Origin of the sequence: Bradyrhizobium ottawaense, assembly GCF_002278135.3 — a bacterium.
Classification (GTDB): Bacteria; Pseudomonadota; Alphaproteobacteria; order Rhizobiales; family Xanthobacteraceae; genus Bradyrhizobium; species Bradyrhizobium ottawaense.
The window spans coordinates 3,482,725-3,539,038 of sequence record NZ_CP029425.2; the positions used below are offsets into that span (position 1 = coordinate 3,482,725).

The window sequence follows — 56,314 nt, forward strand, 5'->3', positions numbered from 1 at the left end:
CCGGGCGCGATTCGCAAGGCTCAGGACGGCCGGAAAGCGACCTCCTGAACAGTTGAGACCGCCGCCCGGCCGTGTTAGGGAGCCCGTAACGCGGGTGTAGCTCAATGGTAGAGCAGCAGCCTTCCAAGCTGAATACGAGGGTTCGATTCCCTTCACCCGCTCCAACGCCCAAGCCCTCCGCTTGAAATGAGGGCTCATTGTGGATCGCAGAAAAGTTGAAGCCTGCTTGCTGACGTCGATCGCCAGATGGCCGGAGCTTTGCGATAGGAGCTGACGGTTGCCTGCTTGTTCGTACCTTTGGACAGCGACCTGAGCCAGCCGGCTCATTCGCTCGGGCGAGCCGACGGTCAGGAAGGCAAATCCACCTGAAAGCTCAGTAGCACGCAGGCATCAAGCCAAGTCGTGGATATTGCCGATCGATTGCAGCCAGCTCGATCCGCATTTGCGCGATGATCCAATCCCGGATCTCGGCGGCAATGGGCCGCATGGGCCGGTTGCGTGGCGGCAGGAACTCGCAGAGACGGCGCGTGGTGGTGAGTGTATCGGAGGCCGGCACCAGCGCGCCTGTCAGGAGCCAATGCGAGGCGACCGTCAGCCAGCCGAGCGCGATGCCTTGGCCGAGCAGGGCGGCCTGCATCACGACGGCATAATCGGTGAAGCTGAGCCCCTTGGCCGCACCGCGACGACCGGTGAGCAGTGATGCGTAATCCGCGGCCCAGTCGCCCGGCGTCTCGGCGAGGCGGATGATGGTGTTGCCCTCGGTGGGATCGGTCGCGCCGAGATAGGTCGGGCTGCACATCGGCAGCATCGCTTCCTTCATCACCAGCGTGCCGCCGGACGACGGCTCGTCGCGATCGCGGAAGCGCATGCCGAGATCGACGTTCTCCACCGGCCCGCGTAATGCGCCGGAGATCAGCTGGAAGCGCAGATCGACCTGGGGAAACTGCTTCTGGAGTTTGTCGATGCGCGGCATCAGCCAGTGCGTGGTAAAGGCAGAGGAGACCGACAGCGTCACGGTCTCGGTGCCCTTGCGGCGCCGCTCGATCTCGACGAGGCCGCTCTCGATGCTGCGAAAGCCTTCGAGCACGCGGCGATAGAGCTGCTCGCCTTCCTCGGTGAGCACCGCGCGGCCCGCCTTGCGGTCGAACAGGCGAACGCCGAGATGCTCCTCGAATTGTCCGAGCATCCGGCTTACCGCCGGCTGCGTGACGTTGAGTTCGGCGGCAGCCGCCGTGAAGCTGCCATTGCGCGCTGCTGCGTCAAAGACGAACAGGGCGTTACTTGAGGGCAGCATCCTGCGCAGCTCGGGCATAACGTCATGTTATGGGCGCAGTGAGAATTTGGCAATTGCCGAGTTTTGCCAAGTCTGGTGTCATTCGTATCACAGCCTAAAGGCAGGGTGTTCGGGAGACAGTTTTGGTGCGGCGCACGCTGTACCCGCGATTGCTCCGGGATGCTGTCTATAAAGCAGGCTTATGGCGCGCAGTGAGGCACGTCATGACAGGGAACGAGGCGAGGGCGATCGTTGGACAGACGAGCGGAAAGCGTCGAGATCCGGTCCGCGAGCAAGGCGTACGGCGCCGTTCGCGCTCTCGACGACGTCTCCCTCAATGTCGGCGCCGGCGAGTTCGTCTCGCTTCTCGGTCCCTCCGGTTCCGGCAAAACCACGCTGCTTGGCATCTTGGGCGGCTTCATCCTGCCTACGACTGGCACCATCCTGTTCGGCGGTCGCGACGTCACTTACATGCCGCCGCACAAGCGCGACATCGGCGTCGTCTTCCAGAACTATGCGCTGTTCCCGCACATGAGCGTCGGCGAGAATGTCGCCTTTCCCTTGCGTGCACGTCGCTTGCCGAAGGCAAGCTGGCCCGACAAGGTGCGCGCGGCGCTCGCGATGGTCGGCCTCGCCGGCTACGATGAGCGCGGCATCGCGCAGCTCTCCGGCGGCCAACGCCAGCGCGTCGCGCTCGCCCGCGCCATGATCTTCGAGCCGCGGCTGATCCTGATGGACGAGCCGCTCTCCGCGCTCGACAAGCAGCTGCGCGAATCCATGCAGATCGAACTGCGCGCGCTGCACCGGCGAATCGGCGCCACCATCATCTACGTCACCCACGACCAGCGCGAGGCGCTGACCATGAGCGACCGTGTCGCGGTAATGAAGGACGGCAGGCTGGTCCAGATCGACGAGCCCGCGCGGCTGCACGACCATCCCGCCGATTCCTTCGTCGCGAGCTTCATCGGTGAAGCCACGATGCTGTCGGTGCGCCGTGTCGATGCCACCAGCGTCGCGCTCGGCAACGCGCTGCTGCGTAGCGCCCGCGCCATCCCCGACGGCGATGCGCTGATGCTGGCCGTGCACAGCGAAAAGCTGCTGATCGACGATGGCGCACAGGATGCCGCCTGCAACCGGCTCACCGGCACGGTCACCGATATCGTCTATCAGGGCGAGAGCCTGCGCATCTTCCTGGCGCTCGCTGACGGCATCGCGCTCAGCTTGCGCCAGCCGAGCTATCATCAGGCCTACAGCCGCATCCCGCCGCTCGGCGGCAGCCTCACCGTCACCCTTCATCCCCAGGACACCATCGTCGTGCCGAAGATGAAGGACTGAACTCAAGCCTTGTCCAACCGAAAGAAGAAACCGATATGTCGACCCAAGCCGCGTTCAGCAATTTCAAGGTCCTCACCTTCGACGTCGTCGGCACCTTGATCGATTTCGAGGCCGGCGTGCTCGCAGCGGTGCGCAAGATCTCGGGCAAGACGCCGGCCGAGCTCAGCGACGAGCAGATATTCGAGCCCTACAAGCGCGGCCGCGACAAGCACTACGAGCGCTCCAGCGAGGCGATGTTCCACGTCTACCGCCATCTGGCCAAGGAGGTCGGACTGCCGTCCGACGACGCGTCGTGCGACACCTTCCAGCTCTCGGTGCTACGCTGGGGGCCGTTCGCGGATTCGGCCGAGGCGCTTAAGCGCCTGCGCACGAAATTCCGCCTGGTCGCAATGACCAATGCCGACCGTGTCGCGCTGTCCGCCTACGCGCACGCGCTCGGCGATCCCTTCGACGACACCGTCTGTGCCGACGACACCGGCGTGGCAAAGCCCAATCCGGAATTCTTCGCCTACAACAGGGGGCGTCAGTCGGCGTTCGGCTACAAGCAGTCCGACATTCTGCACGTCGCCCAGAGCCAGTACCACGACATCGGGATCGCGCGGAAACTCGGCTACAAGGTGTGCTGGATCGAGCGCCGCCAGGGCGTCGCTGGTTTCGGCGGCACGCCGGCGGTGGAGACGCTGACCAAGCCGGACTTCCATTTCCCGACCTTGAAGGCACTGGCCGACGCCGCCATCGGGCCGGCGGCGTAAATCCGTGAGCGCCGGCATGACACGCGACTGGAGCGCATTGCCATCGGTCAACTCGCTGTGGGAAGCCACCGCGGAGCCGGCACGCGACTTTCCCGTGCTGTCGGACGAACACCAGGCGGATGTGGTGATCATCGGCGCGGGCTACACCGGCCTGTCCGCCGCGCACCACATCGCCAAGGACAGCGCATCGCCAATCGTGCTCGAAGCCAACCGCCCCGGTTGGGGCGCCAGCGGACGCAACGGAGGCGTGATCACCGCAAAGTTTCGTCTGTCGTTCCGCGAGATCGATGCCGCGCATGGCCGCGCCATGGCGAAGCGCATGTACGAGATCGCGCATGAATCGACCGACATGGTCGAGGAGCTGGTGTCCGAATTCGGCATCACCAGTGCGAACCTGACGCGCACCGGACAGGTCAAGGCCGCGCATAACCAGACGACGCTGAAGGCCGCGATCGACGAGGCCAATTGGATGACGCGTGAGATGGGTTCTGCCGAGGTCCGCATCCTCAACAAGCGCGAAGTGCGCGAAGAGACCGGCTCCGACATCTTTGTCGGCGGCGTGCTCAATCCCGGCTCTGGCGGCATCCATCCGCTGAATTATCTGCGGGGCCTCGCCGACGGCGTGGCGCGCCGTGGTGTTCCGATCTTCCAGGAATCCCCGGTCGTCAAGCTGCGGCGCGAGAAGAACGGTATTGTCGCCGAGACGCCGCAAGGCGCCGTGCGTGCCAAACAGGCGATCATCGCCACCAACAGCTATTCCGATCTGACTGGCGCCACCGCACATATGCAGCGCACGTTGATCCCGTTCCGCAGCGCCATGGTTGCGACCGAACAGCTGCCGCGCAATCTCGCTGGAAAGCTGATGCCGACGGGGCGGACCTACACCGAGACCAAGCGCATGATGCGCTGGTTCCGCATGGTCGATAACCGCGTGATCTTCGGCGGCCGCGGCGCCTTCGGCAAGCAGGACTCGCAAGCCGCCTTCGACGCGCTGCGCAAGGCGATGGTCGGAATCTTTCCGGATTTGGCCGAGGTCCCGCTCGCATACAAATGGTCTGGCCTCGTCGCGATGACGCTGGACTCGGTGCCCCATATCGGCCGGATCGACGACCGCACGCTGGTCTCGCTGGGCTACAATGGCGCGGGCGTTGCGATGTCGAGCCTGATGGGCCGCTATCTCGCAGCCCTCGTGCGCGGCGAGAGCCCCGATGTCGGGCTGCTCGATGTCAGGGGCATGAGGCCCATTCCGTTCTATCCGCTGCGCGAGCCCGCGGTGCGCATGGTCGCCGGCTGGTATCAGTTTCTCGATGCGATCGGTCAGTGAGATTCTTTTGGAGGAGGCGAGGATGACGATGAAGCAGAAGTTTGGACTGGGCTGCGCGCTGCTCGGCGCAATCGGATTTGCCGGTGCGGCCGATGCCGCCGACCAAATCACCTTCGTCTCGCAAGGCGGCGCCTACCAGCAGGCGCAGACGGTGGCGATCCTGGATCCCACCGCCAAGAAGCTCGGCATCACCATCAACCAGGACTCGATTCCCGACGCCTGGCCCGCGATCAAAACCCAGGTCGGCAGCGGCAGGCCGATCTGGGATGTCGTCGACACGCCCACCGGCAACTGCCTGCGTGGCGGCGAGCAGGGGCTGATCGAGAAGCTCGACTTCTCGAAGATTCCCAACGGCGCGGCGATGCCGGAAGCCTATCGCAGTCCCTATTCGATCTCCTACGAGTTCTATTCCAGCGTGCTGTCCTACAGCCAGAAGACGTTCCCGAAGGACGCGCCGAACAGCTGGGCAGATTTCTGGGACGTGAAGAAATTCCCCGGCCGCCGCGCCCTGCGCAACCACCCGTTCGCCACGCTTGAGGCCGCATTGATGGCTGACGGTGTCGCGCCGGACAAGCTCTATCCGCTCGACGTCGATCGCGCCTTCAAGAAGCTCGAGGAGATCAAGCCGCACATTACGGTGTGGTGGACTTCGGGTGCGCAGTCGGCGCAACTGCTCAACGACGGCGAGGTCGACATGGAGATGGCCTGGAACGGCCGAGTCAGCGCGGTCGCCAAGGAAGGCGCCAAGGTTGCCTTCACCTACAATCAGGGCGTCCTTCAGAGCACCTCGCTCTGCATTCTCAAGGGCGCGCCGAATCTCGACACCGCGTTGAAATTCCTCAACGAGGCCGTCGATCCCGTGCACCAGGCCAATCTGCCGCTCCACATCGACTACGGCCCCGGCAATCCGAAGGCGTTTGAAACCAACGTGATCAAGTCCGAACGTGCCGCGCAATTGCCGAGCGAGCCGGCGAACGCGGCCAAGCAGGCGCTGATGTCCTACGCCTGGTGGTCATCGCCGGCCGGCGAAGCCGCCGAGAAGCGCTGGGCATCGTTCATGCAGAAGTGAGACGAGGCAGCGTTGACGATGACAGTGTCCGATCCTTCGCAAAAGCATCAGCGCCGTGAGCACGGGCTGATGCTGGCGCTGGTGTCGCCGGCGCTGCTCGTGATTTTGCTCTTGATCGTGCTGCCGGTCGGCTGGCTGGCCTGGCAGTCGATCTACCATGACGGCTTCACGCTGGAGAACTACCGGCGAGTCTTCACCGAAGACATCTACTGGCGAAGTTTCGCGCTGACCTTCGAGATCAGCCTCGCGGTCACATTGATCGCTCTGCTGCTCGGCTATCCCTTGGCCTATCTCGCCAATTCGGTGCCGAAGGCCTGGAGCATCCTGATCCTGTCGCTGGTCGTGCTGCCGTTCTGGACCAGCGTGCTGGTCCGCGCCTATGCCTGGCTGGCGCTGCTCCAGCGTAGCGGTGTGATCAACCAATTCCTGCGCTATTTCGATGTGATCTCCGAGCCACTCGCGCTGGTCCACAACAGTTTTGGTACGGTGGTGGCGACCGTGCACATCCTGCTGCCGTTCATGGTGCTGCCGCTCTATGCCACGATGCAGAAGATCCCCGGCGATCTCATGCAAGCCGGCGCCAGTCTCGGCGCGAGCCCGTCGCTGACATTCTTTCGCGTGTTCCTGCCGCTGTCGCTGCCTGGCGTGCTCGCCGGCTGCACCATGGTGTTCGTGCTCTGCCTCGGCTTCTATATCACGCCGGAGCTGCTAGGCGGCGGCCGCACCGTGATGGTATCGATGCTCGTGAGTCGCAACGTCGAGCTCTACAACCAGTTCGGTGCGGCCAGCGCCGTCGCCGTCGTGCTGCTCATGAGTGTGCTCGCGATCTTCTTCGTCGTCAGCCGCTTCATCTCGCTCGACCGCGTGCTGGGGCAGAAATGATGCGCATCTCGCCCGCACGGATTGCCCTCTACGCGATCAGCGCGCTGGTGCTGGTCTATCTGATCCTGCCCGTTCTCATCATCGCGCCGATCTCGTTCTCCAGCGCGCGCTTCCTGACCTTCCCGCCGCCGTCGTTCTCGACGCGCTGGTATCAGCAATATTTCACAAACCCGGCCTGGATGCAGGCAACGCGCGTGACGCTGACGGTTGCGCTCTTCACCGTCGTGATCGCAACGCCGTGTGGGGTGGCTGCCGCCTATGCCATCAGCCAGTCCAAGCTGCGCATCATGCGCGTCGTTCATATGGCGCTGCTGCTGCCGCTGGTGGTGCCGATTATCATCACCGCAGTCGGCATCTTCTTCGTCTACGCCAAGGTCGGCCTGGTCGCGACCATGCCCGGCCTCGTGCTCGCCAATGTCATGCTGGGCTTGCCTTATGTCGTCATATCGGTGCTGGCGGGCCTGCAGAGCTTCGATCCGGCGCAGGAGATGGTTGCGCGAAGCCTCGGCATGAACCGGCTGCGCAGCTTCTTCGCGGTGACCCTGCCGCAGATCAAGTCGAGCGTGGTCGCCGGCGGCATTTTTGCCTTCATCTCGGCAATGGACGAGACCATCGTCGCGCTGTTCATTTCCGGCGGCCAGTACCAGCCGCTGACCAAGCGCATGTTCACCGCGCTTCGAGACGAGATCGACCCGACGATTGGAGCGATATCGACGCTGATGACTGCGGCCTCGTTCCTCCTGGTATTGCTCGCAACCACGCGACAGAAGAGGAAGGTGGGATAAATCCTGCGCTGACGGCCCGGCCGCACCGGGCCTGATCCAGGTCAATGTCGCGCGCTCCGGATGGTCTATTCGTTGGTCGCAACTTCGGGACAACCATGACATGACCGACAAGCCGATCGATTGGACGCCGGATCTCACGCTGCCGACCTCCAAATCCACCGTCCAGCACTTCATCGCAAATGCCGGCGGCGACCGCCTGGAGATTGACACCACGCCCTGGGGCGAGGCCGATCTCACGGTCAACGGTTAGTCGCTTGCTCACATCGAAGCGGCACCGAGCGCCGGGGAGGCGTTTCGGGCGCTCGAGACGATCGCGGAAGATTTCGAAGCCGGCAAGGAGGCCGACAAGAATGTGCGCCTCGATCAGGTGATCGAGGATGACGAGGTCCGCGAAAAGCTGGGTCTGGCGCGCATCTAAGGCCATCGTAGCCCGTGAGATCGCTGATATCGCTACGGCGATGAGTGCCATCCGCGCGCGTCGTAACGAGGCGGCGCGGATCCCCTAGGAACCATCACATCCCGCACGAGTTGGCCGGTCGGGCTGGAGGAAAGTCACACGAGGCCAAACCGTGCAAGACGACATGCGCGTGCGCACCACCGCGCAGATCGCGGGTCATCCCATTCATCCGATGCTGGTGCCGATCCCGATCGCGTGCTTCGTCGGGGCGCTGTTGACCGACATCGCCTATGTCGCCAGCGCCGAGATCATGTGGGCGAATTTTTCCGCTTGGCTTCTGCTCGTTGGCGTCGTCTTCGGCGTGCTGGCGGCGATCGCGGGCCTCACTGATTTCCTCGGCAACCGCCTGGTGCGTGTGCAGACGCCGGCCTGGCCGCATCTGATCGGCAATGCCGTGGCGCTGATCCTGGCCATCGTCAACGCGCTGATCCACACCCGCGATGCCTGGACCTCGGTGTGGCCGACGGGGCTCGTTCTGTCCGTGATCACCGTGCTGATCCTGCCCGTCACCGGCTGGCTCGGCTGGGCCATGGTCTATCGCCACGGCGTGGGAGTTGCGCGATGATATCGAAGCTCGCCCGCGCTCTGGTGTGCGCGTCGCTGCCGTTGCTGGCTGCTTGCGATGACGGCAGCGGCGACCCCAAGGCGCAGATCGGCGCCAACCCTGAGCTTCCCGACATCCAGCAATATCTGCTGCCGCCCGTCCACATCGCGCGCATCGTCGGCTGGAAGAAGGACGAGACGCCGACTGTGGCGCAAGGCCTGCAGGTCAAGGCTTTCGCGACCGGTCTGCAGCATCCGCGTTTCCTCTACGTGCTGCCCAATGGTGACGTGCTGGTGGCGGAATCCAAGGCGCCAAAGGGGGGCGCGATCAAGCGGCCCAAGGAGATCGTCATGGGCTATATCGAGTCCTGGGCGACCTCGGGCGGCAACGACACCGGGCCGGGTAATCGCATCACGCTGCTGCGTGACAGCAATGGCGACGGCGTGCCGGATACGCAAAGCGTCTTCCTCGACCATCTCAACTCGCCCTTCGGCATCGCGCTGGTGGGCAACGATCTCTACGTCGCCAACGCCGATGCGATCGTCAGATATCCCTACACCGAAGGCGACACCAGGATCACCGCGCCGGGCACGGTGCTGACGCCGCTGCCGGGCGGGCCGATCAACCATCACTGGACCAAGAGTCTCGTCGCCAGCCCCGACGGCTCGAAACTCTATGCCGGCGTCGGCTCCAACAGCAACATCACCGAGAACGGCATGGAGGCCGAGCACAATCGCGCGGCGATCCTCGAGGTCGACCGTGCCAGCGGGCGCTGGCGCGTGTTCGCGAGCGGCCTGCGCAATCCGAACGGGCTCAGCTTCGAGCCGCAGACCGGCGCGCTGTGGACGGTGGTGAACGAGCGCGACGAGCTCGGTCCCGATCTCGTTCCTGACTACATGACCTCGGTGAAGGACGGCGGCTTCTACGGCTGGCCGTACAGCTATTACGGCCAGCATGTCGATCCCCGCGTCAAGCCGCAGCGGCCGGATCTCGTCGCCAAGGCGATCGTGCCGGACTATGCCCTGAGCTCGCATGTCGCCGCGCTCGGGCTCGCCTTCAACACCGGCTCCAGCCTGCCGGCCGCCTATCGCGGTGGCGCCTTCGTCGGCGAGCATGGCAGCTGGAACAGGCAGGTGCTCAACGGCTACAAGGTCGTGTTCGTGCCGTTCAAGGACGGTAAGCCGAGCGGACCGGCGCAGGACGTCGTGACGGGCTTCCTCAACAGCGACAACCAGGCGCGCGGCCGGCCGGTGGGCGTCGCCATCGACAAGACCGGGGCGTTGCTGGTCGCAGACGACAGCGGCAACACGGTGTGGCGCGTCACCGCCGCGCATCCGCAGCTGACGCAACGATAGTCCCGCCGGCGCGTTATCGGACAGACGGTGAAAGCCAAATTCTGAAACTCAAGCCAGGAGTTGGACAATGGGCCTTGCTCAATATGCCATCGTGCCGGTGCGGAACGAATGGGGCGTGTTGCACGACGGTGACGTCAAGAACACCTACGCCACCAAGGAGGCTGCATTCGAATCGGCGGTCGCCGCCGCATCCCTCGCGCTTCGTGAGGGACATGAAGTCCAGGTCAGCGTGCCCGGCCGCGAAGCCGGAGACAACGCGCTCGGCGTCTAGAGCCGAACCACGAAGCAGCATTTGAGAAGGAGGCCGCGATGACCAAGCCGCGTGAGCCGAACGGCGTCGAGCCATCCCGTTCCGAGGACGACATCCAGCGCGAACAGCTTGGTCCCCGCGGCGTGCCCGGTGCGCCTGATCCGGCCAAGATGACGCCGCAGCGCGAGAAGAAGACGCCGAAGCATATCGATCCCGGCCACACGGCGTGACGCGGCTTGGCGCAACATGATCAGACGATCAGCCGCCCGCGCCGCGCGGCAATCCCGATCGTGACCTCGGCACCGGCGTTGAAGTCGAGGCGGTCGGCTTCAATGCCGTCGCTGAAGATGACGCCGTTCTCCGCCATCAGCGAGCGGATGCGCAATTGGTCCGCCGACGCGAGCCGGCCGCAGACGAGATGGGTCTGCGAATGGCGGCTGGGGAAGGGCTCGCGCACCGCAAAACGCAGCTCGGCTGCGTCCCAGGGCAGGGCGTCGTAACTGCTCAGCGGCGGAGGCTGCCCAAAGCTGCCGGCAATGGCCAGCGAGCCGGTCACAATGCTCTTGAACCAGGCGGTCGATCCGAGCCCGGTCGAGACGATCAGTCCGCTCGAAGATTGCCGTTCCGTCGCCCCGCCGGCCGCAATCTCGTAGATCGCGGAGACATGCGTGCGGGCGCCGATGAAGAGGTCGTTGACGGCGTGGAGCACCTGGCCGTCGTTGAGCCGTGCTTCCGCCATCGTCACGGCCTGGCTGCTGCGCTTCTCAGTGGCGACCTCCGGCAGGAGCTTGGCGAGGTCGTGCGGCGCAAAGGGCAGGAGGATGCCGTCGTGGCGCGCGGGATCCGGATTGAGCCCGATCAGCGGATGGTCGTTCAGATATTTCATCGTGTTGGCGACGACGCCGTCCTGGCCGAGCGCGACCACGATGTCATCAGGCCCGAAGAGGAAGTTCGGCAGGAAGCCGCGGTCGATGACCTGATAGCGCCCCCATTGCTCCAGCACTTGCAGCGTCGTGTGACGCTGCGCACGATAGACCTCGTGCTCGCGCTCATAGTCGGAGAAGTCGGCGCCGAGATGTTCGACGTAGAAGCGGGCCTGCGCCGCCGTCAGGTGGCGCGCGATCAGGTCCTCTAACCTGGTCTTGCGCGTCACCAGCACCACCTTGCGGTCATTGGCGGCGGGCATTGGCGGCCTCCGTCGGCTTCGGCTTCTCCATCAACTGGCTGAGCAGGTCCGGCGAGACGTTGAGCTGGCCGATCTTCTCGGCCTTCTCGGCAATGCCAGAGAAGGCTTGCGCGATCAGCTGACCCGGCTGCATGCCGGCGGCGGCAAGCGCCTGGATCACGCGGGTGTCGACGCCCTCGAAGATCTTCATCAGCGCGCCGACGCGGTAGGCCTCGGCGTCGGCCAGGGTCCTGGTATTGTCGGCATTGAGGCCGACGAAATCCTTGCGCTTGCCTTCCAGCACGATGTCCGCGGCCATGCCGGCCTCGCGCAGCTCATTGCGCTTTGCGGCAACGCTCGCCTCGGCATCCATCTGGGTCTCGCGAATTGACCGCTTCTTCTGCTCGACCGCGATCTCGGTGTCGAGTTCGCTCTCGCGAATGGCACGCTCCTGCTCGACGGCGAAGTTGCGCCGGGCGAAGATGGCTTCGTCCGCGTTCTTCAGGATCGCTTCGCGCGCTTGCGCCTCCAGCGCCTTTGCGGTGTCCGGCGTCGGCTTGATGCCGCGGATCGACACGCCGAGGATTTCGAGGCCGAGAGCGGCGATGTCCGCGCGCGCCCTCAAGCCGCCCGCGATGATGTCGGCGATGCGGTCGGACGCCTGCAACGCGTCCCTCAGCGTCAGTTCCTTCACCGCTTGCTGGGCGAGGACCTCGACCGTGCCGAGGATGCGTTCCGGCAGCTTTTCCGGATCGTCGCTCGCATAGGTCTTGCCGTCAGCCTTCAGGGTGAAGTCGAGCATTGATGCCGCCTTCTTCGGGTCGCTGACGCGATAAGTCACCTGACCCTGCACGGTCAGCGTCTGAAAGTCGCGCGCGGTCTGCTCGAAGATGAACGAGGCGTCGCGGCTGCCGATCGGCACCGCGACCAGCATGGTCACCGGCGCGTAATACAGCGCGGAAAGACCAGCACCCTCGGCGACGATCGCGCCGGCGCGATACTTCATCAGATAGGTGGTGGGCTGGGCCTTGATGAACCTCACGCCGAACATGTCCGTCTCCGATGGTCGTTATAAGTGTGCCTGAGCAACTAAGTAAGTTGGACTGTACAACTAACTATGCTACTGTCAAGTCCGAACAGGGGGAGGCTGCCGATGGCGGGCGAAGGTCGGGCTGAAGGGTCTGGTAAATCGGGGCAATTGGACTTCCCACGACCCCTGACCACGGTCGATGTCGTGATCTTTACGATCCTCGACGACAGCCTTCAGGTGCTGCTGATGCAGCGCCCGGCCGGCGAGGGCGAGCCGTTTCCGCTCAGCTTGGCGCTGCCGGGCGGCTTCGTGGACGTCACGAAGGACCGCGACCTCGCGGCTTGCGCCGCCCGCAAGCTGAGGGAGAAGACCGGGGTCACCAGCCCTTATCTGGAGCAACTCGGAAGCTGGGGAAGCGCGACGCGCGATCCGCGCGGCTGGTCGGCGACACACGCCTATTTCGCGCTGATCCCGGCGGACGCAAGCGTGCTGGCGAACGATGCGCGGTGGTTTCCGATTCGAGGCGGAAGGCTCAAGGACAAGCTCGCCTTCGATCACGGCGACATCCTGGCGACCGCGATCCAGCGCCTGCGCAACAAGGTGGAGTACACCTCGCTGCCGGCCTATCTGATGCCGGCGGAATTCACGCTGCCGGATCTGCAGCGCGTCTACGAGATCGTGCTCGACCGTCCGCTCGAGAAAAGCGCGTTCCGGACCCGGATCCTGGCGGCCGACATGATCGAGCCGGTCGCGAAGATGCGGCGCGGCCCGAACCGCCCGGCGCAACTCTACCGCCTGAAGAAGGGCAGCGAGCCCGTGTATTTCGTGCGGACGTTCAATCCGCCGGAATGAGCGTGGTCCTGCGCCGCTCTGCGGCTGGCGCCGCGGTGCCATTCGGAACCGGCATGCCCGTGGCCTCGGTCTGCAGGTAAGACATTGGTCGCCGGCGCGATCTGCGCCTGGCAGGCAGGCGAACGTTTGGAATGCGGTTCTTGAAATCTGACAGCAGGCTGATCGGCGTCCTGCTGGTGCTCGTCATCACGCAGCTGGTCGGATGGGGCACGATCGGGCTTCCCGCCATCGTCGGGCGCGATCTCGCCGCCGATCTCGGCATGAGCCTGCCGGCGGTGTTCGCCGGAACATCCGTTCTCTACGTCTCGATGGGGCTGTGTGCGCCGTGGCTTGCCAGATCGTTTGCGCGGCATGGCGCGCGGACGGTCATGATGGTCGGCACGGTCGTCACCGCGCCGGGCTTCGTGCTGCTGTCGCTGGCGCGCGAGCCGATGCTCTATTTCGCCGCCTGGATCGTCCTCGGTATCGCCGGCAGCGCCACGCTGTCGACCGGCGCCTATATCATGCTGAACGAGGTCGCGGGGCGGCAGGCCAAGAACGCGATCGGGGCCTTGATGCTGGTGACGGGCCTGTCCAGCAGCATCTTCTGGCCGACGACCTCGTTCCTCAGCGGGCACCTCGGCTGGCGGGGGACGTGCCTGGTTTACGCGGCCATGCTCACCCTCGTGTCGCTTCCGCTCTATGCATTCGTGGCGCCGCGCCGGAGACTTGCGAAGGACGATGGCGGCACGCTGGCCAGGTCTGCCGATGTGCCCGCGATTCCGAGGAGCACGTTCGGCCTCGTCGTCGCCGCGATCACGCTCAACGCCTTCGTCAATTTCGGCATCAGCGCCATCATGATCGAGCTGTTGCGGGCGGAGGGGCTGGCGCCGGCGCAGGCACTCCTCTTCGGCTCCATACTGGGCGTGATCCAGGTCAGCGCCCGCGGGCTCGATCTCCTCGGCGGCGGGCGGTGGGACGGGATCACGACCGGGCTCGTCGCGGGCACGGCACTGCCCGTCGCGATGCTGCTGCTGATGCTGAGCGAGGGCGCGACCTGGGCGGTCGCGGTCTTCATCCTGCTCTATGGCGCCGGCAGCGGCGCCATGGCGGTGGCGCGGGCGACCATCCCGCTCGTGTTCTACGACCAGGCCGAGTTCGCCAAGGCGATGTCGATGATCGCGCTGCCGCTCAATCTGGCGTCCGCGATCTCGCCGCCGCTTCTGGTCGGCCTGCTCACCCAATTCGGCAGCCGCGGCGCGCTTGGGCTCACGCTGGTGTTCTCCTGCGCGACGGTGCTGATCCTGGTCCTGCTCGGCCGGCGGCGGCCGCGGGTTGCGGCGGCAGCCGTGACCTGAGCCGATCAGGCAATATTCGCGGCGTGGAAAGTTGCGGACAGGAATTCGCTTGCTGCCGGAGCCGGGGATAGCCGTATGCCGCCAGTGCAGTGCTCAAGGCGCCAAAATAGTGTATCCGCTGGGGAGCGCGGCCGCTCAGAGCCGCCGCGCCAAGATCCAGTTCCCCGGAGGAAATCGACATGTCGGCCTTGCCGCTCTCAGGCATCAAGATCCTTGACCTCACGCGCGTGCTTGCCGGACCCTTGTCGGCCCAGATGCTGGGCGATTTGGGCGCGGAGGTGATCAAGATCGAGCGGCCGGGCACCGGCGACGACGCGCGCGCCTTCGGCCCGCCTTACCTGACCGATCCGGAAGGCAAGGCCAACAACAACAATTCCTTCTATCTCTGCGCCAACCGCAACAAGAAGTCGGTCACCGTCAACATCGCCAAGCCCGAGGGGCAGGCGATCATCCGCGAGCTCGCCAAGGACGTCGACGTCTTCATGGAGAATTACAAGGTCGGCGATCTCAAGCGCTACGGCCTCGACTACGAGACGATCAAGGCGATCAACCCCGGCATCATCTATTGTTCGGTGACCGGCTTCGGTCAGACTGGACCGTATGCGCCGCGCGCCGGCTATGACGCGATCCTGCAGGCGATGGGCGGCCTGATGAGCGTCACCGGTCATATCGACGGCGAGCCCGGCGAGGGCCCGATGAAGGTCGGCCCGTCGATCGTCGACTACATGACCGGCATGAACACCTCGATCGGGATTCTCTCGGCGCTCTATCATCGCGACGTCAACGGCGGCGAGGGGCAGCATATCGACGTCTGCCTGTTCGACACCGTCATCGCCTCGCTGTCGCACTGGCTGCAGATCTACCTCGTGAACGGCAAGACGCCGCCGCGCCGCGGCACCTGGGGCAATGGCGGCATGCCGGCCGGCGTGTTCCGCTGCACCGACGGCGAGCTGATGCTGGTGGTCGGCAATGACGGCCAGTTCCAGCGCACCTGCGCCGTGCTCGGCGCGCCGGAGCTGGCGACCGATCCGCGCTTCCTCAAGAACAACGACCGCGTCGTGCACGGCAAGGAGATCATGGCGATCTTCGCCGGCCTGTTCCTGAAGCAGCCGGTGGCCTACTGGCTGGACAAGCTGGAGGAGGCCGGCGTGCCCTCGGGCCCGATCAACAATTTCGAGCAGGTGTTTTCCGATCCGCACGTCCAGTCGCGCGGCATGCGGGTGAAGACCGAGCACAAGTTCGAGCCCGAGCTCTCGCTGATCCGCAACGCGCTGACCCTGTCGGGCACCCCCATCACCGAATATCGCGCGCCGCCGCTGTTAGGGGAGCACACGCAGGAGGTGCTCGGCGGCAAGCTCGGCTATGACGCCGGCAAGATCGAGACGCTGAAGCAGCAGGGGATCATCTAGGCTTGTCTTCGCCACTCCCCGCGTGCGGGGAGAGGCCGGATTCGAGCGGAGATCGAATCCGGGTGAGGGGGACTCTCCACGAGTCCAACTCGCACCGTCCTTGCGGAGAGTCCCCCTCACCCCAACCCTCTCCCCGCAAGCGGGGCGAGGGGGCGCAGCTACTCTGCGGCAACGCGTTCAGTTAAACTCATTGAGTTGCGAAGCGGAGGAATTCCATGACATCAGGCAAAACCATCATCACCTGCGCCATCACGGGCAACCTCACAAAACCCGAGCAATCGCCGTATCTGCCAATCACCCCCGAGCAGATCGCGACCTCCGCGCTGGAAGCCGCCGAGGCCGGTGCCGCCATCGTCCACATCCATGTGCGCGATCCCGCGACGGGGCGGCCCTCGATGGAGATCGATCTCTACCGCGACGTGGTGGCGCGCATCCGCGCCCGCAACACCTCGCTCGTCATCAACCTGACGACCGGCCCCGGCGGCCGCTTCGTGCCCTCGGTCGAAGACCCCCGCGTCGCCGGCCCCGGCACCACGCTGCTTGTCCCTGAGAAGCGCGTCGAGCATATCGAGCTGCTCAAGCCCGACATCTGCACGCTCGACCTCAACACCATGAATTCCGGCGGCGAGGTCGTGATCAACACGCCGCGCAATGTCCGCATCATGGCCGAGCGGATGAAGGCCGCCGGCGTGCTGCCGGAGATCGAGCTGTTCGATAGCGGCGACTGCCATCTGGCGCGCGACCTGTTCGCCGACGGCACGCTGAAGGGACCCGGCCTGTTCTCGCTCGTGCTCGGGGTGAAATACGGCTTCTCGGCGACGCCCGAGACCATGTTCTACGCCCGCAGCCTGCTGCCGCCGGGCGCGATCTGGTCCGGCTTCGGCATCGGCCGCGCCGAATTCCCGATGGTGGCGCAGGCCTATCTGCTCGGCGGCCATGTCCGGGTCGGCATGGAGGACAATCTCTATATGTCCAAGGGCGTGCTGGCGAAGACCAATGCCGAGCTGGTCGCCCATGCCGCGGGCATCCTCAAAAGCCTGGGCGCGAGCGTTGCGACAGCCGCGGACGCGCGCGCGATGCTGGGGCTTGCCTGAGGCTTGCCCGCCATCCCCAGATAATCCCGGTCCGTAGTCGCACAGGCTTCCGCTTTGCGCCCGACTCTGATTCGATCTCTCCAGTAATGTCGGGAGGGAAATGGATGTCCTACACGATCGGGTTCCAGGCCAAGGACCAGAAGGCAATTCTGGCGACCGAGGCGGCCACCGCCAATCAGGCCGTCGCCATCATTGCCGCACTGCGGCAGAGTGCCGAGGAGATCAAGTTCATCCGCTCGCCGCAGGAAGGCGAGATGGGCATCGAGATGCTGCTGCTGCTCGCCAAGGAAGAGGCCGAGGAGATGCCGCAGCGGGCCTGAGCCGCAACAACCACTCTTCGACGAAAAGCGAAGCATGCCGGCTGCAGGATAATGTAGTCAGGCGTCAGTTTCGCTCGAACCGAAGGTGGCTGCCATGAAACGCGAAGCGCTCCGCGTCGAACCGATCTCGACCTTTCTTGACCGCCGCAACGCACCGGTCTCGCCGGTGACGCGCGCCGGCAACATGATCTTTGTTGCCGGCCTGCCGCCGTTCGACCCAGAGACGGGCGAGATCGCGCAAATGCCGATCGAGCGGCAGAGCGAGATCGTCATGGAGCAGATGAAGCTGTGCCTCCAGACGGCCGGCGCCTCGCTCGACAACGTCATGAAGTGCAACGTCTACTGCACCTCGACGAAACATTTCGCCGCGTTCAACGCCATCTATGCGCGCTATTTCCCGATCGATCCGCCGGCGCGGATCTTCGTCTGCACGCCGGAATGGTTCGGTCCCTTCGACGTCGAGATCGACTGCATCGCGATGGCGTGATGGACTACCGCGCCGCCACCCTCGACGGCGCCTTTGCCTCGCTCCGTCCCGCCGTCAGCGCCATCGTCGCCACGCTGACCACGCGCGCGATCACGTCCTCGACGTCGTCGAGGTCGCATTTGCCTTCCCACAGTTTCGTCAGCCGCTCGCTTTCGCGGATGGTGTGGTGCGCCATCGCGAGCGCGAAGTTGAGGCCCCAGTAGATATCGACGTCGCTGCGGTCGGGCAGGGCGCGGCGCATCGCGCCGGCGAATTTGCGCAAATGGTCGATCTCGCGGTTCTTGATGCGGCGGATCGGCGGCACGGATTCGATCGAGGCGCGGATCATGAAGCGCGCCGCGGTGGAGCGCTGGTTCTCAGGGCCGAGGCAGCCGCGCAGCGTCGGTCCGACCAGCGCATGCAAGATCACCTCGATCGGCGCGCGGCCGCCGCCTTCTTCCTCTGCCGCCTTCAGTTCGCGCAGGCGCTCGCGGTTGGTGGCGATCGAGCGGGTGACGAACAATTCCGCGATCAGCTCGTCCTTCGAGCCGAAATGATAGTTCACCGCGGCGAGGTTGACGCCCGCCTCCGCGACGATGTCGCGCAGCGTCACGTCGCCAAAGCCGCGATCGGCATAGAGCCGTTCGGCGGCGGCGAGAATGGCAGATCTCGTATGATCGCTGGCCATGACCTTCATCCCGTCATTCCGGGGCTCGCGAAGCGAGAACCCGGAATCTCGCCCCACATTTCGAGATTCCGGGTTCAGCCCCTGCGGGCCGCCCCGGAATGACGTCGTGAGCGAGGGAGTTGCAATTCAAACAGTTGTATGAAACTATCGTTTGAAGGCCGGAGATGTCAATCGCAATCGGGATTGGTTCGCAACTCGCGAAGCCGGTTCCGAAGCGCCCGCAAGCCGCGCGCTTGCGGGCCGCGCAGCGGGAGGACGGTCCGGCGCAAAACAGGCTCGCGAAGCAAACAGGTTCGCAAAGAGAGACGAGGAGCGTCCCATGGATTTCGATCTGTCCCCCAAGCAGAAGGAATGGCTCGACCGCGTGCGGTCTTTCATGGCCAAGCACGTGCGCCCGGCGGTGCCGATTTATGATCAGCAGGATCACGCCGGCGAGCGCTGGAAGGTGATCCCCATCCTCGAGGACCTCAAGAAGAAGGCGAAGGCCGAAGGCCTCTGGAACATGTTCATGCCGCCGAGCGAGCATGAGGACGACGAATTCCGCGGCGCGGGATTGACCAATCTCGAATACGCGCTGCTGTCGGAGGAGATGGGCCGCATCAGCTGGGCCTCGGAAGTGTTCAACTGTTCCGCGCCCGACACCGGCAACATGGAAGTGTTCATCCGCTACGGCTCGAAGGAGCAGAAGCGCAAATGGCTGCGTCCGCTGATGGACGGCGAGATCCGCTCCGCCTTCCTGATGACGGAACCTGCGGTGGCCTCGTCGGACGCCACCAACATCGAGACCCGCATCGAGCGCGACGGTGACCACTACGTCATCAACGGCCGCAAATGGTGGTCGTCCGGCGTCGGCGATCCCCGCTGCAAGATCGCGATCCTGATGGGCAAGACCGATTTCAAGGCGGCCAAGCATCAGCAGCAGTCGCAGATCCTGGTTCCGCTCGATACCCCCGGCATCAAGGTCGAGAAGATGCTGCCGGTGTTCGGCTTCGACGACGCCCCGCACGGCCACGCCCAGGTGCTGCTCGACAACGTGCGGGTGCCGAAGGAGAACATCCTGCTCGGCGAAGGCCGCGGCTTCGAGATCGCGCAGGGCCGGCTCGGTCCGGGCCGTATCCATCACTGCATGCGCACCATCGGCAAGGCCGAGGAGGCGCTGGAGAAGATGGTGAAGCGCCTGTCCTCGCGCAGCGCCTTCGGCAAGAAGATCGTCGAGCACTCTGTGTGGGAGCAGCGCATCGGCGATGCCCGCACCAACATCGAGATGACGCGCCTGCTCTGCCTCAAGGCTGCCGACATGATGGACAAGGTCGGCAACAAGACCGCGCAGGCCGAGATCGCCATGATCAAGGTCGCAGCGCCCAACATGGCGCTGAAGATCATCGACGAGGCGATCCAGGCTTTCGGCGGCGCCGGTGTCTCGGACGAGGCGGGCCTCGCCAAGGACTACGCCCACATCCGCACGCTCCGTCTCGCCGACGGTCCGGACGAGGTGCACAATCGCGCCATTGCCAGACTTGAGGTTCGGAAGTATGCAAATTCTCCCAATCATTGAGAGCGTTTTCCAGCGAAGTGGACACCGGTTCGCGCTAAGAAAACGCGTCAAAACAAGAAACTAGGGATACCGTTCCGATTTTTCGGAACGGAATCTCTGGAGGGAGAGCCGGGAGGCGCTCCCGATCTGAAGAAACGACAGGGCATGATGCGGTGACCGCTTGACGCAAGTGCGTCAGCGGTTACCGATTAGGATCATGCTCCGACCTGAAATGGTCAGGACTGAAGAGGGAGCGTCATCGTGGCTGACGGCGTCAGGAAAGACGAAGAGTTCTCGGGCACCAAGCCGGTCGAGGAGCGTCATCGCTTCGACGAACTGCGCCTGGAAGCCTGGATGCGCGACAACGTCGAAGGCTATGAGGGACCGCTGGTCGTGCTCCAGTTTAAGGGCGGCCAGTCCAATCCGACCTACCGGCTGAACACGCCGAACCGTTCCTACGTGATGCGCCGAAAACCGTTCGGCAAATTGCTGCCCTCGGCGCATGCGGTCGATCGCGAATATCGCGTGATCGCAGCGCTCGGCAAGCAGGGTTTCCCGGTCGCGCACGCCTATGCGCTGTGCCAGGACGACAGCGTCATCGGTGCGGCCTTCTACATCATGTCGATGGAGGAGGGCCGGGTGTTCTGGGATCCGACGCTGCCGAGCCAGGATGGCGACGCGCGGCGCAAGATCTTCACCAGCAAGATCGAGACGCTGGCGAAGCTCCATATGTACGATCCCACGGCGATCGGGCTCGGCGAGTTCGGCAAGCCCGGCAATTATTTCGCGCGGCAGATCGACCGCTGGACCAAGCAGTACCGGGCGTCCGAGACCCAGCACATTCCCGAGTTCGAGAAGGTCGCCGAATGGCTGCCCAAGACCGTGCCGGAGCAGGCGCGCGTCTCGATCGTCCACGGCGACTATCGTCTCGACAACATGATTTTCCACGCGACGGAACCGCGCGTGCAGGCCGTGCTGGACTGGGAGCTGTCGACGCTCGGCGATCCCATGGCCGACTTCACCTACCTGTTGATGCAGTGGATCATGCCGGGTCTGCAGGGCGCGGACCTCAAGGCGCTCAACATCCCGAGCGTGGAAGAAGCCGCGCAGATCTATTGCAACGTCACCAAGATGACGGTGCCTGATCTCAACTGGTACTTCGCCTACAATCTGTTCCGTCTCGCCGGCATCACGCAAGGCATCGCCGGCCGCGTCCGCGACGGCACCGCCGCCAACGCCAAGGCGCTGGAGTCCGCCAAGCGCACCGTACCGCTGTCGCAGGCCTCATGGGAATACGCGCAAAAGGCGGGCGCGGTGTAGAAATGACGAAGGCGCGGCCGATGTGGCCGCGCCTTTTTTCTTTGGGCCGCGTCGGTGTTTCCACACAGCCGCTGCCATTCCCCTCGAAGGCGGGCAAATCCAGTCTTCGTAGGGTGGGCAAAAGCGCGTAGCGCTGTGCCCACCATCTTTCAGCGTTCGCGGGCAGAGTGGTGGGCACGCTTCCGCTTTGCCCACCCTACGGCACCTACGATGCCGCCTTCGCACAATGCGCGATCAGTCTCTCCACAAACACCGCGCATTTCTCCAGCTCGGCCATCTCCACGAATTCGTCCGGCGTGTGCGCCTGTGCGATCGAGCCGGGGCCGATCACCACCGAGGGGATGTCGGCCATGCTGGCAAACAAACTCGCTTCGGTGCCGAAAGCGACCTTGGCGTGGTCGTTGCGCCCGGCAAGGCTCTTGGCGAGCGTGACGATCGCGGCGTCGGCGGCGGTGTCCAGGGCGGGGTAGTCGAGGATCTCCTCGAAATCGATGCCGCACTCCGGATGCTGCTTCTTCATCGCCGGTTCGAGTTCGGCCTTGGCCCAGGCGACGATCGCATCCGTCACCTCCCTGGACTCGGTGATGCCGATGCCGCGGCATTCGAAGTCCACCGTGCAGGTGTCGGGCACGATGTTCAGCGCGGCGCCGCCGTGCACGATGCTGGTGAGCAGCGTCGAGTGGGGAACGTCGTAGAGGCTGTCGCTCGCTCGCACGGCTGCGAGCGCCACGGCGCGGCGGCGGATCTCGACGATCAACTCGGCGGCATATTCGATCGCGTTGACGCCGTCGGGCGCGATCGAGGAGTGGCGGGCGAGGCCGCGAAAGGTCGCGCGCACGCCGTGCTTGCCCTTGTGGCCGATGATGACTTTCATCTCGGTCGGCTCGCCGATAAAGGCGCCGAGCGGTATGATCCGTTTCTTCGCGACCTCGCCGAGCATCGGGCGCACGCCGACGCAGCCGATTTCCTCGTCATAGGAGATCGCGAGATGAATCGGCGTTGCGAGCCTTGCTTCCAGCATCTCCGGCACCATGGCGAGGCACACCGCGACAAAGCCCTTCATGTCGGTGGTGCCGCGGCCATAGAGCTTGCCGTCGCGCTCGATCAGCTTGAACGGATCGTGGCTCCAGTCCTGCCCCACGACGGGCACAACGTCGGTATGGCCTGACAGCACGAAACCGGGGCGATCTTCAGGGCCGATCGTGACCCACAGCGAGGCCTTTTGCCCTGTTACGTCGACGATGCGCTCGCCCTTGACGCCGAACGCGGCGAGGTAGCTCTCGATATGGGCAATCAGGGGCAGGTTGGTGCGGTCGCTGACGGTGTCGAAGCCGACGAGGTCGGCGAGGAGTTTGCGAATACGGTCGGGTCTTGGGCTTGGCATTGTCTCGTTCTGTCAGGGAGTATGGAGGCTGAAGTGCTTGCAGGAACCATACCAACGTGAGGCCTCGTCGGGCAAATCAACATCGCAACCGTCATTCCGGGGTGATGTGCAGCATCGAGCCCGGAATCCATCGGTCCGCATCACGCGCTGCGAAATGAATTCCGGGTTCTTGCCTTCGTCGCGCCCCGGAATGACGAGGGGAGCCACAATCCCTTGCGTTGCCTGACGGGCAAAACACCCAAGGTATCGGTCAACGCATGGCGGCGAAAAGATTCCACTTTACCGAAATTCGGAAACGGCGTATGTGTCGCCGCAACCCGGCCCAAGGAAGAGGGGCGTATCGCGATCGTCACGAATGCGGGCTGGGCGGCGGTGGACGTGGGTGACATCGGCGCGAAGGGTTTTGCAGGGCGGAGAGCCGTGAGCAAAGACACCTCGCGCACACGACCGGTGTGATCGGCGTACGGCAAAATCGTGTGGTCCTGGCGCCCGGGGTCTGTGCGCCAAGTCTTGCGGTGATGGGTGTCGTCCAACCGGACGCATACGTCAGCCATCCGCAAGGCGACGGGGGCAATAGTGCAACGCTCCCCGGGGAGAGCACGACATAAGCCGTAAAACCACTGCGCAGGGAAGGCCGGGATGTCCTGGCTACACCTGTATGCCGCTGTGCAAACTTCTTACTCCAATTTCGCACAGTGGACCTCGGGTGCCAGCGGGCTCCCGGTCTTCCCTGCGCCCTCTTTCAATTATGAGGGTGAAGAGACGAAGCAAAGCTCGGGCGAGATGAGCCGCGAGGATGACGAACTATGTCTATCGTTGAACCAAGCTCTCGTGCCCCGGACGCTGCGCAGCAACGCTTCGCGTTGCAGCGTGTCCGGGACACGCGAGAGTTAAACCGGCTTGCCCGTATACGGCATCGACGCGGTGAGGCCGCCGTCGACCGGGAACGCCTGGCCGTTCACATACGAGGCTTCGTCGCTGGCCAGGAACAGGCCCATCGCCGCGAGCTCGTGCGGTTGGCCGGGGCGCTTGAGCGGATTGAGCTGGCCGATCTTGTCCTGGGTGCCGCGCTCCTTGGCGCGGTCGAAGATCGGTTTTGTCATGCCGGTCTCGATCAGGCCCGGGCACACCGCGTTGATGCGCACGCCGGTTCCGGTGAGCGAATACGCCGTGGTCTGCACCAGGCTGATCACGCCGGCCTTGCTCGCGGCATAGGGATGCCCGCTGGCGCCGGCCTTGAGGCCTGCGACGGACGCGGTCAGCACGATCGCGCCGGACTGCTGCTTCACCATATGCGGCATCGCATGCTTCACCGCGAGGAACGGCCCGATCAGATTGACGCGCAACACCTCCTGCCAATGCTCGACGGTTTGCTCGCCGAGCGGGACGAGGCCGCCGGAGACGCCGGCATTGGCCCAGATCACGTCGAGCCGGCCATGCGTCTTCACAGCGTTGTCGATCACGGCGATGACGTCCGTCTCAGAGCCCGCGTCGGCGATCATGGCTTCCGCGATGCCGCCGGCCTTCTTCACCTCGTCGACGGTCTCCTTCACCGCCTCGGTGCGATCGACCGCGATCAGCTTGGCGCCTTCCCGGGTGAACAGCAGCGCGGCGGCGCGACCGATGCCGCTGCCGGCGCCGGTGATGATGACGGATTTGCCTTGCAGGCGGCCCATGCGTTTCTCCCTGTGGTGCCTCGCGCGACGCTTGCCGCGCGACGGAATTTCAAACAAGATTTCAAACGGTAAAGTGTCTTGAGACACGTTCACACCTGACGTACAGCGACATCAAACGGGATGGAAGGGTTTCGATGGCAGGCGCAGACAAGCCCAATGTGGTCATGACACGGTGGTGGTGGGTCCGTCACGCGCCGGTGCGCAACGACGGCGGCAACATCTACGGGCAGAGCGACATCGCCTGCGACACCAGCGATACCTATGTGTTCAACGCTGTTGCCAAGGTGCTGCCACGCACGGCGGTCTGGTATTCGAGCAATCTGGTGCGCACGCACCAGACCGCGGAAGCGATCTGGGCGGCCGGCTTCCCAAGGCCTGCGTCGATGAAATGGGAAGCGGACCTTGCCGAGCAAAATCTCGGCCGATGGCAGGGCATGAACCGCGCCCAGTTCATCGCCAGCCGCCCCGTGGGCACGAGCTGGTTTGCCGACATCAACGAGCCCGCGCCCGGCGGCGAGAGCTTCATGGATCTCTACAACCGCACGCGCCGCACCATAGAGCGGATCAACGCCGAGGCGGCAGGCCAGGACATCATCGCGGTCGCGCATGGCGGCACCATCAAGGCGGCGCTGGGGCTCGCGCTCGACGGCCAGCCGGAGCGGGGATTGTCGTTCGACATCGACAATTGCTCGGTGACGCGATTGGATTATTTCGCAACTCCCGAGCGCAAGGTCTGGCGGCTGCCGATGGTGAACCAGCAGCCGTGGATCGCGGATGCTGCGCATGCGGCGATGCATCAGCCGGCGGGACCGGAAGTCAAGAAGCTGGCGTGAGTAAGGCGTCATTCCGGGATGGTCCGAAGGACCAGGCCCGGAATCTCGACGTGAATACCAAAATCAATCTGGGAGAGAAACATGACCTTGTTCGACATGAAGGGGAAAGTCGCCGTCATCACCGGCTCGACGCGCGGCATCGGGCTTGCGATCGCCGAGCGCATGGCCGAGCACGGCGCCAAGGTCGTGATCTCCTCGCGCAAGGCCGATGTCTGCGAGCAGGTGGCCAAGGGCATCAACGACAAGTACGGCAAGGGCACCGCGGTCGCGGTTGCCGCCAACATCTCATCGAAGGAGAATCTGCAAAACCTCGTCGACGAGAGCAACCGCGCCTTCGGCAAGATCGACGTGCTGGTCTGCAACGCCGCCTCGAACCCGTATTATGGTCCGCTCGCCGGCATCTCCGACGATCAGTTCAGGAAGATCCTCGACAACAACATCGTCGCCAACAACTGGCTGATCTCGATGGTGGTGCCGCAGATGATCGAGCGCAAGGACGGCTCCATCATCATCGTCTCCTCGATCGGCGGGTTGAAAGGCTCGACCATCCTCGGCGCCTACGCCATCTCGAAGGCCGCCGACATGCAGCTCGCGCGCAACCTCGCCTGCGAATACGGCAAGGACAACATCCGCGTGAACTGCATCGCGCCCGGTCTGATCAAGACCGATTTTGCCAAGGCGCTGTGGGACAACCCGGAGAACCTGAAGGCCTCGACCGCGCGCTCGCCGCTCCTGCGCATCGGCATCCCCGACGAGATCGCGGGCGCCGCGGTGTTCCTGGGGTCCAGGGCCGGCGACTTCATGACCGGCCAGACCATGGTGATCGACGGCGGCGCGACGATCAGCTGAGGTCGACGACGCGCTGAGTTTCTCGTGTCCCGGACGCGGCGCAGCACGAAGTGCTGCTCCGCAGAGCCGGGACCCAGAAAGCCAAGAACGAGATCGCGGAGACGTGGGCCCCAGCTCAGCAACGCACCGCTACGCGCTGCGTTGCGTCCGGGGCACGAGAGCGGAGATTACTCCACCGCCGCGTAAACCAGATCCCGCACCAGCGTGCGGGTAAAATCGCGCTGGCCCGGGCCCTGGCTCATGAACACCGCGAACAGATCCTCCTTCGGATCGATCCAGAAGAACGTCCCCGCAATGCCGCTCCAGAAATACTGGCCGACGCTGCCGGGGAAGGGGGCGATACCGGCCTCTCGGCGCACCGCGAAGCCGAGACCAAAACCGTGGCCGGGCGAGAGCAGGGTGCCGTTGGTCTGAACCTGCGGCCCGAGGTGATCGGACGCCATCAGCTCCAGCGTCTTGCGGCCGATGATCCTGTGGCCGTCGAGCGTGCCGCCGTTGCGCAGCATCAGGCAGAAGCGGGCATAGTCCATCGTGGTCGAGACCAGGCCGCCGCCGCCGGACTCCATCACCGGTGCTTCGTGCATGTTGAACAGCGCGACCTTGTCGCCAGTCCAGGGATCGGCCGCGAAAGGCTCGGCGAGCCTGCCCGCATTGGCTTCGGAGGTCGAGAAGCCGGTCTCGGCCATCTGCAGCGGGGCGAGCACGCGTTCGGTGAGGAACGTGCCGAGCGACTTGCCGCTGACGACCTCGATGATGCGGCCGAGGATGTCGGTGGAGCGGCTGTAGTTGAATTCCGCGCCGGGCTGGCAGACCAGCGGGAAGCTCGCCACCAGGGCGGCGTGCTCGGCGTTGGTGATCTTGCGGCTGCGGACGCGGGACTCCTGGTAGAGCTTGTGCACGGGGCCGTCGCCCTGGTGCTCGTAGGTCAGGCCCGAGGTGTGGCGAAGCAGGTCCTGCACGGTCATCGGCCGCGCCGGCGGCACCAGCTCCAGCTTGCCGTCCTTGACGATGCCGACCTGCTGGCTGGCAAATTCCGGGATGAATTTTGCGACGGCGTCGCTGAGCAGGAGGTGGCCGTCCTCGACCAGCGCCATGATGGCGACCGAGACGATCGGCTTGGTCATCGAGAAGATCCGGAAGATCGAATCCCGCGCCATTGGCGCGGCGTCCGCCGGGCTCTGCCTGCCGAGCGCCTCGAACCAGCCGACCTGGCCGCGCCTCGCCACCAGCACGGTGAGGCCGGGAACGGTTCCCTTGTCGATCTCGCGCCTGAAGGCGTCCGACATGGCCTGGAGCCGCAGCCGCGACAGCCCGAGCGTCTCCGGGCGGGCCTCGGGCAAGGGCGGGGTCAGCGGCGTCGAGGTGGCTTTCGTGGCGGCTTGGGCGTTCATGGAGGCTCCCGGGCTCTTGTTTTTGGTCGATCGGAAAAGTGTGGCTCAGAAGCCCCGTGAAGAACAGATGCATTCGGCGCGGTGACATCTGCAGCGGACGCTCGGCATCGGGTCTTATGCACGGCAATACAATTCGGGGTAGACAGCAGCGGGCGGAACACCCTATTTTTGGGCCGGGCTGAGATTGGGTTACGGGGACAGGGGGCGTTGTTGAGATTGCTGCTGGGACTGGCGCGGATTGTCGCGCTGGGCGGAATGCTTGCGCTTGCGGGCTGCGTAACCGCCGCCAATAATTCGCTGTCGCAGAGCGACATAGCCGGCATGAAGCTGACCGGCGTTGCGGTCAGTTTTGCACCCGACGCACGCATACAGTGGGAGGACGGTCTCCGCGCCTATGCGGACTCGAAGGCGGTCAGCCTGGAGCAGGCGGCAACAATGGCCGACGCTCCGGAGGTAAAGGCTTTCGTTCAAGGCCTGCTGACGCCGCGGATCAAGGCCGGCGTCGAGCAGGTCTTGGCCGCTCGGCTGGCGGGCACGCGGCCGGTGCGGCTCGACATCCGGGTGAAGAGCTTGCTGTTCCCGTCAGCCATCCAGCGTGTCGTGATCGGCGGCCATCGCGGCATGATCGCGGACGCCAATCTCGTCGATGCCCGAACCGGTGCGCTGATCGTCGCCTATCCCGAGCTGAACGCAGCGCTCTATACCGGGCAGGGGATCGTTGGGGCGGCGGTGCAGGCTGCTATCGACAATAACGCGACGCAAACCCCGGTGGACAAGGTGAGCGTGCGCTACGGGGAGATCTACCGCAACTGGCTGCTGAAAGATGGGGGGGCCTAGCGCGAAGTACGCGCATGGCACTCGCTTCGCTCTTGCAATCCGGCCGCTCTCTGTGCTTGAAAGCGGCCCTGATCCTGGGGCGACGCAGGGTCCGTAGGAGTGTAGCTCAATTGGTAGAGCACCGGTCTCCAAAACCGGGGGTCGCAGGTTCGAGCCCTGCCACTCCTGCCAGTCAAATCAATCACTTAAGTCAGGTGCTGGCAGGATAGGGACGAGGGCGTCCCGCGGGCGAATCACCGCGCGCCTGCCCATCCGCTCGATTTCCCAAGCCCAAGCCCGACGAGGCCCTCGACTAGCGCGCCGGGGCCCGTTCCGCGTCGGTAGGAACCTGGCTGAGGTCGACGTGCCGGATGGGAACGCGGCGCAGCAGCGAGACGATGGTGCCGCCGAGCTCGAAATAGGTGCGCAGCCGCAGCGCACGGGAGGAGCCCTTCAGCTCCGCGTTCAGGCTCACGGGCACCTGCACATAGGTGAGGCCGAGCTGGAGCAGGGAGATCAACGCGCAGATCTGATAGCCGTAGCCGTCGGCCTTGACCGCGATCTGGCGCAGCCATTTCACGGGGTAGACGATCATGCTGTGGTAGTCGGACAGCCAGAAGCCGAACAGGCAGTTCAGGATGAACCGCAGCGAATGCGACTGCAGCGAGCGGTTGACCGAGCGGTCCGACTGGTTGTCGCGATAGGTGATGACGAGGTCGGCGGCGCCCGCCGCCTTGAACATCCGGGCAATACCCTCGTTCTGGAAGGCGTGATCGCCGGGAATGAGCGTGATGGCATCGAATTTCGCACGCGACAGCGCGTATTCGAAGCCGGCACCGACACCTCGCGGCTCGGCGTTATGTTGCACGACGATGCGCGGCTCGCCGGCCGCGAACTCGTCCATGATCGCGCCGGTGGCGTCGGTGCTGCCGTCGTCGATCAGGAAGATCTCGAAATCGTCGAGCAGCTCGCGGGCGAGCGGCAGCACGCCGTCAATGGTGTCGGCGATCTTGTCCTGCTCGTTCAGTGCAGGGATGACGATCGTAAGTCTCTTTGCCGCCCTGGAAGGTGTCATCTTATGCCGCCTGTTGCCGGCCACTCTTTACTGGTGGAACCCCAGCGCAACTCTAGGTCATCTGCGCCGACCGAACAATAAGGGGCCCGCAGATATGCCCTGCACAACCGGCACGAAACCGGCGATGTGTGTGTTCCCGGCAACTATTCGGAAAAATCATAGAGACTGGTATCGCCGATACCGAAGGCGCGGCGCAGCTGTCCGACGCGGCCTGCCATATTTCGGCCCGCCGCCGTCGCCGCGAAGTGTGAATCCACCGGTTCGACAAGGCCGCCGTCGACCAGGTTCCTAATTCGTCCCTGGAACAGATCTGGAACCTGCCGTTCGACGATTTCGGAAAGCGGAGCCTTCCGCTCGGGCCGGTCGACGATGCCGAGCAGAATCTCCAGGGAAACCGATTTGTACACTGCGCCAAAAGCGAACACGTAACCCATGACGCAAAAACCGAAAATCGACGCGGCGTCCCAATACTGGAATTCCGGGACGACGAGGATTCCGAGCATCACGCCGAGACCGTGGGTGAGGATCGCGGCGATCGCGAGCAGGGTCACGGCTCCAACCGGCCACCCGCGAGCGCGGGCCATGAGCTGCAAGGCAGGCGACAGCAGGACGAAGCTGACGGCGGCGAGGAATCCGACAACGAAGGACATCGCGGCCTCTTACCCAAGGCCCGTCGACAGACGAACGAGTTTGACGAGACGCGCGACCGCCACCCCCTTGGCCGTCGGAGCCAGCCTGCCGTCTGCAATGGTCAACATCCCCGCGCCGACCAGGAGCTTCAGGCGGTTGTGCGTGAAGGTGCCGAGATCTCCGCCCTGCATGTAGGCTACGGCCCATTGCTCCCAGGTGAGGGGACGCCCGGCCTTAACGAGTGCCGTGAGCAGCGTCAGCGTAAAGCCCCAGGCGAGCAGGCTGAACAGGATGTAGAAAAACATCATCGCAGTCGCGAGCAGGAACAAGCCGCCAAGCACGTCGTCATAATGGCGTTGACCGGGAAGCGCGAGACAGGCGATCGCGTAAAGGGCCAAGATGCTGATGCAGCCGAGCCGGAAGCGGCGGCCGGATCCGCCGGTGGCGGCGATGCGCGCGTAGCACAGCAACAGCAGCGGCAGCGCGACACTGAGACCAATCGCAGCGGCTTGCGCCGGGCCCGGGAGCATGTTCATTGCGGAAAATCGTCCCGGACGCCTCTGAGGCCCAGCCAGAGCAAAAGTCTATAAAAGGTCGCATTTTTCCGGTCAAGGGAGCCCATCATCCCGCCTTGCGGACGTCACGTGGGCGTGCGAATCCTGCCGGCGATGCCGTTCCTCCGTCCGAGATGTCCCCATTGCTGCGTGCGATAGTCGTCCTCCTCGTCGTGCTATTGGCTGCGCATGCGCCGATGCTCGTGAACGATGGTCTCTTCATGGACGACTGGCTGGTGCTCAAGCCGCGTCCCGACTATTTCATCAACATCGATTTCCTGCTGAACGGCGCCGGTCATCCGATCTTTTACAGCTACGACACGTTCGCGAACTGGACGAGCGCCCCGGTTGTCGTGATGGTCTCGCTGGCGTTCGCCGGGATCGTCTTTGGCGCAACATCGCTCGCGCTCACCGCAACGCGTCTCGGTCTGCTCGACCGCGCCGAGGCGGTCGGTTTCGCGCTGATCGTCTGGACCTATCCCGGCTATCAGCTTTGGGCGGGCAAGGCGAACGCGGTCTACGTCTTCAGCTTCGGATTGCTGTTCGTCGGCGCATGGCTGTTGACGCTGGCCTTCAGCGCCCGCGGCCTGCGGCGCACGCTGCTTCGCGTGGCCTGTGCGCTCGTGTTCCTCCTGAGCTTCGCGCTCAACTCGACGATCGTGCTCTATGCCTTCGTGATGCTGGGTCTCTTCGTTGCGATTTGGCGGGGCGGGAAGGCGACGGACGGTTTCGTTCGCCGCACATGGCTCGCAGCCTGGCGCTGCGCCCTGGGTTATCCGGAATTGATCCTGCTTCCTCTGATCTACTGGGGCACGCTCAATATCTGGTTCAAGCGGATCGGCGTGTACGCGCAGCACTATGATGCCCATTTCCCGACGCTCGGCGAGTTGGCGAAGGGATGGTTGGCATTCTTCATCACCGGCTACAGGGACGTCCTGGCCCACGCGTTGCGCGCGGCGATTGCCGTCCCGGGGCTGTTCATTTTGGCGGCGGTGCTCGTCGGCATCGTCTTGCTGCTGCTGCGCGCCGACCCGAAGCCGACCACGTCCGGAACCGCGATCGCCTTGCCGTTCGTGCTCGCCCTGGTCTTGTTCCTCGCATTGTCGTCACCCTATCTGATCGCCGGCCTGCGGCCGTCGTCGACGCATTTCTACGAGAGCCGTCATCTGCTGATGTTGGGTGTGCCGTCGGCGCTGGCGTTTCTCGCAATCAAGCGGCTGGCCGAACGTTGGACCAGTCCCAGCATCGCCTTTGCAGCCATATTCGGATCGGGCCTGATCATGTCGATCGGCATGCTGTGGAGCGACTACGTCTTCATGCAGGCGAGAACGCTGAAGCAGGAGGCCCTGACGCGCAACCTTGCCGGCCGCGCCCAGCCCGCGGCGACGGTCTATGCGCTCGATGACGGCTTTTTCGACTACCCCTCACGGCACGTGCCGTTCGGCCTCGCCGAGGTCACCGGCATGCTGCGACTTGCCTGGGGCAATCAGCCGTTCTTCGGATTTGCGCTGCGCGCCGAGCGGCCCGACATCCTGCGGGGAATGGACGAGGCGCGGACCGCTCCGGGAAGTGCATTCCATCATTTCGATCCGACGGGGCCGCAGGCGACGATCTCGTTCCAGCCGGGCCCGGGAGCCGCACCGAACCAGACCTTGGTGCGGAAGTACTATGCGTGCCGGTTCCTGGCGCGCTGCGATGTTGCAGAGTTCCTGGCTCAACTTGCGCAGGTCACGATCAAGCTTGGGCCCATCGCGGGCATTCTGCCGCTCGAGGGCGCAAGCAAGGATGCCGCGCCTAGCCGCTAGCCCGCTGTTTCCAGACGGTCTCCGCAAGCGCGATGTCGGTCACTGAATCCGCGCCGGAGGCCAAGGGTACGCCTCGCGCGGCGACGTCGGAAACGAAGGCGTCGGCCTGGCGCCGGAATGCCCAGCTCTTTTCGCCCGTCAGCCGCGTGCTCTGACCATCGTGATCGACGATGACCTCCGCCTCTTGCTCGGCGAAAGGTGGCGGCAATTCCAGGGTCACCGCACCGCGCTCGAAATCGATCGTCAGCCCTTCGCGCCAGCTGCCTTCGGAGCCGTTCACGAGATCCAGTGCGCAGGCGATGCCGTCGAAGTCGAGCGTGATGCGCCCGGCACCCGAAGCCTCGATCGCGCTTTCGGCGACCGTCGGCGACGAACCGAGCAGGTAGCGCGCCAGGTTGATGATATGGCTGAAGACGTTCAGAAAATTATCGTAGCCGGGACGCGCCGCGCGCGGCATCCAGTCGGGGCCATCCTGCCAGAGTTCAATCCCGTCCGGTCGCGCTTCGCCGGTCATCACGAAATTGTCGTGCGACCGGCCGGTGTCGCCGCCGAAGCACCAGCCCTCGGCCCGGACAATGCGTCCGAGCGACTGGTCTTCGCGCAGGCGCGTCAGCACCTGCAGCGCCCGCGCCACGCCGGCATCGTGACGCTTCATGTAGCCGATGCTGTAGACGAGGTTTTGCTGCCGTGCGGCTTCGACCAGCGAACTGGCCTGGGCCGTCGTGTAGGCCATCGGCTTTTCCGACAGCACGTGCCGCCCGCTGTTCAACGCGTCCAGGACGATCGGGCCGGTGGCACGACGCTTCGTCACGACGACGACGCCGGACACCGCGCTGTCCGCGAGGAGCTCCCGGTGCGTGCTGTAAACCCGGGGGATGCCGAACTTCTGCGCCGCGGCGGCGGCGAGGTCCGGCCGGAGATCGGCGATCGCGACGACGCGGCAGGCGGAATTGGCAGCAAAATTGGCGAGGTGGCACATCTGGCCGACCATGCCCGTTCCGATGATGCCAATGCCTGGCTTCACTGGCTACGATCCCTCAGCGCTTCCGGATCACGAGGAAATGCGCCGGCTGTCCCCAAATGTTGATGAAGGCCGGATCCGACTGGGTGAGGGCGGCGACCGCAGACGCATCCCGTCGCCCGATTGCGCCAAAGATGCGATGGAAGCTGTCGAGCGTCGCAATGATGGCGTCGATGTCGGCGGCATCGTCGGCCAGAATGTCGGTGGTCCGGATCGTCTCGCGCAGCGACGCGAGGCCGGCGACCACGCGCGTCAGGCTCTCGCCGAAGGGATCGTCGATCATGCCATCGACGTCGAGCACCAGCGCCTCGATCGAGGCCGAGATCGCCTGCACGGCATCGGCCTTGCCGACCAGATAGAGCTTTCGTCCGCCGAGGAAGCTCAGCCGGCTGCGGTCGAGATGGCGTCTGGCGCGATGCAGCTTCTCGTCGCCGGCAAGGACTTTCTTGTGCCAGTAGATGTCGAGGCTGTCGCGGTAGGCGGGCCACGCCGAATGGACGTCGAAGCCCTGTTGATGCGCCGCCGCGCACAAGGTGGCCGCGTCGAGGAAGTAGCGATGCCGGACGAAAGGATTTTCCAGCACGTCCATCAGCCAGGATTCGAAGCTGCGGGTGTGCGGAATGCTGTCCCACTTCGCCTCGAACAGCATCTTTGCCGTGTCGAGCGGAGCGCGACCGCCCAATGCCTTGCCGGCCGCATGGATCGCCTTGAGCGCGAGCTCGAAGAAGCCGCCATAGCGCTCGTAATAGGACACGACGGCATAACCGTCCGGATTGAGCAGCCGATGGAAGATGCCGAGCCATTTTTCGCTCGGCTGCACCGTGTAGATGAAGCCCTCGGCATCGATGATGTCGAAGCGGCGCTCGCTGCGGAAGCCCTCGACGTCGGCGAGTGCGAGCTCGCGGAGACGTTGGGTCAGGCCGAAATGTGCAAAGTAGGCCTGGATTTTCGGGTGTGCATGCCGGTTCGGCTCGGCGAGCGTCATGTTCGCGCCCCAACCGGCAAACACCAGGGCGTTCTCGCCGGAATCGGGACCGAATTCGAGCACATCGGCATCGCGGAACAGCCGCGGCGGCAGCACCAGCTTGTCCGAGAACAGCTCGCGCCGCTGGCTGGCGTAGGCCTCGAGCTCGGTGGACGATTTGAAATTCCCGAACGTCGGCAGAACATCCTGACGTTCGTAATAGTTGAAGAGCTTGTACTCAGCCATGCCGCGACCTTAGCGCCGCCTCGAGACGATCGAGCTCGCTCCAGATGTCGTTCGGCGCGAAGATCGCAACGATCTCGAGCGGACGCTTCACGCTCTCGCGCAGCCGGCTGCTGACCTTGGCCTCGTTCTCCTCGTTCACGGCGAGAAGACAGACGAGCGGCGCCGACTTGGCGGCGAGATCCTCGGGCGAACGGATCGGAATGCCGGTGCCGGGCAGGAACAGCCCCTGGCGCTCCTTCTGGTCGTCGACCGAGAGGTCGACGAGATTCGCAAGCTCGTGGGCGTTGGTGAAGGTGCAGGCGCGGCAGCCGGCACCGTAGATGGCGATCTCGGCGCCGTTGGCGCGGGCTTTTTCGAGAATCGGGCGGAGACGCGCGCCATACTCTCTCGCACGCTGACCGAATTTCTCGCCAACGCCGGACGGCGCGGGCGGCGCCGTCACGGCGCCCTTGGCACGGCGGGCTGCGATCGCGAGGCTTCCGCCGCTGAAATTGTATTTCTTCACGGACACCGCCTCGAAGCCGTGGCGCGCCAGCAGCGCGAGCAGGGTCGGTTCGGTGAAATAGCTGACGTGCTCCTCCCAGAGGACGGAGAGGTCTCCCTCCGCTGACCCCGGGGCGAAATCAGGCACGTCGATGAACAGCAAACCGTCGTCGCTGAGCGCGATCTTGACGCAGTCGAAGAAGTTCTCGAAATCGACGATGTGCTCTAGCACCTGGCGCGATATGACGAGGTCGAACTTGCCGGACTGAGCGACAGCATCGTGGGCCATCGCCGGGCTGAGCATGTCGGCATAGACCTTGATGCCGCGCTCGCGGGCGATCTTGCCCGACACCGGATTGGGCTCGACGCCGACCATGACCTTGGTGCCGCGCTCGCGCAGCTTGTCCATGAACAGCCCGTCGTTGCATCCGATCTCGAACACGGACTGGTGCTTGGAGAATTTCGCGATGGTGTCGAGCTCGTCCGCCTGATGCGGCTCCGGCTTCCAGCTGCTGAAATTGTAGTTGAACTGCCGGTACAGAATATCTGGATCGATCGGCTTGACGATCTGGGGCAGGCCGCAATCGCCGCAGGCCAGCACCTCGAACGGAAAGCGTTCATCCTGCTCGTTTCGGCTGCGCCGAAGCCGATGCGCAATCGGCATCAGTCCGAGGTCGATGACCGGACGCAGGTTGGTCGAATGGCAAAGGCGGCAATGGTCAGTCACGGCTTTAACTCTTTGCAGGAGCAGGTCTGGAATCGGCGTTCCGAGCCATTACGGCCCGCGGCTGGCAGCCATTGTACGGCTATATAGGGCCACAGCGTGCACCTCAATTGATAAGTTGAGATCCCCCACGCTGTCCGCCGGCATCTTATCCGATCGTCGGACTCGCGAAAAACAGAGCCGATTCGGCAGGATTTTGCAGTGACTATTCAGGTTGGGGTCCGGCTTCGCGCGAAGCCTCTTTGCCGCGCCGCGGTGGAGGCGGAAGCGCGCGGCCGCTCACTTTTCGGTAGAGTCTTGCCGCGACCGCCACGCCGCAAGCGTTGCGATACCATCCCAATAGTCTTTGCCTGGACCGGTCACGCGGCTGCGGTTCCGTAGCGCGGTGATCGCGGCAACCTGTTCGTCGCTGATTGGCGCTCCCAAGCCCTTCCATGTCAGCAAGATGTAATCAGCTCCGACGTGGAGGACGTCCAGATTGCGCGGCATGCTGTCTGAATCAAAAAGCGGGCTTTGCCCATGCGCCCAGAAATCCAGCCGGTCGCTCTCTATGTAAAAGGCATTCACATTGTGGCGGCGTAGCGCGGCAATGCTGATTGGGGCGGGCCCAAGCAGGACGTCTCCATAATCGGGCAGAAACACCGGATGCAAGGTATCCACGACCCGGCCAGATGGCAGGAGAGGGGACTCGGCGCAGGTCGGCAGAAAACGCAAAGCGGAATTGACGGGGAGGATGTGCCAATCAGCAGGGACGTGACTTGAAACCTCCCGACAGCGGCGTGGATCGAGGTCGTCAAAGGACGGGGAGGTGCCAACCAGGCCGATGCGACCGGTGACAAACGCCAAGGCGCCCTGCATGCGCACGCGCGTTATCTCGCCCTGCGACCTCGCAACCACAGTCGCGACAAGGGCCGCCAAAGCGATCGTCACCATCGCAGAAGGCAGAGAGACGAGGCGAAGTTGCAACTGACGCCGCCGAAAGAGATCGGCGAGCGGCACGATGATTGAAATGGCAATGAGCGGAGTTGCGACCGATCGGAAGGCCAGCATGCGCTCCAGACTTCCATGTGAGGTGAGTGTGATCAGGCTGATGACAGCGAGCAGGCAGAGAGCGAGACCTACGACGAATGGGCCATTTCCTTGCGGGCGCCGTACTCTGAGCACGGCTGCGCACGCGACAATGAAAGCCGGGTATGTCCAGAAGTTCGTGCCAAAGAATAGGCTCCAGAGCACCTCCCGCAGGCGGCCGAAAGCAGCCACGATGTCGCGCATCGAGAATCCTGCATATTTGATGCCCTGCGCGTTGTTTACGTAGACCATGAGCTCGAGGCTCGAGATTTGACGAAAGCGCTCCACGTTGATGAGCGGCATGAACACGCCGATCGGATTGACCTCGGCGATGCCGAGATAGATCTGGTTGACCAGAAGGCTGAGAGCCGCTGTGCCAAGACCGATTGCGGCCACTCCGAGTGGCCGCACGATGCCGCGCGGGCCATGAGCGAACCAGCCGGCGCCCGCTCCCGCCATCAAGAAGGCCGTGGCGATGATCGCCGCCTGGGGGACCATGATGGCGATGGACATCACGGTTGGCACCAAGGCGCGGAAGATCACGCGGGCCTTGGTGGTGGCATAGAGCGGCCCTGCCCAACAGACGAACAGGAGGAAGGCGCCGGTCTCATAGTGAAAGCGCCCCGTCTCCAATCCGATGAAGCTCGACCACATTGCGATCAGGGCCGCGCATCCCGGCAGTATCCAGCCCGTTGTCAGCCGCACCGCCATGCGATGGACCAGAGCCGCGATGGACAGCAAGTAGACGACCGAGAGGATTTGATGAGCCGTCGGACCACCGAAGCTCACGAGCAACATGTCGGCCCCGTGGCCGCGGCCGAGCAAGAACCAGAACAGCTTTGGCTGTTCGGGGTCGAGCCAGAGGGTGTGGCGGTTCTGCAGGTCAGCGAGGAGCGGAAGATAAAGTTGCGGGATATCACCGCGCGTCGCGTCGAGCACGACGCCCTTCACCAGCAGAAGCACGACGGCCGACAAACCGATTAGTCCAACCAGCAGCCACTTCGCAGCCGTAGATGGTATCCAACGGCCACGGGATGGACGCGCAAGGTGCCAGGCGATAATGCCCGTCAAGAATGGGATGGTGATCCACGGGAAGAGCAATCCCGCCGCACCGAGGCAAACGCCAATCAAGACGCACAGAGCAGCGCCGCCGAAGAACTGCAGCACGAGCAAATCCGCGGCGTCGAGGTCGTTGCCTTCGTCGAGGCGGTTGACGAGCAGGGCCCCCATTCCGACAAACGCGATAGCCACGTAGGGAGCGAGGACAGCGAGACACAAGCTGTTCCAGGCGACCAAGGGGCCGCCGCTGAAGAACTGGACCTCGGGAGGAACCTTGATCAGTAGGCCTAAGGCCGCGATGAGGAATGGAGCCGTCATCAAGCCGGCGCGCGCGCTTGTTCGCCAGCCTCCCCAAGACCAGCGTTTACCGGAATGCATGTAGATGTCTCCGCGGAGGATCGCTTTCCGCCGTCAAATCAGCAACCCTCAGCGGCATTTGGACAACTGATCGAGAATCGCGAGGTCTCTTGGCTTGCCGTCTGGTGGCAACTGGTGCCTCACCACCTCAAAGGGCTCGACACCGTAAGCCATTCGATAAATATCCTTCGATCTCGTCCTCAGCGTCGAGATTGCCGCTGCCGTTTCCGGAGTCAATGGCTGATCACCAGCCCGCCACGTCAATAGCCAGTAATGCGGAGTCTCGGCGCGAACCGCAAAACGTCTCGCCAGTTCTTCTTTCTGGAAGAGGTCTGAGAACCCATTCAGCCAAAAATCGCAATTCTCCCTCTGGACGTAGAAAAGATTCACCCCCAACGCGCGAAGCGTGGCTTGCGCCGTATCGGCAGTCCCCAGCGCGACCTTCTTGAAATCGCGCGCGACATCGCTCTGATAGGTATGAATGACCTTGCCTCGCGTGAGGAGCGGCGAGAAATAGCATGGCACCAACGCGCGATAGCCGTTGAGAGGCAGAATGCGCTCAGACCCCGTCGATTGCTGCAGTTCGTCACAGCGCTGCCAGTCCAGGCTGACACGGGGCAACTGGCGAAGGGGGCGCCCGGTCACAAAAGCGACGGTCCCGTCGTCCCTGAAGCTCTGCCAGGGATAGGAAAGGGTTGTCCAGGCGCAGGTGATCAGGAGCGCCAGAAGGGCCACATGAGGCGCGTAGCGCCCGGGGGACCAGGTTGAGGCCAACCGCCGCACGACAACCAGCGCCCAACAGGTGATGGCCACGGTCGCCAGCGGGAATAGCGCGGTGACATGAACGGATAGCCTGATCAGGCTCGGAATATTCAGCGTCATATCCAGAAGTCGGACGCTGGCTACGTAGGCGATGATGATCAAGAGCCCCGCAGCATTGAACGACATTCGCGACTTCGAGGCGCCGGAGCGATCCGGAAACAGCTTCGAGTCGATGTAAGCCACGGTGCAAGTTGCCGCCGCGAGAGCAATGGCAACGAGGAGAACGGACCTGACCTGCTTGAAGAAGGCGAACAACCCCGCCTTGCTGAGGAAGTCGCTGACCTCCAGCGACTGCGCCAGCACGAAATAGTCGAGAATATCGAGGCTTCCGAATTGTGAGAAACGCTCGACCGATGCGGCGCCCCGGAACAGCGAATACGGGTTGGTGGCCGGGATTCCGAGGTAGAGATAATTGACGGAGAAGGCCAACATGCACCCGGCGATCGCTCCGCCCCCGAGCAGCACGCCGGTCATGACGCCGGACAGGTCGCGCTGAAGCGCCTTGGTGAGCACTCCCAACGCCGAGATCAAAAAGACGAACGCGGCGTAGAGCGGATAGGAAGCCGCGACTGCAAAGGCGCAAATGCCGGCGGCGAGCCTGTCTCGACTTTGGGAAGAGCGGATGACGACCAGCAGGAAATAGACGAAGAATGCCGCTGTCTGAAGGTGGTACTTTCCAAACTCCATGATGTGGAGGCCGGGTGTAACGGTCGGCACCGTCCTCGGCCAAGCAAGCCCGAGAATTGCCAGGCCGAGTGCGATCGGGATCGCAGCCTCTTCGCACCGGCGTCCGAAAGCCTGGAATGGAAGAACGAGGCGGGCGAGTTCGAAAATGACAGCGCCGATCCCGACGAAATAGAGAAACGAAATGATCTGGGCGACGTGGGGCGGCAGGAACGTCGCCAGCAACAGGTGCAGCCCGTTTCCGTGACCGATCTCGAAGTCGGAGAAGATGGGATTGTCGGCCGCAAGCCAGATGCTGTGATTTCTCGCGACCTCCGCCAGATACGGGGCGTAGAGCTGTTGAACGTCGGTCGAAATGACATCGGGTATGATGGCGCGGTCGAGGAACACCGTCGCCAGAAGCCAAAGACCCAGCAGCGATGTTGCGATCAGCGGCAAAGTCACCGCGAGCTTCCGCGGCTTCCGAAAGCTGCGGCTGTCCCACAGCAGAACCGCGATCGCCAATCCGAGAACGATTTGTGGGTACAGGATGGAAAGAGCGCCTAGCCCAAATCCCGTCAAGACGAGCGTGGCCGCGCCGACGAAGAACTCGTCGACGCGCTGAGTGGGTTCGTGCCTGATGAGCGAGAACGTCAGGCGGCCGGTCGCCATGATGAACCAGCCGAGATACGGCGTCAGGACGATCCAGGCGAGGACGTAAAATCGCGTTGTCCAGCCACCGTCAAATAGCAGCGTTCGATAAGTGCCGTCGCGGTTCAGGCACCACATGGAAAGAGCGGCCGGCGCGAAAATGAGCGCGCGCCACGACCATGTCTCGACGATGGTACGAAAACGCACCTCGGCAGATGTCATCGCATGGTCTTGTCCGGCGTTGCCCATGCTAGACCGGCGCTGCATCGGTTCGTTCGGCGATGGCCCGCGCCTCCTCAGGGCTGAAGCCGGTGCGCTCGGGCGCGATCAGCCATACCAGCCCGCCGAACAGCCCGACGATCAGGCCGCCAAGACCCAGCAGGACCGATATCGCGAGCGCCTTGTCGGATGCGATCCCGGCGAGGCCAAGCGCAGCGACCATCGCGCCTTCGCGCACGCCCCAGCCTCCGATCGAGATGGGGACCGCGGAAGACAGGATGACGAGCGGGACCAGCACGAAGGCGTCAAGTGCGGTGAGGGGCGCCTCCAGTCCGATCGCGAGGACATAGCAGGTCGCAACGGTGATCAGGTGGACGATAATGGCTGATACGATCAACATTGCCCGCCCTCCGGCCCCCAGCAACGGAGCCCTGACCAGCATCGCGAATTGCACGATCCTGGCCGGCACGGCCGCGATCAGGCGCGGCGGCCACCGGTCCAGCGTCGCCAGGGCGATTGCGCCGAGGCATGCAGCCGCCAGAACGGTCACGATCGCGAAAAGGAGTGAGTTGTCGTGGACACGAGGCAGCAGGAACGGCATTCCCGCCAGGACGATGAGACCGAGCGCCAGCAGCGCCAGGAAGCGATCGGCCACGATGCTGCCGATCGTCTGCGACCATTGCACGCCATTCCGCCGCAGCATCCAGATCCGGACCGCGTCACCGCCCGCGGGTAGCACCTGATTGAAAAAGGTGCTGATGATCAGAATGCGCCAGCCGGCCAGCCATCTCAGGGGCACGCTCATGGCGCGGAGGATCAGGATCCAGCGGTGGCAGAGAATGAAGGTCTGGGCGAACAGCAGCAACACAGCAAGCGCCAGCATGTTCAAGTTGACGGCGAGAAGATCGGCTTTCAGGGACGACAAGTCCTGGCTGCGCAAGAGCAATACCAGGATCCCGATCGACACCGCGAACTTGACCAGGGTAACCAGTGCTTTTGCAGGCGGCTTCATCGTCTGGTTTCGTCCTCGATCATTCACGGCGGGATCGTCGAGCAGCGATAGGGGTCGAAATTTACCGTCTCGCCAGATGCTCCACGGCGAGCGCACCAATCCGCGTGACGTAGTCGTGGACCTCGGCAGCGTCGCCGCCATCCGGGGCCCAGTCGGGAAATGCCGTGCGTGAGGGATCGAACGGGCCGGCGGTGGTTTCGTGGAACACCAGCCATTCCGAGGTGATCAGGATCGAGTGGAAGACCTTTTCGGGCATCCGGTAATAGCAGCGCTTGCCCTGGCCGTAGGGCGCCATCTCGAGGACGTCGCGAATGCGGCCGTCATCCTCGAAGATCACGACCTGCGCAGTGCCCTCGATCACGTGAAACGATTCAGGTTTGCCAAAATGCTTGTGGGGCCGGACATAGGCCTCGCGATGATGCACGATCAGCATCTCGTGCAGGCTGGACGCGGGATCGGGGTGCGTGCACAGCCGGCTGCGCAGACGCGGGTTGCCGGCGGCGATGCGTTTCAGCTCGACGATCGTGGCGTCATCCGCCGTGACGATGGCGTCGTCCGAATAATACACTTCCGGATTTTGCGCGCGTAGCGACGTCGGCCGGCGCAGGCCGGCTTCATTCGAAGAAGATGAACCCATGGTCGCCCCGATAGCCGCATTTGTCGTAGATCCACGCCCAGGTTTCCGGGCCGTGGAAGCTCAGGCAGGTGAGCTGCCAGTAGAGGAGGTTCGCCTTCTCGCGCTCGTTGCGGAACGATTCCACCATCAGATATTTCGAGGTGCCGCGCCCGACGCGCTCGATCTCCGACACCGCGCGGAACACGTCCTCGAGCGGAAGGTTGTGCAGCACGCCGAGCGACACCACGAGGTCGAAGCTGTGATCGGGGTAGGGGAGCTCGACGGCGCTGCCGACCTTCAGCAGCGGCCGCACCTCCTCCTTGGCGTTGGCGATGCCGTAGTCGGAGATGTCGATGCCGGCGATCCTGAGGTCGGGGACAAGCTGGCTGAACTCGTAGAGCAGGTAGCCCTTGCCGCAGCCGACGTCGAGCACGCTCATGCCGGGCTTGATGCCGTAGCGATCGATCAGGGTCTGGGCGAGCGGGCGCCAGCGTCCGTCATAACGATAGCCGCCATAGCCGTAGCGCCGGTCGCCGTCCCAGTAGTCCTGCCCCCATTGCCGCGCGACGGTGGCGGATTCTGCCTTGTCGTGCTCGACCACGCGCTGAACGTAGTTCCGCCTGGTCGATGCGTGCATCGGTTGGAGCAGGTTGATCTCGCTCATGGGGCCCAACCGGTCCGCGGCATCGTCACAGGATGGTGGCGTATTTATTGACCAGCAGGATGTCCTCGACGGCCTGGATGTCCTTCTGCGACGACAGCGTGATCTCCTCGACGGCGGCGTGGAGGTCGCAGCCCTCGCGCAGCACGCGGTCGTAGATCTCCCGTCGCCGTGCCTCGTCGGGCGGCAGCATGAAGATGCTGTAGAGGATCAGGCCATTCAGGCGGGGCAACTCGTCCAGGATGTCCTCGAGCACCATGTAGCTGCCGGGCATGATGTGCTCGACGGCACTGAGCAGAAATTGCAGGTTCTTGCGCCGCGCGTAGTCGCGGATCACGATGTTCTGGACGTGCTGCGGGGTGCGGCTGCCGTTCAGCGGCCGCGCGCCGATATAGCCGCGATGGCCGGCTCGCTCAGCCATGGAAGCCCCCTGGGAGCTTGTATTGCATGCCGACCCGCGTCGCCGGGCGCAACAGGATCGGTTCGAAGAACTCGCCGAAGCGCTTATCCGCGTAGGGCGACATGATGCTCTTGAAGCGGCAGTTCATGCTCCAGCGCGTGCCGGGCTCCTCGTTGACGCGATTGCCGTGCATCAGGGTCTGGTTGAACAGCATCACGTGACCGTAGGGGATCTCGATGAAGGTCGCGTGCGGCTTGATCGTCTTGTACAGCTCCTCGGCGCTGCGCAGGCTTGCCATCCGGTCCTGCATATCGCCGTTCAGCGACGGCGGCAGCAGATACATCGCCTTGGTGTGGTGGACGTCCACCAGCGGCACCCACACCACGACCTCGAACGGCGAGTCGCCCGACCAGACATCGGAATGGGTGGCGAGCAGCGAGGAATCGTCGCCGGGCATCTGGATGCTGAGATTGACGCGGCGCTGCATGCAGAGCTCGTTGCCGACGATGGTCTCGATCGTCGAACGCGCCAGGCGGAAATAAGTCGGCCGGAACCACGGCTCGGCGTTGAGGCCGTTGAAGACGTGCAGCCGCAGGCCGTTGAGATCGTCCACGCTCACTCGTGTGTGGATGCTGTCCAGCATCGCATAGGGATCGTTGCTGTGCGGCAGCTTGAGATAATCGGCCGCCAGCTCGGCGGCGCGCCGCTGGATGCGGTCGAGGCCTGCACGATCGTCGGCAGGCGTGGTGACGAAGCCGTTGTCGATGAAGCGCTGCGCCAGCGCCTGCTCATCGGCCTGAAGGAAGTCCGTATCCGTCATGCAAAATACTCCCGGGCGGTCGCGCAGATATAGCTGATATCGGCGGCCGACAGGAACTGGTTGATGGGAAGCGTGAGGATCTGGTCTGCCTGCCGCTCGGTCACCGGGAACGCGCCGCGGCCTTGACCCAGATGCGCCGCCGCCGGCTGCAAATGGATCGGGACCGGATAATGGATCGCGGTCTCGATGCCCTTGTCGGCCAGATATTTCTGGAAGTCGTTGCGGCGGTCGGTCTGCACCACGAAGGTGTGGAAGGTGTTGAACTCGATGTTGCGGCAGGGCGGAATGAACAGAGGAAGCCCTGCGAGCTCGGCGCGGTATTGCGCGGCGTTGCGCCGCCGACGCTCGATCACGGAGGGCAGGTGACGCAGGCGAATGCGCAGCACCTCGGCCTGCAGCGTGTCGAGCCGTGATACGATGCCCCACTCCTGGACGTCACTGCGGTTGATGAGGCCGTGATTGCGCAGCCGGCGGATTCTTGCGGCGAGCTCGGCGTCGGCAGTGACGAGGAAGCCGGCATCGCCCGCGGCGTTGAGATTCTTCAAGGGGTGGGCGGAGAAGCAACCGAACGTGCCGATGGTGCCGCTCATCCGCCCGTCATAGGTCGAGCCGACCGCCTGGGCGCTGTCCTCGATCACGGCGAGCGCGTGCTTGTCCGCGATCGCCATCAGCGGGGTCATGTCGGCCATGCGCCCGGTCAGGTGTACCGGCATGATCGCCTTGGTGCGCGGCGTGACGGCCGCCTCGACCGCGGCCGGATCGATGTTCTGGTCCGGCAGCACGTCCGCAAAGACAGGCGTGGCGCCGACCGCGATGATCGCGGCGGTCGAGGCCACGAACGAATTCGGCGGGGTGATCACCTCGTCGCCGGGACCGATGTCGAGCGCCCGCAAGGCGAGGATCAGCGCGTCGGTGCCGGAATTCAGCGTCACGACATGGGGCGAGCCGAGATAGGCGGACAATTCCTCCTCGAGCTTTCCGACCGCCGCCCCGCCGATGAAATCGCCGCGCTGGAATACGCCTTCCACCGCCTGCATGATCTCGGTGCGCTCTTCCTCGAACTGGGCGGGAAGATTGACGTAACCGATGCGCCGGCGGCCGGTGTCAGCGTCCATGGCAGAACTTCCTGACGGTCTCGATGACGCGGTCCTGCTGTGCGCGCGTCAGATGCTGGTCGACGGGGAAGCTGATGACTTCCTTGGCGTGGCGATCGGTGACCGGGAAGGTGCCGGGCGCGTAGCCGAGATGCTTGAGGCCTTCCTGCTGATACAGCGGGATCGGATAGTGGATCTTGGCCTCGATGCCGTTGTCCAGGCAGTATTGGTAGAGCTCGTCGCGGCGTTCGGCGAACACCATGTAGAGATGGTAGACGTGCTTCACGTTGGGCCGGCGCGGCGGAACGCGCAGGCCGGGCAGGCCGGCAAGGCCCGCGTCGTAATAGGCCGCGTTCTCGATCCGGCGCCGCGTGATCTCGCTGGTCTGGCCGATCAGCCAGTTGCCGACGACGGCCTGCAGGGAATCGAGCCGCGAATTGCAGCCGAGGATCGCGATCTCGTCGCGGTTCTTCATGCCGTGGTTGCGGATCAGGCGGAGCTTCTCGTTCATGCCGTCGTCATTGGTGACGACGACGCCGGCATCGCCCCAGACGTTGAGGTTCTTGAGCGGATGCAGGGAGAAGCCGGCGGCGATGCCGTGGGTGCCGGAACGCTTGCCGGCGAACTCCGACAGGATGCCCTGGCAGGCGTCCTCGACGACGGGAAGGTTATGGCGCTGCGCGATGGCCATCAGCTTGCCCATGTCGGTGACCTCGCCGGTCAATTGAACCGGCATGATCGCCTTGGTCTTCTTGGTGATGGCGGCTTCGACCTGGTCGACGTTCATGCAGAAGGAATCGTCGCAGTCGACCAGCACCGGGGTGGCGCCGGTTTCCGCGATCGCGCCGACGGTGGCGATGAAGGTGTTGGCGGCGGTGATGACCTCGTCGCCATGGCCGATGCCGAGCGCCTTGAGCGGCAGCTTGAGTGCGTCGGTGCCTGATCCGACGCCGATGGCGTGACGCACGCCGATCAGTTCGGCAAAGCGCTTCTCGAATTCGGCGACGGGCTTGCCAAGGGTGAAGTCACCGGTCGCGACCAGCCGGCCGATCTCGGCCAGGATCGGGGCGGGGTCGGAGAATTGCTCGAGCAGATAGGAATATCGAACGTCGTACATGTGACCCGTCAGGTGGAATGGAGTTGAGGAGCGGAGGTGCGCGACGCCGCGAGCGCGTGCTCGATCGAGGTCGCAATGGCGTTGGGCGCGAGGCCGTGCTTCTTCAGCAGCGAGTCCTGCGAGCCGTAATTGTGCATGAAGCGGTCCGGCAGCGACAGCCGCAGCATCGCGGGCAGGCCGGAGCCGAGCTTGTCGATCAGCGTCTCCGCAACCGCACTGCCGAGGCCGCCGGAGGGCACGTGCTCCTCCAGCGTTGCCACGAGCTTGATGCCGCGGATCGCTTGCAGCAGCGCTTCGGTGTCGAGCGGCTTCACCGTATGCATATGCAGGATGCCGGCGCGAATGCCTTGCGCGGCCAGCAGGTCGGCTGCGGCGATGGCGCGCTGGAGCATGACGCCGGTGGTCACCATGAGGACGTCGCCCGGCGGGCGCATCAGGATGGCCTTGCCGATCTCGAAGCCGTGCTCGGCCTTCGAGACGATGGCATCACCGCCCTTGCCGAGCCGGATGTAGATCGGTCCGGTCCAGTCGAGCGTCTTGTCCATCATGCGCGCGGCCTCGTCGGCGTCGCATGGGCAGACCACCGTCATGTTCGGCAGCGCCCTCATGATGGCGATGTCCTCGATCGCCTGGTGGGTGGGGCCGAGCGGCGCGTAGACGAGCCCGCCGCCATTGGCGATCAGCCGCACCGGCAGATTGTGCAAACAGAGATCGACGGCCACCTGCTCGTAGCAGCGGCGGGTGAGGAAGGTCGCGATGGTATTGACGTAAGGCACGAAGCCTTCCATCGCGAGGCCGGCCGACATGCCGATGATGTGCGCTTCCGAAATGCCCTCGATCAGATGGCGCTTGGGAAACTCCTTGCTCATCGCACGCAGCGTGCCGGCGCCGGGATCGGAGCCGATGTAAAGCACACGCTCGTCGCGCGCGGCGAGCTTGTGGACCATGTTCATCGCGGTGTTGCGCATGGGGAGCCGATCAAAAATCGCCGACGGCGACGCGGATGGCGTCGAGCTCACTGTCGGACAGCTTGTTCTTGTGATGCCAATCGGCGTTGGATTCTGCGGGCGGCAGACCCTTGCCCTTGACGGTATGGCAGATGATCGCGGTGGGCTTGCCCGGTACGGCCGGGACCTGCTTCAGGACGGTGCGCAGGGCGCCGACGTCGTGGCCGTTGAGCTCCTGCACGGCAAAGCCGAAGCTGCGCCATTTGTCCGCGAGCGGCTCCAGCGGCAGCACGTAGTCGGTGGGGCCGTAGCTCTGAAGCTTGTTGTAGTCGATCATCGCGACCAGCTTGTCGAGCCCGTGCTTGGCCGCGCCCATGGCGGCCTCCCACACCGATCCTTCGTTGATCTCGCCGTCGCCGAGCAGCACGAAGGTCCGGTAATTGCGCTCGCGCATGCGGGCGGCGAGCGCAAGGCCGACGCCGATCGACAGGCCGTGTCCGAGCGCGCCGGTCGACGCCTCGACACCCGGCACCATGCCGTATTCGGGATGTCCGCCCAAGATACTGTCGGAGCCGCAAAAGCCGTCGAGCTCCGACAGCGGGAAGAAGCCGCGATCGGCGAGCAGCGCGTAGAGCGCCAGGCACCCGTGCCCCTTGCTGAGGATCGCGCGGTCGCGTTCCGGATCGCGCGGGTTGTTCGGATCGATCCGCAGGATGTCGTCGTAGAGCACGCGGACCATTTCGATCAGCGACAGGGCCGGACCGACATGGCCGCGTCCTGCGGAGCGAACAGAACCAAGGACCAGGCGGCGCAAATAGAGACTGCGCTCGTCCAGCGTGCAGGTGAGGGCGGCTTCAGCGTGGGGTGAGATCTGGATCACGTTGGCAAATCGTTTGATGAAGCCGGCGTGCTTTGTCGAGCTGACCGGCAAGGCGGACCGTCAGATCGCCACCTTGCGCAGCCAAGGCGCGCCGGGAGCGGCTTTCGGGCAAATAGGCATTCAGGACAATCAGGCACCAGATCGCCCCGAACACAGGATACAGTACGTCACGGCGGATCGCAAACGCGTCATCCCTAGCCGCAAAGGCTTGCGTGAGGCGTTCGATGAGGCGATTCGCGCTTGTTGCGGGCAGATCGCTGCCGGGGTGGATCGCGGTATCGGACAGCAGTTTGACCGGATCGTCCCAGCCGAAATATTCGAAGTCGATGAAGCGCAGGCGGCCGTCTTCGCCGCGCAGCGCGTTGTGCAGTCCGAAATCGGACGGGCTCAATGCGCGATGCGCGGGCAGAAGATCCGCTGCGGGATCCCGCCCCAGTTCCGCATAACGTTGGCGGAGCCTTCGGATGGCGACGGCCGTGCTGGGAACCAGGCTGCGGTCGATGAACGTACGCAGCTCGGGGTGATCCTGCGACTCGCGCGTCAACCCGTCGAGGCGCTGCTCGTACTGGGCGATGGCTTCCTCGGGTGAAAAGATGCTGGCTGACGCATTGCGCAAGGTCTGCGCACCTTCGGCGTCGCGCAGCTTCTGCAATTCGATCAGGAAATCGGCCAGTTGGTCGGCATCGTCGTCCCGGGGACGCAGCACCGCCGCGTCACCGTCGAACCATTGATACAGCGCGCAGAACGCATCCGCGTCCTTTGCAATCGGCCGCGGCGTCGATGTAATCCCATGGCGCGACAGAAACGTCAGCGCGTCATATTCCTGTCCCAGCCGGTCGCGCCCGTCGGACGGATAATGCTTGAGGGCGAGGGGTGGACCCTCCGCCATCTCCAGCCGAAACACCCTGTTGTTGCCGCCGGACCGCGCCGGGTGGGCGGCCGCGACCGTTGCTCCGGCAAGGCGGCTGCCGATCGAGATCGCATCCGCTGCGCTGATGTCGGGCTCGCTCATGCCGCAAACACCTCGTCGCGGATGCCGGCCCATGTCGCGATCGGCGTGCAATGTTCGGGGTGCGGGGACTGCGAACGCGTGAACAGGATCGATCGCGTGTCCTTCGGGAAATGCGGCTGCTCGAAGACCTCCACGAGATCGTCGATGAAGATGTCCAGCTCCAGGCTCGCGAGCCTGTCGACCTTGGCTGCCATCGTGTCCTCGAAATAAACATCGCCGCTGGCCACTGCCGCCTCCGCAGCGTCGATGAGGCCGGCGCCACGCAGCCAGCCGCGTGCGGCCTCGCGCAGGTCGGTATGGTCGGGGTCCTGATGACCAAATCGGGTCTTGTGGCTGACGATGTACACCCTGGCGCCGGCCTGTCTGCACGCCGCGAGGAATTCGCGCACGCCCGGATAAATTTCGGCGCCGCCAATGCCCTTGCCGTAGACGAAGCCTTGCAGGCCTTGCCAGGCGAGCTCGCCACCCGTGCGGGATCGCAAGAGATCCCGCACATCGTTCTTCAGCCCCTCCCAGCCCTCCGGCACCAGGTCGCGCTGACGCGCCGCGGCGGCAAAGACCTTGTCGTAGCAGATGATCGTGTTGTCGAAATCGATGCCGATCCGCACGCCGCTCACTTCAGGCTGATGTTCTGCATCATCTTGATGTTGAAATACCGGGGATCGTTGAGCGAGTTCGGCAGGCGGCCGGACCTGAAGGCGTCCACGAGGCCGGACACGGCCTGCTCGATCGTGTGCGTCGGTGCAAATCCGAGTTCGCGGCGGATCTTCTCCGAGGAGACGTGGTAGGAGCGCAGATCGTCGGTCGGCTCGACGGCGACCTCGACGTTGTTTCCGACCACCGATTTGACGATGTCGGCGATCTTCATCAGCGAGTGGTTCTCGTAGCCGATATTGTAGGTCTTGCCGTCGATCTTCGCGTCATCCTGCTGCAGCAGGAACAGATAGGCCGCCGACATGTCCTCGATGTGCAGATTGGGCCGCTTCTGCGTTCCGCCGAACACGCGGATGCGGCCGGTGTTGACCGCGAGGTTGGTCAGGATGTTGACCACGACGTCGAGCCGCTGCCGCGGTGCATAGCCGCAGACGGTGGCGGGACGAACCGTGCAGGTGACGAAGCCGGCCGCGGCCTCTTCGGCGAGGTCGGTCTCGCACATCGCCTTGAACTTGGAGTAGTCCGTGAGCGGCTCGCAGGACAGTTCCTCGGTCACCTCGGCCTCGTCCTTGATGCCGTAGACGCTCGAGGAGGAGGCGTAGATGAAGCGCTTGATGCCGGCCTTCTTCGCGGCGCGCACCATCGGACGGAAGCAGTCGTAGTTGATGGACTTGCCGAGCCCCGGATCGAGCTCGAACGAGGGATCGTTGGAGATGCAGGCGAGGTGGATCACCGCATTGTTGCCGCGCAGGGCCTCGTTGATCGCGGCCTCATCGCGGATGTCGCCCTTGATCAGGCGAAGGTTCGGATTGTTGCGAACCGCGTCGAAGACGGATTCGCCATACATGAACAGGTCGAGCACCGTGACCTTGTGGCCCGCTGCCAGCAACTGGGGAACCAGCACGCTGCCGACATAGCCGGCGCCGCCGGTGACCATCACATTCCATTTCTGATCAATCACTGTCGTTCTCCAGATTTCCGGTTCGCGTTACTTCAACAACGCGGTGACGAATTTGACCAGCGGCGCCTTTTCGACCGAGTTGCGGTGACCGACGATGCCGACCTTGATCGCGCCTGCCGCGTTGCCGATGAAGGCGACGTCCTCGATATTGCCGCCGGCCGCCACCAGCGGCGCCGTGATCGTCAGGAAGGCATCGCCGGCGCCGACCGTGTCGACGACGGTCTTGGTGAAAGCGGGCACGCGCGCGACGCCGGTCTTCGACGAGAATGGGTAGCAGCCGAAGGAGCCGTGCGTGATGATCATGTTGTCGCAATCGATCTTGCCGTGCAGGCGATTCTCGATCACCGACGCGATGTCGCTGAACTTGTCGGTCGCGGCCAGCCGCGCTTCCGGCGCGTCGATGCAGACGTAATCGGCTCGCGGATATTTCGTGATCAGATTGTAGCCGTGGTTTCCGCTGTTGCTCTGGGCGTTGACCGCCAGGAACTTGGAGTTCGCGATGAGCGTGTCGATGGTGCTGGACGCGATCATGCCGTGACCGAAATCGGTGACGATCACCACGTCTCCGCCACGAACGCGCTCGGCGGTGATTCGGTCGATCTCCTTGCGCTCGGCCTCGTCGAGCGGCGTGTCGTCCATGGTGTAGACTTCGAAGAGCTTGTGCAGATAGCCCATCTCGACGTACCGCAATTTGCGGGTCGTCGGTCGGCCCTGAATGCGGATCGGCGTCAGCGTGACATTCGGGCGGACATGCGCGCGAATGAACTCCTCGGGGTAGTCGTTGCCGCCCAGCGTCGTGACGATCTCCACCGACTTGCAGAAGCTCGCCACGTGATTGGCCGCGGCAATGACGCCGCCGGCAAATTGCTCGCCATTCTTGAGCAGAGTGGCGACGATGTTCTCCTTCGAAGCCTTCCCGAGCGCCGTGACGTACTGGTATTCGTCGATGATGGTATCGCCGACCAGCACGACGTGCATGTCCTGGATCTTGTCGATCAGCTTCAGCAGGCGTTCGGCGCCGCCGCCTTCGCGTACCTTCTGGAGGTAGTCGCGCAGGGGGGGATCGTAGATGTCGAAATAGCGGTTCAGCAGCGACGACGAGCTGAAGGTGACGTCGCGCGTGAAGACGATCCGTCCGCCATGACGTTCGACGGCCTCGCGCTCGGTGGCGATCTTGCCGGTGACGTCATCCTCGGGATTCTCGTAGTCCGAGCCCTTCACGTAGGTGTCGGGGCGCACGGTATCGAGGACCGGCTCGGCGCTGGAGGTCCGGTTGATGCCGACCCAGTCGACCGTGCCGAGCGCGGCCAGCATCTCGGCGCGCATGTTCTCCGGAAAGATCGGCCGTCCCGGGCCCTTGTTGACGAAACGGTCGGCGGTAATGGTCACGATGACCACGTCGGCCTCGTTGCGCGCCGCCAGGATGTGCCGGACGTGGCCGAGATGCACCAGATCGAACACGCCGTGGCAGAGCGCGACGGTCAGGCCCTTGGCCTGCGCGGCGCGCGCAATCTCGCCCAGCTCCTCGATCGTCCTGATCTTGTCGTGCGGTGCCGGATGGCCGGTCGGCTTGTCTGTCGCAGCATTACCCATGTGGATTACCCAAAGCGCCGGCAGGTCTCAGATGGCCGGCCTGAAATGATCGACTCGCAGCAACGATATCCGGCGAGCCTGTTCAAGAGCTTGCCTTCTGCGGTGAGCCGTCGTCGTCACCGAGATATTTGAACCAGTCCTTGGTGGCGTCGGCGATCTTGTCGACCGTCCACAAGGGCGCGTCCTTGTACTGATCCATCGACTTCAGCATCGTCGCGACGCCGTCCTCGAATTTCACCTTCGGCGTCCAGTTCAGGACCCGTTTGATTTTGGTGATGTCGGCGTAGGTGCAATCGGGCTCGCCCGGACGCTTGGGAATATGAACCTTGTCGCCGCCGAGAAGCTCGACCAGCCGGTTGACGCTGTAGGTGTTGTCCGAGCCGACGTTGAATATTTCGTGCGAGATATCGGAGCGCGCGGCGGTGACGAAGGCGTCCGCGACGTCGCTGACGAAGGTGAAATCGCGCGTCTGCTCGCCGTCGCCGACCACCGTGAAGGGCTTTCCGGCAAGCTTCTGCGCCATGAAGACGCCGAACACGGCGCCGTAGGTGCCGGTGGTGCGATGGCGCGGCCCGTACACGTTGAACAGGCGCAGCGCGACCGCAGGCAGCTTGTAGACCTGGCACCAGTGCATGACGCACTGCTCGCCGAGATTCTTGGTAAGCGCGTAGGGATACATCGGCCGAATCTCGGCGCTCTCCGGCGTCGGATAGACGTCGGGAATGCCGTAACAGGACGACGAGGCGGCGTAGACGAAGCGCTTGACGCCCGCGTGCCGCGCCGCTTCGAGGACGTTGACCGTGCCGTCGACATTGGCGCGATGATACGGGATCGGGGACTCGATCGAGGGAACGATGTCGGCCAGCGCCGCCAGATGGAAGACCCAGTCGATACCGTGGAAATACGGCTTGATCGACTCGAGATCGGTGACGTCGGCCCGCACGACTTTCAACTGGCTCGAACCGGCGCGTGCGGCCAGATTTTCGGGGCGACCGATCACGAAATTATCGAGCGCGATGACCTCGTGGCCGTCGTCGAGGAGACGATCGACGAGGTGACTTCCAATGAAGCCGGCGCCGCCAGTAACGATGCATTTCATGAGGAACATCCGTGACGCGAATGCCCAGCGAAACAGGCCCGCCAATGTTGAGTGAAACCCGAAAGCCGACTACCAGCCGCTCGCCGACTTTGCAAGTATTATACCTTTGCAATCCTTGGTAATAGCCGGTATCACCCGGTCATGTTGCAATCGAGCCGCCAGCCCATGCCCGCCGTGTCCGTCGATCCCGATCACAAGGCTTTCCTTGACGATTACGTGGGGCGCCTCCACCGCGCGACGGCGATCGACGACGGCGCTTTCGCCGCAATCTCCGCCACCCGCGCCACATGGTTGCGCGCGCGCGAGCAGGGCGGCCGCGTCATCTTCATCGGTAATGGCGGCTCGGCCGGCATCGCTTCGCATCTGGCGATCGATCTGGCGAAGAACGCATCGGTGCCTGCGCTCTGCTTCAGCGACGCGAGCATGATGTCGTGCCTTGCCAACGATTACGGATTCGAGGACTGGATCGCGCACGCCGTGCGGCTGAGCGCACGTGCCGGCGACTGCCTCGTCGCGATCAGCTCCTCGGGGCGCTCGAAGAACATCCTCAACGCGGTTGCGCAGGCGCGGACGATGAAGCTCGACGTGATCACGCTGTCGGGCATGAATGCGGACAATCCGCTGCGCAATCTCGGCGACGTCAATTTCTTCGTCGATAGCCGCAGCTACAACATTGTCGAGACCACGCACCAGTTCTGGATGATGGCCGCGATCGACCTCGTGATCGGTCGCGCGGAATATCCGGCATCCTGAGGCGGGCATCCGATGCAGTCGCGGTTCAAACAGGCGGCCCTGTTTTCGGTAAAGCTGCTGCTGTCGATTGCTGTCCTGGTCTACATCGCGCGCGGTCTCGATCTGCAGCGGTTGCGCAGCCATCTCGTCTCGGTCGATCCTTTGCTGTTCGTCCTGGCGCTGGCGCTGATCTTCTTCCAGACCTTCGTGCTCAACGGCCGGTGGGAGCTGATCATGCGCGCGCTCGGCGTGTCGCTGGACTGGCTCGCGGGCTGGCGGATCCTCATGATCAGCCTCTGGTTCAATCAGGTGTTGCCGTCCTCGGTCGGCGGTGATGCGGTGCGGATGTGGCTGCTGCGCCAGCGCGGCGTGCAGTGGCCGGAGGCGGTCAAGGGCGTTGCAGCCGACCGTTTCACGGCATTGATCGGGCTGATCGCGCTGATGGTGGCCGGATTGCCGTTCCTGTTGTCGCGCGTGTCCGATCAGGCCGCGATCCTGGCCATCGGCGGGCTGACGCTGGCCGGCGTCGCCGGCACCGTGGTTCTGTTGACGCTCGACCGTCTGCCCAAGCGCATCGCCCATCCGGCGATCGCAAGCTTCGTCCGGTTCGGAGCGCTGGTCAGGTTTCTCCTGCTGCAGTCCGAGCGCCGTGCTTTGCTGTTCGGGTCGGCGCTGCTCATCCATCTCGTGACCGCGGCGGCTTGCTTCGCCCTGGCGCGCGGTGTCGGAGCACAGCTTTCGGTGGTGGACGCCGGCATCCTGATTCCGCCCGTGGTGCTGTTGACGGCGGTCCCGATCTCGATCAGCGGGTGGGGTGTTCGCGAGGGGGCGATGGTCGCCTGCCTCGGTCTGGCGGGTGTCCCTTCCGAGGAGGCGCTGTCGGTTTCGCTGCTGCTGGGCGCCATCAGCGTGATCATCGGGCTCGTCGGCGGAGCGATCTGGCTGGCAAGTCCGGAGCGCGGATCGTATTCAGCGGACAAGGCCGCCAAGGCGGCGGAGGAAGCCCCCAGCTACGACGGGCTGGGCAAGGAAGTCTCGAGCCACCCATGACCCGCTTGAGTCCGTTGCTGGCGGTCTGGTCTTCACGGGGTGGGATTGCCTCACCCGATCGCGTATCTCATTTTTCGGTTCCACGATGAAAAATCTGTTCTACGTCCGCCACACCTGCCGCCTCTGTCATTCGGACAAGCAGGAGCTTGTCGTCCCGATGGCAGGCATGCCGATCGGCACGCCGAACTTCCAGGTCCCGGACGCCAGCGTCGACGATCCCGTGTTCCGCGCCGCGGTGCCGATGGCGCTGCATCTGTGCAGGGATTGCGGTCATCTCCAGATTCTCCATGTTGGTAATCCCGAGATCCAGTACCGCAACTACGTCTACACCACTTCGCTCTCGCTCGGTCTGCGCGAGCACTTCGCCGGCTACGCCAACGACGTCGTCAGCCGCTTCGGTGTCGCGCCCGGCTCGCTGGTCGTCGAACTCGGCAGCAACGATGGATCGCTGCTCGGCTTCTTCAAAGAGCGCGGCATGCGGGTGTTGGGTGTCGATCCCGCTGTGGACATCGCGAAGCGCGCGACGGAAGCGGGGATCGAGACCATCGGCGACTTCTTCACCGATGCCATTGGTCACCGCATCCTGCAGAGCCACGGTGCGGCGAGCGTCGTGATCGCCAACAACATGATCGCCAATGTCGACAATCTCGATCCGCTGGTGATCGGGGTTCGCGACGTGCTCGCGCCGGACGGATTGTTCGTCTTCGAAACGCAATACGGCGTCGACGTCACCGAGAAGAACCTGCTCGACACCGTCTATCACGAGCATCTGTCGTATTTTAACATCAAGCCGCTGATCCGCTTCTTTGCCCGGCTCGGCATGGAGCTGATCGACGTCCAGCACATCTGGACCAAGGGTGGCTCGATCCGCGTGACCGTGCAGCGTGCCGGTGGCGCCAAGAAGCCGTCGGCTGAGGTCGCGCGCTTCGTCGCCGAGGAAGAACGGCTGGGCGTCGATCAGCCGGCCTATTATGCGCCCTATGTGAAGCGGATCGCCGCGATCCGCGACGAGCTGGTCGCGATGGCTGATGCCGCCCATGCGCGCGGGCAGCTCGTTGCCGGCTACGGCGTCTCGGTCGGCACCACGACGCTGCTGCCGCAGTTCGGCCTGGAGAACAAGATCGACTTCCTGGTC

Annotated in this window: 55 protein-coding genes and 2 tRNA genes (1 of these 57 cut by a window edge); 28 read left to right on the top strand and 29 right to left on the bottom strand. The window is 64.1% G+C overall.

Annotation, left to right across the window (positions count from 1 at the left end; translation table 11 throughout):
• Positions 1-90 precede the first annotated feature (90 nt).
• Positions 91-164: transfer RNA gene (locus CIT37_RS16505), tRNA-Gly, on the top strand.
• Positions 165-373: 209 nt separating this feature from the next.
• Here CIT37_RS16505 and CIT37_RS16510 read toward each other — a convergent pair.
• Positions 374-1,312 (bottom strand): LysR family transcriptional regulator, encoded by a 939-nt coding sequence (locus CIT37_RS16510; RefSeq protein ID WP_038950496.1) that lies wholly within the window; start codon positions 1,310-1,312, stop codon positions 374-376.
• 213 nt (positions 1,313-1,525) lie between these two features.
• On the opposite strand from CIT37_RS16510, the gene CIT37_RS16515 reads away from it, so the two are divergent.
• From CIT37_RS16515 to CIT37_RS16565, 11 genes are all read left to right on the top strand, one after another.
• Positions 1,526-2,608 carry an ABC transporter ATP-binding protein gene (locus tag CIT37_RS16515; RefSeq protein WP_038950495.1) on the top strand — a complete coding sequence of 361 codons (1,083 nt, stop codon included), beginning with the start codon at positions 1,526-1,528 and terminating at the stop codon, positions 2,606-2,608.
• 35 nt (positions 2,609-2,643) lie between these two features.
• The gene (locus tag CIT37_RS16520; RefSeq protein ID WP_028141066.1) at positions 2,644-3,360 is read left to right on the top strand and encodes an HAD family hydrolase; all 717 of its coding nucleotides are present in this window, start codon (positions 2,644-2,646) and stop codon (positions 3,358-3,360) included.
• Between the two features lie 16 nt (positions 3,361-3,376).
• Complete coding sequence (locus tag CIT37_RS16525; RefSeq protein ID WP_038950494.1) at positions 3,377-4,684, top strand: NAD(P)/FAD-dependent oxidoreductase; 1,308 nt, start codon at positions 3,377-3,379, stop codon at positions 4,682-4,684.
• Positions 4,685-4,706: 22 nt separating this feature from the next.
• Entirely contained in the window at positions 4,707-5,753 is a 1,047-nt protein-coding gene (locus CIT37_RS16530) for an ABC transporter substrate-binding protein (RefSeq protein WP_028141064.1), read from the top strand.
• Positions 5,754-5,771: 18 nt separating this feature from the next.
• Positions 5,772-6,635, top strand: coding sequence for an ABC transporter permease (locus tag CIT37_RS16535; RefSeq protein WP_038950492.1), 864 nt, complete (start codon positions 5,772-5,774; stop codon positions 6,633-6,635).
• Positions 6,632-7,420, top strand: a complete 789-nt coding sequence (locus CIT37_RS16540; protein WP_028141062.1) for an ABC transporter permease — start codon at positions 6,632-6,634, stop codon at positions 7,418-7,420. The genes CIT37_RS16535 and CIT37_RS16540 overlap by 4 nt, the downstream gene beginning before the upstream one ends.
• 100 nt (positions 7,421-7,520) lie before the next feature.
• Positions 7,521-7,670 carry a hypothetical protein gene (locus CIT37_RS16545; protein WP_154694130.1) on the top strand — a complete coding sequence of 50 codons (150 nt, stop codon included), beginning with the start codon at positions 7,521-7,523 and terminating at the stop codon, positions 7,668-7,670.
• A 331-nt stretch (positions 7,671-8,001) separates the two neighbouring features.
• Entirely contained in the window at positions 8,002-8,442 is a 441-nt protein-coding gene (locus CIT37_RS16550) for a DUF2231 domain-containing protein (protein ID WP_038950489.1), read from the top strand.
• On the top strand, positions 8,439-9,776 hold the full coding sequence (locus CIT37_RS16555; RefSeq protein WP_038950488.1) for a PQQ-dependent sugar dehydrogenase: 1,338 nt from the start codon (positions 8,439-8,441) through the stop codon (positions 9,774-9,776). Before CIT37_RS16550 ends, CIT37_RS16555 begins: the two co-directional genes overlap by 4 nt.
• Positions 9,777-9,843: 67 nt before the next feature.
• Positions 9,844-10,047: a hypothetical protein gene (locus CIT37_RS16560; protein ID WP_028141058.1), complete on the top strand. Its 204-nt coding sequence runs from the start codon at positions 9,844-9,846 to the stop codon at positions 10,045-10,047.
• A 38-nt stretch (positions 10,048-10,085) separates the two neighbouring features.
• A complete protein-coding gene (locus CIT37_RS16565) occupies positions 10,086-10,256 on the top strand; it encodes a hypothetical protein (RefSeq protein ID WP_162832278.1) in 171 nt (56 codons plus the stop codon).
• Positions 10,257-10,276: 20 nt separating this feature from the next.
• Here CIT37_RS16565 and CIT37_RS16570 read toward each other — a convergent pair whose 3' ends face one another.
• Together CIT37_RS16570 and CIT37_RS16575 are read right to left on the bottom strand one after the other, a co-directional pair.
• Positions 10,277-11,212: a diacylglycerol kinase catalytic domain-containing protein gene (locus CIT37_RS16570; RefSeq protein WP_028141057.1), complete on the bottom strand. Its 936-nt coding sequence runs from the start codon at positions 11,210-11,212 to the stop codon at positions 10,277-10,279.
• Positions 11,196-12,242 carry an SPFH domain-containing protein gene (locus CIT37_RS16575; protein WP_038950486.1) on the bottom strand — a complete coding sequence of 349 codons (1,047 nt, stop codon included), beginning with the start codon at positions 12,240-12,242 and terminating at the stop codon, positions 11,196-11,198. Before CIT37_RS16575 ends, CIT37_RS16570 begins: the two co-directional genes overlap by 17 nt.
• Before the next feature lie 102 nt (positions 12,243-12,344).
• Here CIT37_RS16575 and CIT37_RS16580 point away from each other — a divergent pair, with 102 nt between their 5' ends.
• The 6 genes from CIT37_RS16580 (at position 12,345) to CIT37_RS16605 (ending at position 17,720) form a co-directional block, all read left to right on the top strand.
• Entirely contained in the window at positions 12,345-13,073 is a 729-nt protein-coding gene (locus CIT37_RS16580) for an NUDIX hydrolase (protein ID WP_095426206.1), read from the top strand.
• 131 nt (positions 13,074-13,204) lie between these two features.
• Positions 13,205-14,410, top strand: a complete 1,206-nt coding sequence (locus CIT37_RS16585) for an MFS transporter (RefSeq protein WP_095426207.1) — start codon at positions 13,205-13,207, stop codon at positions 14,408-14,410.
• A gap of 179 nt (positions 14,411-14,589) precedes the next feature.
• The gene (locus CIT37_RS16590; protein ID WP_038972344.1) at positions 14,590-15,819 is read left to right on the top strand and encodes a CaiB/BaiF CoA transferase family protein; all 1,230 of its coding nucleotides are present in this window, start codon (positions 14,590-14,592) and stop codon (positions 15,817-15,819) included.
• 215 nt (positions 15,820-16,034) lie between these two features.
• Positions 16,035-16,913: a beta-keto acid cleavage family enzyme gene (locus CIT37_RS16595; protein WP_095426208.1), complete on the top strand. Its 879-nt coding sequence runs from the start codon at positions 16,035-16,037 to the stop codon at positions 16,911-16,913.
• 104 nt (positions 16,914-17,017) lie between these two features.
• A complete protein-coding gene (locus CIT37_RS16600; RefSeq protein WP_028141051.1) occupies positions 17,018-17,233 on the top strand; it encodes a hypothetical protein in 216 nt (71 codons plus the stop codon).
• Positions 17,234-17,327: 94 nt separating this feature from the next.
• The gene (locus CIT37_RS16605; protein WP_028141050.1) at positions 17,328-17,720 is read left to right on the top strand and encodes a RidA family protein; all 393 of its coding nucleotides are present in this window, start codon (positions 17,328-17,330) and stop codon (positions 17,718-17,720) included.
• Positions 17,721-17,724: 4 nt separating this feature from the next.
• Here CIT37_RS16605 and CIT37_RS16610 read toward each other — a convergent pair whose 3' ends face one another.
• Positions 17,725-18,387: a TetR/AcrR family transcriptional regulator gene (locus CIT37_RS16610; protein WP_095426285.1), complete on the bottom strand. Its 663-nt coding sequence runs from the start codon at positions 18,385-18,387 to the stop codon at positions 17,725-17,727.
• Positions 18,388-18,706: 319 nt separating this feature from the next.
• On the opposite strand from CIT37_RS16610, the gene CIT37_RS16615 reads away from it, so the two are divergent.
• Both CIT37_RS16615 and CIT37_RS16620 read left to right on the top strand, forming a co-directional pair.
• Complete coding sequence (locus CIT37_RS16615; protein WP_038950481.1) at positions 18,707-19,942, top strand: acyl-CoA dehydrogenase family protein; 1,236 nt, start codon at positions 18,707-18,709, stop codon at positions 19,940-19,942.
• A 240-nt stretch (positions 19,943-20,182) separates the two neighbouring features.
• Complete coding sequence (locus tag CIT37_RS16620) at positions 20,183-21,241, top strand: phosphotransferase family protein (protein WP_095426209.1); 1,059 nt, start codon at positions 20,183-20,185, stop codon at positions 21,239-21,241.
• A gap of 205 nt (positions 21,242-21,446) precedes the next feature.
• On the opposite strand, the gene argE is transcribed toward CIT37_RS16620, so the two are convergent.
• Positions 21,447-22,625: an acetylornithine deacetylase gene (argE, locus tag CIT37_RS16625; protein ID WP_095426210.1), complete on the bottom strand. Its 1,179-nt coding sequence runs from the start codon at positions 22,623-22,625 to the stop codon at positions 21,447-21,449.
• Positions 22,626-23,515: 890 nt separating this feature from the next.
• Positions 23,516-24,301 carry an SDR family NAD(P)-dependent oxidoreductase gene (locus CIT37_RS16630; RefSeq protein WP_028141045.1) on the bottom strand — a complete coding sequence of 262 codons (786 nt, stop codon included), beginning with the start codon at positions 24,299-24,301 and terminating at the stop codon, positions 23,516-23,518.
• Positions 24,302-24,435: 134 nt separating this feature from the next.
• On the opposite strand from CIT37_RS16630, the gene CIT37_RS16635 reads away from it, so the two are divergent.
• Both CIT37_RS16635 and CIT37_RS16640 read left to right on the top strand, forming a co-directional pair.
• Entirely contained in the window at positions 24,436-25,134 is a 699-nt protein-coding gene (locus tag CIT37_RS16635; RefSeq protein WP_028141044.1) for a histidine phosphatase family protein, read from the top strand.
• 81 nt (positions 25,135-25,215) lie between these two features.
• Positions 25,216-25,983, top strand: coding sequence for an SDR family NAD(P)-dependent oxidoreductase (locus CIT37_RS16640; protein WP_095426211.1), 768 nt, complete (start codon positions 25,216-25,218; stop codon positions 25,981-25,983).
• Positions 25,984-26,150: 167 nt separating this feature from the next.
• Here the strand turns inward: CIT37_RS16640 and CIT37_RS16645 are convergent, their stop codons facing one another.
• On the bottom strand, positions 26,151-27,374 hold the full coding sequence (locus CIT37_RS16645; protein ID WP_095426212.1) for a serine hydrolase domain-containing protein: 1,224 nt from the start codon (positions 27,372-27,374) through the stop codon (positions 26,151-26,153).
• Between the two features lie 210 nt (positions 27,375-27,584).
• On the opposite strand from CIT37_RS16645, the gene CIT37_RS16650 reads away from it, so the two are divergent.
• Both CIT37_RS16650 and CIT37_RS16655 read left to right on the top strand, forming a co-directional pair.
• Complete coding sequence (locus CIT37_RS16650) at positions 27,585-28,211, top strand: hypothetical protein (protein ID WP_038973059.1); 627 nt, start codon at positions 27,585-27,587, stop codon at positions 28,209-28,211.
• Positions 28,212-28,306: 95 nt separating this feature from the next.
• Positions 28,307-28,382: transfer RNA gene (locus CIT37_RS16655), tRNA-Trp, on the top strand.
• Positions 28,383-28,503: 121 nt separating this feature from the next.
• Here the strand turns inward: CIT37_RS16655 and CIT37_RS16660 are convergent.
• The 3 genes from CIT37_RS16660 to CIT37_RS16670 all read right to left on the bottom strand — a co-directional run bounded on the left by CIT37_RS16660 (position 28,504) and on the right by CIT37_RS16670 (position 30,431).
• Positions 28,504-29,265 carry a glycosyltransferase family 2 protein gene (locus tag CIT37_RS16660; protein ID WP_038950191.1) on the bottom strand — a complete coding sequence of 254 codons (762 nt, stop codon included), beginning with the start codon at positions 29,263-29,265 and terminating at the stop codon, positions 28,504-28,506.
• Between the two features lie 143 nt (positions 29,266-29,408).
• Positions 29,409-29,915 (bottom strand): hypothetical protein, encoded by a 507-nt coding sequence (locus CIT37_RS16665; RefSeq protein WP_028141039.1) that lies wholly within the window; start codon positions 29,913-29,915, stop codon positions 29,409-29,411.
• A 9-nt stretch (positions 29,916-29,924) separates the two neighbouring features.
• Entirely contained in the window at positions 29,925-30,431 is a 507-nt protein-coding gene (locus CIT37_RS16670) for a hypothetical protein (protein WP_028141038.1), read from the bottom strand.
• 152 nt (positions 30,432-30,583) lie between these two features.
• Here CIT37_RS16670 and CIT37_RS16675 point away from each other — a divergent pair, with 152 nt between their 5' ends.
• The gene (locus tag CIT37_RS16675; protein WP_095426213.1) at positions 30,584-32,254 is read left to right on the top strand and encodes a hypothetical protein; all 1,671 of its coding nucleotides are present in this window, start codon (positions 30,584-30,586) and stop codon (positions 32,252-32,254) included.
• Here CIT37_RS16675 and CIT37_RS16680 read toward each other — a convergent pair.
• From CIT37_RS16680 to CIT37_RS16770, 19 genes are all read right to left on the bottom strand, one after another.
• Positions 32,244-33,278 carry a Gfo/Idh/MocA family protein gene (locus CIT37_RS16680; protein ID WP_095426214.1) on the bottom strand — a complete coding sequence of 345 codons (1,035 nt, stop codon included), beginning with the start codon at positions 33,276-33,278 and terminating at the stop codon, positions 32,244-32,246. The genes CIT37_RS16675 and CIT37_RS16680 overlap by 11 nt on opposite strands.
• Before the next feature lie 13 nt (positions 33,279-33,291).
• The gene (locus CIT37_RS16685) at positions 33,292-34,485 is read right to left on the bottom strand and encodes a class I SAM-dependent methyltransferase (protein ID WP_095426215.1); all 1,194 of its coding nucleotides are present in this window, start codon (positions 34,483-34,485) and stop codon (positions 33,292-33,294) included.
• A complete protein-coding gene (locus CIT37_RS16690; protein WP_038973050.1) occupies positions 34,478-35,695 on the bottom strand; it encodes a class I SAM-dependent methyltransferase in 1,218 nt (405 codons plus the stop codon). Before CIT37_RS16690 ends, CIT37_RS16685 begins: the two co-directional genes overlap by 8 nt.
• Before the next feature lie 276 nt (positions 35,696-35,971).
• Complete coding sequence (locus tag CIT37_RS16695) at positions 35,972-38,197, bottom strand: hypothetical protein (RefSeq protein WP_109866599.1); 2,226 nt, start codon at positions 38,195-38,197, stop codon at positions 35,972-35,974.
• 48 nt (positions 38,198-38,245) lie between these two features.
• The gene (locus CIT37_RS16700; protein ID WP_095426286.1) at positions 38,246-40,534 is read right to left on the bottom strand and encodes a hypothetical protein; all 2,289 of its coding nucleotides are present in this window, start codon (positions 40,532-40,534) and stop codon (positions 38,246-38,248) included.
• Between the two features lie 28 nt (positions 40,535-40,562).
• Positions 40,563-41,639: a lysylphosphatidylglycerol synthase transmembrane domain-containing protein gene (locus tag CIT37_RS16705; RefSeq protein WP_244611401.1), complete on the bottom strand. Its 1,077-nt coding sequence runs from the start codon at positions 41,637-41,639 to the stop codon at positions 40,563-40,565.
• Complete coding sequence (locus CIT37_RS16710) at positions 41,605-42,180, bottom strand: WbuC family cupin fold metalloprotein (RefSeq protein ID WP_095426218.1); 576 nt, start codon at positions 42,178-42,180, stop codon at positions 41,605-41,607. The genes CIT37_RS16705 and CIT37_RS16710 overlap by 35 nt, the downstream gene beginning before the upstream one ends.
• The gene (locus CIT37_RS16715) at positions 42,158-42,823 is read right to left on the bottom strand and encodes a class I SAM-dependent methyltransferase (protein ID WP_028141029.1); all 666 of its coding nucleotides are present in this window, start codon (positions 42,821-42,823) and stop codon (positions 42,158-42,160) included. Before CIT37_RS16715 ends, CIT37_RS16710 begins: the two co-directional genes overlap by 23 nt.
• Before the next feature lie 25 nt (positions 42,824-42,848).
• Positions 42,849-43,241, bottom strand: a complete 393-nt coding sequence (locus tag CIT37_RS16720; RefSeq protein ID WP_018322238.1) for an LIC12192 family sporadic carbohydrate cluster protein — start codon at positions 43,239-43,241, stop codon at positions 42,849-42,851.
• Positions 43,234-44,040 (bottom strand): sporadic carbohydrate cluster 2OG-Fe(II) oxygenase, encoded by an 807-nt coding sequence (locus tag CIT37_RS16725; RefSeq protein WP_018322239.1) that lies wholly within the window; start codon positions 44,038-44,040, stop codon positions 43,234-43,236. The genes CIT37_RS16720 and CIT37_RS16725 overlap by 8 nt, the downstream gene beginning before the upstream one ends.
• A complete protein-coding gene (locus CIT37_RS16730; RefSeq protein ID WP_095426219.1) occupies positions 44,037-45,155 on the bottom strand; it encodes a DegT/DnrJ/EryC1/StrS family aminotransferase in 1,119 nt (372 codons plus the stop codon). Before CIT37_RS16730 ends, CIT37_RS16725 begins: the two co-directional genes overlap by 4 nt.
• Positions 45,145-46,251 (bottom strand): DegT/DnrJ/EryC1/StrS family aminotransferase, encoded by a 1,107-nt coding sequence (locus tag CIT37_RS16735; protein WP_028141025.1) that lies wholly within the window; start codon positions 46,249-46,251, stop codon positions 45,145-45,147. The genes CIT37_RS16730 and CIT37_RS16735 overlap by 11 nt, the downstream gene beginning before the upstream one ends.
• Before the next feature lie 8 nt (positions 46,252-46,259).
• Positions 46,260-47,219 carry a transketolase family protein gene (locus CIT37_RS16740; RefSeq protein WP_095426220.1) on the bottom strand — a complete coding sequence of 320 codons (960 nt, stop codon included), beginning with the start codon at positions 47,217-47,219 and terminating at the stop codon, positions 46,260-46,262.
• A 10-nt stretch (positions 47,220-47,229) separates the two neighbouring features.
• Complete coding sequence (locus tag CIT37_RS16745; protein WP_095426221.1) at positions 47,230-48,078, bottom strand: transketolase; 849 nt, start codon at positions 48,076-48,078, stop codon at positions 47,230-47,232.
• Entirely contained in the window at positions 48,053-49,090 is a 1,038-nt protein-coding gene (locus CIT37_RS16750; protein WP_161966419.1) for an aminoglycoside phosphotransferase family protein, read from the bottom strand. Before CIT37_RS16750 ends, CIT37_RS16745 begins: the two co-directional genes overlap by 26 nt.
• A complete protein-coding gene (locus CIT37_RS16755; RefSeq protein ID WP_240536481.1) occupies positions 49,087-49,698 on the bottom strand; it encodes an HAD family hydrolase in 612 nt (203 codons plus the stop codon). Before CIT37_RS16755 ends, CIT37_RS16750 begins: the two co-directional genes overlap by 4 nt.
• Before the next feature lie 5 nt (positions 49,699-49,703).
• A complete protein-coding gene (locus tag CIT37_RS16760) occupies positions 49,704-50,705 on the bottom strand; it encodes an NAD-dependent epimerase/dehydratase family protein (RefSeq protein ID WP_028141020.1) in 1,002 nt (333 codons plus the stop codon).
• 27 nt (positions 50,706-50,732) lie between these two features.
• Positions 50,733-52,298: a PfkB family carbohydrate kinase gene (locus CIT37_RS16765; RefSeq protein WP_028141019.1), complete on the bottom strand. Its 1,566-nt coding sequence runs from the start codon at positions 52,296-52,298 to the stop codon at positions 50,733-50,735.
• Positions 52,299-52,380: 82 nt separating this feature from the next.
• On the bottom strand, positions 52,381-53,397 hold the full coding sequence (locus CIT37_RS16770) for an SDR family oxidoreductase (protein WP_095426287.1): 1,017 nt from the start codon (positions 53,395-53,397) through the stop codon (positions 52,381-52,383).
• A gap of 165 nt (positions 53,398-53,562) precedes the next feature.
• Here CIT37_RS16770 and CIT37_RS16775 point away from each other — a divergent pair, with 165 nt between their 5' ends.
• The 3 genes from CIT37_RS16775 to CIT37_RS16785 form a co-directional block, all read left to right on the top strand.
• Positions 53,563-54,150 carry an SIS domain-containing protein gene (locus CIT37_RS16775; RefSeq protein WP_240536482.1) on the top strand — a complete coding sequence of 196 codons (588 nt, stop codon included), beginning with the start codon at positions 53,563-53,565 and terminating at the stop codon, positions 54,148-54,150.
• 12 nt (positions 54,151-54,162) lie between these two features.
• Positions 54,163-55,179, top strand: a complete 1,017-nt coding sequence (locus tag CIT37_RS16780; RefSeq protein ID WP_095426223.1) for a lysylphosphatidylglycerol synthase transmembrane domain-containing protein — start codon at positions 54,163-54,165, stop codon at positions 55,177-55,179.
• An 85-nt stretch (positions 55,180-55,264) separates the two neighbouring features.
• Positions 55,265-56,314: the 5' portion of a class I SAM-dependent methyltransferase gene (locus CIT37_RS16785; RefSeq protein ID WP_028141015.1), read on the top strand. 219 nt of this gene lie beyond the right edge of the window; the window shows 1,050 of its 1,269 coding nt (coding positions 1-1,050); it begins with the start codon at positions 55,265-55,267; its stop codon lies beyond the right edge, outside the window.

Coding starts and splice junctions, on each gene's coding strand:
- CIT37_RS16550 (WP_038950489.1), top strand. CDS start 8,002: ATGCGCGTGCGCACCACCGCGCAGATCGCGGGTCATCCCATTCATCCG.
- CIT37_RS16675 (WP_095426213.1), top strand. CDS start 30,584: ATGTCCCCATTGCTGCGTGCGATAGTCGTCCTCCTCGTCGTGCTATTG.
- CIT37_RS16700 (WP_095426286.1), bottom strand. CDS start 40,534: ATGACATCTGCCGAGGTGCGTTTTCGTACCATCGTCGAGACATGGTCG.
- CIT37_RS16630 (WP_028141045.1), bottom strand. CDS start 24,301: ATGGGCCGCCTGCAAGGCAAATCCGTCATCATCACCGGCGCCGGCAGC.
- CIT37_RS16540 (WP_028141062.1), top strand. CDS start 6,632: ATGATGCGCATCTCGCCCGCACGGATTGCCCTCTACGCGATCAGCGCG.
- CIT37_RS16510 (WP_038950496.1), bottom strand. CDS start 1,312: ATGCCCGAGCTGCGCAGGATGCTGCCCTCAAGTAACGCCCTGTTCGTC.
- CIT37_RS16590 (WP_038972344.1), top strand. CDS start 14,590: ATGTCGGCCTTGCCGCTCTCAGGCATCAAGATCCTTGACCTCACGCGC.
- CIT37_RS16575 (WP_038950486.1), bottom strand. CDS start 12,242: ATGTTCGGCGTGAGGTTCATCAAGGCCCAGCCCACCACCTATCTGATG.
- CIT37_RS16645 (WP_095426212.1), bottom strand. CDS start 27,374: ATGAACGCCCAAGCCGCCACGAAAGCCACCTCGACGCCGCTGACCCCG.
- CIT37_RS16530 (WP_028141064.1), top strand. CDS start 4,707: ATGACGATGAAGCAGAAGTTTGGACTGGGCTGCGCGCTGCTCGGCGCA.
- CIT37_RS16665 (WP_028141039.1), bottom strand. CDS start 29,915: ATGTCCTTCGTTGTCGGATTCCTCGCCGCCGTCAGCTTCGTCCTGCTG.
- CIT37_RS16615 (WP_038950481.1), top strand. CDS start 18,707: ATGGATTTCGATCTGTCCCCCAAGCAGAAGGAATGGCTCGACCGCGTG.
- CIT37_RS16565 (WP_162832278.1), top strand. CDS start 10,086: ATGACCAAGCCGCGTGAGCCGAACGGCGTCGAGCCATCCCGTTCCGAG.
- CIT37_RS16735 (WP_028141025.1), bottom strand. CDS start 46,251: ATGTACGACGTTCGATATTCCTATCTGCTCGAGCAATTCTCCGACCCC.
- CIT37_RS16685 (WP_095426215.1), bottom strand. CDS start 34,485: ATGGCTGAGTACAAGCTCTTCAACTATTACGAACGTCAGGATGTTCTG.
- CIT37_RS16660 (WP_038950191.1), bottom strand. CDS start 29,265: ATGACACCTTCCAGGGCGGCAAAGAGACTTACGATCGTCATCCCTGCA.
- CIT37_RS16545 (WP_154694130.1), top strand. CDS start 7,521: ATGACCGACAAGCCGATCGATTGGACGCCGGATCTCACGCTGCCGACC.
- CIT37_RS16570 (WP_028141057.1), bottom strand. CDS start 11,212: ATGCCCGCCGCCAATGACCGCAAGGTGGTGCTGGTGACGCGCAAGACC.
- CIT37_RS16560 (WP_028141058.1), top strand. CDS start 9,844: ATGGGCCTTGCTCAATATGCCATCGTGCCGGTGCGGAACGAATGGGGC.
- CIT37_RS16640 (WP_095426211.1), top strand. CDS start 25,216: ATGACCTTGTTCGACATGAAGGGGAAAGTCGCCGTCATCACCGGCTCG.
- CIT37_RS16600 (WP_028141051.1), top strand. CDS start 17,018: ATGTCCTACACGATCGGGTTCCAGGCCAAGGACCAGAAGGCAATTCTG.
- CIT37_RS16580 (WP_095426206.1), top strand. CDS start 12,345: ATGGCGGGCGAAGGTCGGGCTGAAGGGTCTGGTAAATCGGGGCAATTG.
- CIT37_RS16520 (WP_028141066.1), top strand. CDS start 2,644: ATGTCGACCCAAGCCGCGTTCAGCAATTTCAAGGTCCTCACCTTCGAC.
- CIT37_RS16525 (WP_038950494.1), top strand. CDS start 3,377: ATGACACGCGACTGGAGCGCATTGCCATCGGTCAACTCGCTGTGGGAA.
- argE (WP_095426210.1), bottom strand. CDS start 22,625: ATGCCAAGCCCAAGACCCGACCGTATTCGCAAACTCCTCGCCGACCTC.
- CIT37_RS16740 (WP_095426220.1), bottom strand. CDS start 47,219: ATGCGCAACACCGCGATGAACATGGTCCACAAGCTCGCCGCGCGCGAC.
- CIT37_RS16635 (WP_028141044.1), top strand. CDS start 24,436: ATGGCAGGCGCAGACAAGCCCAATGTGGTCATGACACGGTGGTGGTGG.
- CIT37_RS16730 (WP_095426219.1), bottom strand. CDS start 45,155: ATGGACGCTGACACCGGCCGCCGGCGCATCGGTTACGTCAATCTTCCC.
- CIT37_RS16765 (WP_028141019.1), bottom strand. CDS start 52,298: ATGGGTAATGCTGCGACAGACAAGCCGACCGGCCATCCGGCACCGCAC.
- CIT37_RS16695 (WP_109866599.1), bottom strand. CDS start 38,197: ATGCATTCCGGTAAACGCTGGTCTTGGGGAGGCTGGCGAACAAGCGCG.
- CIT37_RS16750 (WP_161966419.1), bottom strand. CDS start 49,090: ATGAGCGAGCCCGACATCAGCGCAGCGGATGCGATCTCGATCGGCAGC.
- CIT37_RS16715 (WP_028141029.1), bottom strand. CDS start 42,823: ATGAGCGAGATCAACCTGCTCCAACCGATGCACGCATCGACCAGGCGG.
- CIT37_RS16605 (WP_028141050.1), top strand. CDS start 17,328: ATGAAACGCGAAGCGCTCCGCGTCGAACCGATCTCGACCTTTCTTGAC.
- CIT37_RS16770 (WP_095426287.1), bottom strand. CDS start 53,397: ATGAAATGCATCGTTACTGGCGGCGCCGGCTTCATTGGAAGTCACCTC.
- CIT37_RS16720 (WP_018322238.1), bottom strand. CDS start 43,241: ATGGCTGAGCGAGCCGGCCATCGCGGCTATATCGGCGCGCGGCCGCTG.
- CIT37_RS16710 (WP_095426218.1), bottom strand. CDS start 42,180: ATGGGTTCATCTTCTTCGAATGAAGCCGGCCTGCGCCGGCCGACGTCG.
- CIT37_RS16775 (WP_240536482.1), top strand. CDS start 53,563: ATGCCCGCCGTGTCCGTCGATCCCGATCACAAGGCTTTCCTTGACGAT.
- CIT37_RS16670 (WP_028141038.1), bottom strand. CDS start 30,431: ATGAACATGCTCCCGGGCCCGGCGCAAGCCGCTGCGATTGGTCTCAGT.
- CIT37_RS16595 (WP_095426208.1), top strand. CDS start 16,035: ATGACATCAGGCAAAACCATCATCACCTGCGCCATCACGGGCAACCTC.
- CIT37_RS16535 (WP_038950492.1), top strand. CDS start 5,772: ATGACAGTGTCCGATCCTTCGCAAAAGCATCAGCGCCGTGAGCACGGG.
- CIT37_RS16610 (WP_095426285.1), bottom strand. CDS start 18,387: ATGGCCAGCGATCATACGAGATCTGCCATTCTCGCCGCCGCCGAACGG.
- CIT37_RS16725 (WP_018322239.1), bottom strand. CDS start 44,040: ATGACGGATACGGACTTCCTTCAGGCCGATGAGCAGGCGCTGGCGCAG.
- CIT37_RS16780 (WP_095426223.1), top strand. CDS start 54,163: ATGCAGTCGCGGTTCAAACAGGCGGCCCTGTTTTCGGTAAAGCTGCTG.
- CIT37_RS16555 (WP_038950488.1), top strand. CDS start 8,439: ATGATATCGAAGCTCGCCCGCGCTCTGGTGTGCGCGTCGCTGCCGTTG.
- CIT37_RS16585 (WP_095426207.1), top strand. CDS start 13,205: ATGCGGTTCTTGAAATCTGACAGCAGGCTGATCGGCGTCCTGCTGGTG.